The sequence below is a fragment of the Methylobacterium komagatae genome (assembly GCF_042661665.1).
GTDB lineage: Bacteria > Pseudomonadota > Alphaproteobacteria > Rhizobiales > Beijerinckiaceae > Methylobacterium > Methylobacterium komagatae.
In genome coordinates this window covers 3553137-3609738 of the sequence record NZ_JBHSWN010000001.1, presented here as the reverse complement: position 1 = coordinate 3609738, position 56602 = coordinate 3553137, and the positions used below count along the sequence as shown (strand labels likewise).

45 protein-coding genes, 1 tRNA gene and 8 pseudogenes (2 of these 54 only partly in view) are annotated in these 56602 nt (G+C 67.6%); 25 read left to right on the top strand and 29 right to left on the bottom strand.

Going from position 1 to position 56602, the window contains the following annotated elements; all coding sequences use genetic code 11:
- The 8 genes and pseudogenes from katG to ACFQE0_RS17960 all read right to left on the bottom strand — a co-directional run.
- Positions 1-825, bottom strand: the start of a protein-coding gene (katG, locus tag ACFQE0_RS17995; protein ID WP_378972092.1) for a catalase/peroxidase HPI. 1452 nt of this gene lie to the left of the window's left edge; only the first 825 of its 2277 coding nucleotides appear in the window; it begins with the start codon at positions 823-825; the stop codon falls past the left edge of the window.
- Between the two features lie 129 nt (positions 826-954).
- Complete coding sequence (locus ACFQE0_RS17990; protein WP_378972090.1) at positions 955-1419, bottom strand: YaiI/YqxD family protein; 465 nt, start codon at positions 1417-1419, stop codon at positions 955-957.
- A 12-nt stretch (positions 1420-1431) separates the two neighbouring features.
- On the bottom strand, positions 1432-2112 hold the full coding sequence (locus ACFQE0_RS17985; RefSeq protein ID WP_378975552.1) for a phosphohexomutase domain-containing protein: 681 nt from the start codon (positions 2110-2112) through the stop codon (positions 1432-1434).
- A 42-nt stretch (positions 2113-2154) separates the two neighbouring features.
- Positions 2155-2625: pseudogene (locus ACFQE0_RS17980) on the bottom strand (hypothetical protein); the annotation flags it as partial.
- Positions 2514-3002 (bottom strand): annotated as a pseudogene (locus tag ACFQE0_RS17975) (hypothetical protein); the annotation flags it as partial. The pseudogenes ACFQE0_RS17975 and ACFQE0_RS17980, both read right to left, overlap by 112 nt.
- Entirely contained in the window at positions 2959-3243 is a 285-nt protein-coding gene (locus tag ACFQE0_RS17970; RefSeq protein WP_378972088.1) for a hypothetical protein, read from the bottom strand. The pseudogene ACFQE0_RS17975 and the gene ACFQE0_RS17970, both read right to left, overlap by 44 nt.
- Before the next feature lie 85 nt (positions 3244-3328).
- Complete coding sequence (locus ACFQE0_RS17965; protein WP_378972086.1) at positions 3329-4390, bottom strand: SPL family radical SAM protein; 1062 nt, start codon at positions 4388-4390, stop codon at positions 3329-3331.
- A 44-nt stretch (positions 4391-4434) separates the two neighbouring features.
- Positions 4435-4866: a MarR family winged helix-turn-helix transcriptional regulator gene (locus ACFQE0_RS17960; protein WP_378972083.1), complete on the bottom strand. Its 432-nt coding sequence runs from the start codon at positions 4864-4866 to the stop codon at positions 4435-4437.
- A gap of 81 nt (positions 4867-4947) precedes the next feature.
- Between ACFQE0_RS17960 and ACFQE0_RS17955 the strand changes: the two genes are divergently transcribed.
- Positions 4948-6720 (top strand): chloride channel protein, encoded by a 1773-nt coding sequence (locus ACFQE0_RS17955; RefSeq protein WP_378972080.1) that lies wholly within the window; start codon positions 4948-4950, stop codon positions 6718-6720.
- 1 nt (position 6721) lies between these two features.
- Here ACFQE0_RS17955 and hmuQ read toward each other — a convergent pair whose 3' ends face one another.
- Entirely contained in the window at positions 6722-7048 is a 327-nt protein-coding gene (hmuQ, locus tag ACFQE0_RS17950; protein ID WP_378972078.1) for an antibiotic biosynthesis monooxygenase family protein, read from the bottom strand.
- A 305-nt stretch (positions 7049-7353) separates the two neighbouring features.
- Between hmuQ and ACFQE0_RS17945 the strand changes: the two genes are divergently transcribed.
- Both ACFQE0_RS17945 and ACFQE0_RS17940 read left to right on the top strand, forming a co-directional pair.
- Positions 7354-8166: a response regulator gene (locus tag ACFQE0_RS17945; RefSeq protein WP_378972075.1), complete on the top strand. Its 813-nt coding sequence runs from the start codon at positions 7354-7356 to the stop codon at positions 8164-8166.
- A complete protein-coding gene (locus tag ACFQE0_RS17940) occupies positions 8138-9352 on the top strand; it encodes a DUF2336 domain-containing protein (protein ID WP_378972072.1) in 1215 nt (404 codons plus the stop codon). Before ACFQE0_RS17945 ends, ACFQE0_RS17940 begins: the two co-directional genes overlap by 29 nt.
- 198 nt (positions 9353-9550) lie before the next feature.
- Here ACFQE0_RS17940 and ACFQE0_RS17935 read toward each other — a convergent pair whose 3' ends face one another.
- The 6 genes from ACFQE0_RS17935 to ACFQE0_RS17910 form a co-directional block, all read right to left on the bottom strand.
- Entirely contained in the window at positions 9551-9934 is a 384-nt protein-coding gene (locus ACFQE0_RS17935; protein ID WP_378972069.1) for a CsbD family protein, read from the bottom strand.
- A 63-nt stretch (positions 9935-9997) separates the two neighbouring features.
- The gene (locus ACFQE0_RS17930) at positions 9998-10201 is read right to left on the bottom strand and encodes a CsbD family protein (protein WP_378971065.1); all 204 of its coding nucleotides are present in this window, start codon (positions 10199-10201) and stop codon (positions 9998-10000) included.
- An 89-nt stretch (positions 10202-10290) separates the two neighbouring features.
- Positions 10291-11217, bottom strand: a complete 927-nt coding sequence (locus tag ACFQE0_RS17925) for a PhnA-like protein (RefSeq protein ID WP_378972067.1) — start codon at positions 11215-11217, stop codon at positions 10291-10293.
- Between the two features lie 45 nt (positions 11218-11262).
- Complete coding sequence (locus tag ACFQE0_RS17920) at positions 11263-11769, bottom strand: CsbD family protein (RefSeq protein WP_378972064.1); 507 nt, start codon at positions 11767-11769, stop codon at positions 11263-11265.
- Positions 11770-11835: 66 nt separating this feature from the next.
- Positions 11836-12027: a CsbD family protein gene (locus ACFQE0_RS17915; protein WP_378972062.1), complete on the bottom strand. Its 192-nt coding sequence runs from the start codon at positions 12025-12027 to the stop codon at positions 11836-11838.
- Between the two features lie 93 nt (positions 12028-12120).
- Positions 12121-13584, bottom strand: coding sequence for a helix-turn-helix transcriptional regulator (locus ACFQE0_RS17910; protein ID WP_378972060.1), 1464 nt, complete (start codon positions 13582-13584; stop codon positions 12121-12123).
- A 196-nt stretch (positions 13585-13780) separates the two neighbouring features.
- Here ACFQE0_RS17910 and ACFQE0_RS17905 point away from each other — a divergent pair, with 196 nt between their 5' ends.
- The 4 genes from ACFQE0_RS17905 (at position 13781) to ACFQE0_RS17890 (ending at position 20264) form a co-directional block, all read left to right on the top strand.
- Positions 13781-15814 (top strand): YgiQ family radical SAM protein, encoded by a 2034-nt coding sequence (locus ACFQE0_RS17905; RefSeq protein WP_378972057.1) that lies wholly within the window; start codon positions 13781-13783, stop codon positions 15812-15814.
- A gap of 269 nt (positions 15815-16083) precedes the next feature.
- Positions 16084-17418, top strand: a complete 1335-nt coding sequence (gene oxlT, locus ACFQE0_RS17900) for an oxalate/formate MFS antiporter (protein ID WP_378972055.1) — start codon at positions 16084-16086, stop codon at positions 17416-17418.
- Positions 17419-17593: 175 nt separating this feature from the next.
- A complete protein-coding gene (gene oxc, locus ACFQE0_RS17895; RefSeq protein ID WP_378972053.1) occupies positions 17594-19360 on the top strand; it encodes an oxalyl-CoA decarboxylase in 1767 nt (588 codons plus the stop codon).
- Positions 19361-19562: 202 nt separating this feature from the next.
- Positions 19563-20264, top strand: a complete 702-nt coding sequence (locus ACFQE0_RS17890) for an alpha/beta hydrolase (RefSeq protein WP_378975550.1) — start codon at positions 19563-19565, stop codon at positions 20262-20264.
- On the opposite strand, the gene ACFQE0_RS17885 is transcribed toward ACFQE0_RS17890, so the two are convergent.
- A complete protein-coding gene (locus tag ACFQE0_RS17885) occupies positions 20248-20610 on the bottom strand; it encodes a hypothetical protein (protein WP_378972051.1) in 363 nt (120 codons plus the stop codon). The genes ACFQE0_RS17890 and ACFQE0_RS17885 overlap by 17 nt on opposite strands.
- A 17-nt stretch (positions 20611-20627) precedes the next feature.
- Positions 20628-21071 (bottom strand): OsmC family protein, encoded by a 444-nt coding sequence (locus ACFQE0_RS17880; protein WP_378972048.1) that lies wholly within the window; start codon positions 21069-21071, stop codon positions 20628-20630.
- A gap of 191 nt (positions 21072-21262) precedes the next feature.
- Here ACFQE0_RS17880 and ACFQE0_RS17875 point away from each other — a divergent pair, with 191 nt between their 5' ends.
- From ACFQE0_RS17875 to ACFQE0_RS17845, 7 genes are all read left to right on the top strand, one after another.
- Complete coding sequence (locus ACFQE0_RS17875) at positions 21263-21706, top strand: PAS domain-containing protein (RefSeq protein WP_378975548.1); 444 nt, start codon at positions 21263-21265, stop codon at positions 21704-21706.
- 70 nt (positions 21707-21776) lie between these two features.
- Entirely contained in the window at positions 21777-23027 is a 1251-nt protein-coding gene (gene frc, locus ACFQE0_RS17870) for a formyl-CoA transferase (protein WP_378972046.1), read from the top strand.
- 178 nt (positions 23028-23205) lie between these two features.
- A complete protein-coding gene (locus ACFQE0_RS17865; RefSeq protein ID WP_378972044.1) occupies positions 23206-24006 on the top strand; it encodes an HPP family protein in 801 nt (266 codons plus the stop codon).
- Positions 23994-24392, top strand: coding sequence for a CBS domain-containing protein (locus ACFQE0_RS17860; protein WP_378972041.1), 399 nt, complete (start codon positions 23994-23996; stop codon positions 24390-24392). The genes ACFQE0_RS17865 and ACFQE0_RS17860 overlap by 13 nt, the downstream gene beginning before the upstream one ends.
- 303 nt (positions 24393-24695) lie before the next feature.
- Positions 24696-25025 (top strand): hypothetical protein, encoded by a 330-nt coding sequence (locus ACFQE0_RS17855; RefSeq protein ID WP_378972039.1) that lies wholly within the window; start codon positions 24696-24698, stop codon positions 25023-25025.
- Positions 24961-26811: a DEAD/DEAH box helicase family protein gene (locus ACFQE0_RS17850; protein ID WP_378972036.1), complete on the top strand. Its 1851-nt coding sequence runs from the start codon at positions 24961-24963 to the stop codon at positions 26809-26811. The genes ACFQE0_RS17855 and ACFQE0_RS17850 overlap by 65 nt, the downstream gene beginning before the upstream one ends.
- A gap of 118 nt (positions 26812-26929) precedes the next feature.
- Complete coding sequence (locus tag ACFQE0_RS17845; RefSeq protein WP_378972034.1) at positions 26930-27076, top strand: hypothetical protein; 147 nt, start codon at positions 26930-26932, stop codon at positions 27074-27076.
- A 51-nt stretch (positions 27077-27127) separates the two neighbouring features.
- On the opposite strand, the gene frc (ACFQE0_RS17840) is transcribed toward ACFQE0_RS17845, so the two are convergent.
- From frc (ACFQE0_RS17840) to kdgD, 6 genes and pseudogenes are all read right to left on the bottom strand, one after another.
- Positions 27128-28405 (bottom strand): formyl-CoA transferase, encoded by a 1278-nt coding sequence (gene frc, locus ACFQE0_RS17840; protein ID WP_378975546.1) that lies wholly within the window; start codon positions 28403-28405, stop codon positions 27128-27130.
- Positions 28406-28593: 188 nt separating this feature from the next.
- Positions 28594-30161, bottom strand: a pseudogene (garD, locus tag ACFQE0_RS17835) (galactarate dehydratase).
- Positions 30162-30215: 54 nt separating this feature from the next.
- Positions 30216-31781, bottom strand: coding sequence for an aldehyde dehydrogenase (NADP(+)) (locus ACFQE0_RS17830; RefSeq protein WP_378972032.1), 1566 nt, complete (start codon positions 31779-31781; stop codon positions 30216-30218).
- A gap of 38 nt (positions 31782-31819) precedes the next feature.
- Entirely contained in the window at positions 31820-33169 is a 1350-nt protein-coding gene (gene gudD / locus ACFQE0_RS17825; RefSeq protein WP_378972029.1) for a glucarate dehydratase, read from the bottom strand.
- A gap of 77 nt (positions 33170-33246) precedes the next feature.
- Positions 33247-34602 (bottom strand): MFS transporter, encoded by a 1356-nt coding sequence (locus ACFQE0_RS17820; RefSeq protein ID WP_378972026.1) that lies wholly within the window; start codon positions 34600-34602, stop codon positions 33247-33249.
- 92 nt (positions 34603-34694) lie between these two features.
- Positions 34695-35609, bottom strand: a complete 915-nt coding sequence (gene kdgD, locus ACFQE0_RS17815; protein WP_378972024.1) for a 5-dehydro-4-deoxyglucarate dehydratase — start codon at positions 35607-35609, stop codon at positions 34695-34697.
- Positions 35610-35717: 108 nt separating this feature from the next.
- On the opposite strand from kdgD, the gene ACFQE0_RS17810 reads away from it, so the two are divergent.
- A complete protein-coding gene (locus ACFQE0_RS17810) occupies positions 35718-36668 on the top strand; it encodes a LysR family transcriptional regulator (RefSeq protein ID WP_378972021.1) in 951 nt (316 codons plus the stop codon).
- A gap of 368 nt (positions 36669-37036) precedes the next feature.
- Positions 37037-40303 carry a carbohydrate-binding domain-containing protein gene (locus ACFQE0_RS17805; protein WP_378972019.1) on the top strand — a complete coding sequence of 1089 codons (3267 nt, stop codon included), beginning with the start codon at positions 37037-37039 and terminating at the stop codon, positions 40301-40303.
- 10 nt (positions 40304-40313) lie between these two features.
- On the opposite strand, the gene ACFQE0_RS17800 is transcribed toward ACFQE0_RS17805, so the two are convergent.
- Positions 40314-41312, bottom strand: coding sequence for a LysR family transcriptional regulator (locus tag ACFQE0_RS17800; RefSeq protein WP_378972017.1), 999 nt, complete (start codon positions 41310-41312; stop codon positions 40314-40316).
- Positions 41313-41435: 123 nt separating this feature from the next.
- On the opposite strand from ACFQE0_RS17800, the pseudogene ACFQE0_RS17795 reads away from it, so the two are divergent.
- The 6 genes and pseudogenes from ACFQE0_RS17795 (at position 41436) to ACFQE0_RS17770 (ending at position 48908) form a co-directional block, all read left to right on the top strand.
- A pseudogene (locus ACFQE0_RS17795) lies at positions 41436-42460 on the top strand (carbon-nitrogen hydrolase family protein).
- Between the two features lie 43 nt (positions 42461-42503).
- A pseudogene (locus ACFQE0_RS17790) lies at positions 42504-43810 on the top strand (ABC transporter substrate-binding protein).
- Positions 43811-43820: 10 nt separating this feature from the next.
- Positions 43821-44697, top strand: a pseudogene (locus tag ACFQE0_RS17785) (branched-chain amino acid ABC transporter permease).
- On the top strand, positions 44697-46586 hold the full coding sequence (locus tag ACFQE0_RS17780) for a branched-chain amino acid ABC transporter ATP-binding protein/permease (RefSeq protein ID WP_378972014.1): 1890 nt from the start codon (positions 44697-44699) through the stop codon (positions 46584-46586). The pseudogene ACFQE0_RS17785 and the gene ACFQE0_RS17780 overlap by 1 nt, the downstream one beginning before the upstream one ends.
- Positions 46583-47286 (top strand): annotated as a pseudogene (locus ACFQE0_RS17775) (ABC transporter ATP-binding protein). Before ACFQE0_RS17780 ends, ACFQE0_RS17775 begins: the two are co-directional and overlap by 4 nt.
- Before the next feature lie 224 nt (positions 47287-47510).
- Positions 47511-48908 carry a GntP family permease gene (locus ACFQE0_RS17770; RefSeq protein WP_378972012.1) on the top strand — a complete coding sequence of 466 codons (1398 nt, stop codon included), beginning with the start codon at positions 47511-47513 and terminating at the stop codon, positions 48906-48908.
- Positions 48909-49132: 224 nt separating this feature from the next.
- Here the strand turns inward: ACFQE0_RS17770 and ACFQE0_RS17765 are convergent.
- Positions 49133-49208: transfer RNA gene (locus ACFQE0_RS17765), tRNA-Phe, on the bottom strand.
- A 217-nt stretch (positions 49209-49425) separates the two neighbouring features.
- Here ACFQE0_RS17765 and ACFQE0_RS17760 point away from each other — a divergent pair.
- The 3 genes and pseudogenes from ACFQE0_RS17760 to ACFQE0_RS17750 all read left to right on the top strand — a co-directional run bounded on the left by ACFQE0_RS17760 (position 49426) and on the right by ACFQE0_RS17750 (position 52758).
- Positions 49426-50793: an MFS transporter gene (locus tag ACFQE0_RS17760; RefSeq protein ID WP_378972009.1), complete on the top strand. Its 1368-nt coding sequence runs from the start codon at positions 49426-49428 to the stop codon at positions 50791-50793.
- The gene (locus tag ACFQE0_RS17755; RefSeq protein WP_378972007.1) at positions 50790-51704 is read left to right on the top strand and encodes a DUF6925 family protein; all 915 of its coding nucleotides are present in this window, start codon (positions 50790-50792) and stop codon (positions 51702-51704) included. Before ACFQE0_RS17760 ends, ACFQE0_RS17755 begins: the two co-directional genes overlap by 4 nt.
- Positions 51701-52758 (top strand): annotated as a pseudogene (locus ACFQE0_RS17750) (HoxN/HupN/NixA family nickel/cobalt transporter). The gene ACFQE0_RS17755 and the pseudogene ACFQE0_RS17750 overlap by 4 nt, the downstream one beginning before the upstream one ends.
- A gap of 31 nt (positions 52759-52789) precedes the next feature.
- Here the strand turns inward: ACFQE0_RS17750 and ACFQE0_RS17745 are convergent.
- From ACFQE0_RS17745 to ACFQE0_RS17730, 4 genes are all read right to left on the bottom strand, one after another.
- A complete protein-coding gene (locus tag ACFQE0_RS17745) occupies positions 52790-53719 on the bottom strand; it encodes a hypothetical protein (RefSeq protein WP_378972004.1) in 930 nt (309 codons plus the stop codon).
- A gap of 192 nt (positions 53720-53911) precedes the next feature.
- Positions 53912-54418, bottom strand: a complete 507-nt coding sequence (locus ACFQE0_RS17740) for a copper chaperone PCu(A)C (RefSeq protein ID WP_378972002.1) — start codon at positions 54416-54418, stop codon at positions 53912-53914.
- Positions 54419-54530: 112 nt separating this feature from the next.
- A complete protein-coding gene (locus ACFQE0_RS17735; RefSeq protein WP_378971999.1) occupies positions 54531-56345 on the bottom strand; it encodes a tetratricopeptide repeat protein in 1815 nt (604 codons plus the stop codon).
- Between the two features lie 9 nt (positions 56346-56354).
- Positions 56355-56602, bottom strand: partial view of a DUF3540 domain-containing protein gene (locus tag ACFQE0_RS17730; RefSeq protein WP_378971997.1) — the final stretch only. Its footprint extends 391 nt past the window's final position; only the last 248 of its 639 coding nucleotides appear in the window; the start codon falls outside the window, past its right edge; its stop codon occupies positions 56355-56357.

Here is a 56602-nt window from a genome sequence, read left to right as displayed (position 1 = left end):
GACGGTCTCCTCGTCGTTCATCGCCATGCGGGTGAAGGTCACGCGGATGTCCCGCGCCGAGCCCATCGGGTCGCCGTTGGCGTAGGGGCCCTCAGGGTTCACGTAGATCAGCGCCTGGTGGGAGGCCGCGAGCGGGTTTTCCAGGTCGTAATCGGCATCGCCGTTCTTGCCGCGCCAGCGCTTGTCGCGGTTCACCATGCTGTCGAAAGACTCGACATTGTGCGGGTCCCACAATTCCGGGCCCCAGTAGGTCGCGTTGTCCGCTTCCCACGCGTCATGCCGTCCGCCGGCGAAGCCGTAGGTGGGCAGGCCCATGATCTCCAGCGAGATGTTGCCGGTCAGCACCATCAGGTCGGCCCAGGACAGGGCGCTGCCGTATTTCTGCTTGATCGGCCAGATCAGGCGGCGGGACTTGTCGGTGTTGCCGTTGTCCCACCACGAGCTGATCGGGGCGAAGCGCTGCAGGCCCTCGCCCGCGCCGCCGCGCCCGTCGGCGATGCGGTAGGTGCCCGCCGAGTGCCAGGCCATGCGGATCATCTGCGGGCCGTAATTGCCGTAATCGGACGGCCACCACGCCACCGAGCTCGTCAGGAACGAGCGGATGTCGGCCTTGAGCTGCTCATAGTTGATTTTTTCGAACGCGGATTTGTAGTCGTAATCCGCGAGCGGGTTTGCCTGCGGGCCATTCTGATGGAGCATCTCGACCCGGAGCCGGTCGGGATACCATTCCTCAAGCGTCGGCGGCGAGGTGTTCGCACCGCCGATCCGGTCTCCGCCGAACGGGCATTTGCCCGCGAGAACGTCCTTGTAGGTTTCCATACGCATCCCCCGTTTCGTCGCTCCGACACCTAGAGCGCTGCCGTACGAAGTCGCGTCCTGGGGGGATTTCTCTCGCGATGCGGCAGGCGCGCCGTCGCGTCGCATCCCAGGCTCGGGGGGCTCGGGTGTGGGGGGTCAGGCGCCCGCGCGGCGCAGGCGGACCACGGCCCGGTCGAGGGCGCCGAGGAAGGCGGACCGGTCCTTGGCCGAGAAGGGCGGTGGACCGCCCGTGATCGCGCCCGCCTCGCGCAGTTCCTGCATGAGGTTGCGGGTGGCGAGCGCCATGCCGACCGAGGACTCGGTGAAGGCCTTGCCCGTGGGCGAGAGGGCGCTCGCCCCCGCCTTCACGCAGCGGCTCGCCAGCGGCACGTCGGCGGTGATGACGATGGAGGTCGGCCCCGCACGCTCGGCGATCCAGTCATCCGCGGCATCGAACCCGTCCGACACGATTACCCGCTCGATCCACGGTTCGCGCGGCACGTTGAGGATGCTGTTGGCCACCACGTAGACATGGAGGCCGTAGCGTTCGGCCACCCGGTAGGTCTCGTTCTTCACCGGGCAGGCGTCGGCGTCGATGAAGATGGTGATCGGTTGCGACACGGGCGGCGTCCGTCAGCCTCGCATCGCGTCGGCTGCGGCGGACAGACCCCAGCGGACGAGGTCCTGCGCCTCATCGGCAGTCTTCGCCTCGGCGTAGCAGCGCAGTTCCGGCGCGTTGCCGGAGGCGCGGAAATGGATGGTGCGGTTACCCGACAGGACCATCCTGACGCCGTCGCGGGAATCGACCGACTCCACCGTGCCGACCGGGCGCAGGAACTCGCTGCGGAATGCGTCCTCAGTCAGTTTCGCGAGGAAGGCGCTGCTCTTCTCCGAGGGGGTTTCGGGCAGGCGGTCGCTCGCCATCTCGCCCGCGTCGAGGGAGGCGACGAGGTCGGCGAGGCTCAGGCCCGCCCGCTTGGCCGCCGCGAGGGTCGCCACGATGGGCAGCATCGCGTCGCGCGTCGGCAGGGCCGGCAGGGTGCCGTTCGCCAGCGCCACGTCCGAGCCGAGGAGGAAGCCGCCATTGGCCTCGTAGCCCACGATCAGCTTGGCGCCGTCCCGCGTGGCCTCTTCCATGCCCGCGATGACGAAGGGCGAGCCGACCTTGGTGCGGACCACGCGGCCGAAGCCACCGGAGCGCTCCAGTGCGGAGCCGACCGTGACGGGTACCACTACCGCATCGGCGCCGAGGAAGCGCGCCGTGATCAGGCCGAGATGGTCGCCGCGAAGGATGCGCCCCGTTCCATCCGCCACGAGGGGGCGGTCCGCGTCGCCATCGGTCGTGACGAGTGCATCGAACTCGCCCGAGGCCATGGCCTCGCGGATGTAAGTGACGTCCTCCGGGCGGTGCGCCTCGGTGTCGATCGGGATGAAGCGCGAGGCCCGGCCGATGGCCGTGACGCGGGCGCCGAGCGCTTCGAGCAGTTCGACCAGTACGTCCCGCGCGACGGAGCTCTGCTGGTAGACCGCGACATGCAGGCCCGTGAGCAGGTTCGCCGGGAAGGCCGCGCCGTACCGGCGATGGTAGCGCGCGATGGCTTCCGGCTCCGGCGTCGCGGCGGAGGGGTCGCTGTCGGATCGCCCGCGTTCCCGTCCTTGAGGGCGGCAAGGATGGCGACCTCGTCGGCCTTCGTGATCTCGCCATCGGGACGGTAGAATTTCAGGCCGTTGCGATCCTCGGGGATATGACTCCCGGTGACCATCACGGCGAAGGCCCGGCGGCGCATCGCCTCCAGGGCGAGGGCCGGGGTCGGCAGGGCGCCGCAATCGATCGCGGTGAACCCAGACGCGGCAGCGGCGCCCGCCACGGTCTCGGCGATGCCCTCGCTGCTGTCGCGCAGGTCCCGTCCGATCACGACGCGGCGCTCATCGCCCTCGGCACCGACCGACCGGAAGAAGGCGGCGGCGTAGGTGGCGCTCGGCGCGCCGACCAGATCCGTCACGAGGCCGCGAAGACCGCTGGTGCCGAATTTCAGACTGCTCACAGCGGATCCTTTGTGCTCGAACCTGACCTCGTTATGCTGTTGTAGAAAGGCGGACGGGTCGCAATGCAACCCGCCCGCCCCGATTTTCCCGGCCGTTTCAGGCCCGTTTCCGCGGTCAGTAGTTGTATCCGCGCCGTGGATAGGCCTGCCCACCGCCATAGCCGGTCTCCCGGTCCCGGACCCGCGAGCCGTAGTCGATCTCGTTGCGGCGGGCCTGACGGTTGGCGAGGTAACGGCCGCCGATGCAGCCCGCGACGGCGCCGACGACACCGCGCTCGGCGAGGTAGTGGCCGGCGAGGCCGCCGATGATCGCGCCCTTGATGCAGCCCTTCGCCTCGGCGGCGCCGACGCTCATCAGGGTCGCGAGAGCGATGACGGATGCTTGTCCAACAATGCGCATGAAAGCCCCTCCTCCAGGATCCGTGAGAGAATGTCGCCGATCGGGGAAGCGTTCCTGTCGCCGCCCTCCGCAGGGCGGGTTTCCGTCACGTCCAGTAGAGCATCCCCGCCTGCGGCAGGCGTTCGGCCAGGAGGGCCGTGAGCGTGTCCCGCATCTCGCGCATCTGCGGCGCCGGATAGACCCACTTGGTCGAGCCGAATTTCGTCAGCTTGCGTGAGCGGCTCGCCTCGTCGAGATCGAGATCGCTGCCGGGGTACCAACCCTGCAGCACGGTCTTCGATTTCGGCGTGAACCGGTGGGTGATGAATTCCGCCGTGAGATCGGGGTCCGCGACGCCATCGAGGGCGCGCGCCGTCTGGTCGAAAAGGTCGGCATAGCCCTCCCGCCACCCCTCGACCGGCTGGATCGGCGCGATCGTCAGCCCGATGCGGTAGCCGTCACGGGCGAGGCGGCCGATGGCCTCGATGCGCTCGGATAACGGGCTCGTCCCGCCCTCGAAGCGGATCAGCGCTTGCGCGTTCACCGATAGGCGAACACGGACCCGCCGCCCGTGCGGCAGGCCGATCAGGGGCCCGACCTCGCCGAACTTGCTCGTGAAGCGCAGTTGCACGGGCGCGTCCCAGGCGCCGAAGAAGCGGATCGCTTCCGAGAGGCTGCCCGTCAGATGCTCGATGCCGAGCGGGTCGGCATAGCAGGATGCCTCGAAGGTCGTGCCCTCCCCGGCCCGCTCCGGCGAGACCGAAGTGACGCCACCCTGCCCTAGGGCCTGAGGCAACCCCGCCAGGATCTCCTCGACATTGGCGTAGACTCGCGTCACCGGCGGCCCCGCCAGCGATCCCGCGAGGTAGCAATACTGGCAATGGGCATGGCAGCCCTCGGCCAGATCGAAGCGCCAATCGGCGGAGGGCGGGATCGGCTGTAGACGCCGCTTGCTCTCGGACGCGACCACGACGGCAAGGGTCGCCTTGGCCTCGCGATAGGCCGCGCGGGGATCCTCCGGCTTCGGCAGGGCGAGCCGGTCACCGGACAGTTCGATGACATCGGCGCCGAGCCCCGCCGCCCGCTCGGCGATGGCCCGCCCATGGGCATGGGCGAGCGCCGAACGGGTCACGAGCACGCGGCGGGGCCGCCAGAGACGAGAGGGCATGCCGGGAAGACCTCGCCGGGCTCGGCGGGGTTCCGGCCCGGTCGTCATGCCTCAGGGGTGGGGCCGTGAAGGCGTGCCAGCGCGCGGGCGAGCGCCGGTTCCAATGTCCGCAACTCCTCCAGATGCACCGCCGTCAGTTGCTGCAGCAGCGCCGTGGCGCGCGGCGTCAGGGCCAGGGCCGAGCGGCGCTTGTCCTGCGGCGAGGCCGTCTTCGACAACAGGCCCGCTTCGACCATGCGCGAGACCAGCTCGGCCGCCGTGTGACGCGCGATGAGAAGCTGTTCCGCCACGAACCCCACCGGGGGCGGTGCCTCGCATCCGGCAATGGCGAGCAACGCCTGATGCTGCTGCGCGGGCAGGCCGACCCGGCCCGCCGCAGCTTCGCTGAAGGCGAGGAAGCGGCGCAGTTCAAGGCGAAACGCGGCAATGGCGGCATAGGATTCCCGCCTGAGGCCGCTGCCCGCACCCTCGCTCATCCCATCGCTCCCAAAAGGGCTTCAAAATATCGTATCACGATATATATCCAGGCGCATCGTTTCGGTCTGGAGGTGTCCCGCATGCGCGTCACGAAGGCTACCCCGGCGGCGGGTCGCCGCGTCCTCGCCGATTTCCGTGCCGACCGGCGAATCCTTCTGCTGGCCGCCATGGCGGTGGTGATCGGCGCGGCGGGGACCGTCGCGGCCTGGGGGCTCCTCGCACTCATCGCCCTGGTGACCAACCTCGTCTGGTTCGGGCGCATTGATACGGCGCTGGTGTCCCTTGCGCAGGTGAAACCGTCCTGGTGGATGGTCGCAGCGCCCATCCTCGGCGGGCTCGTCATCGGCCTGATGGCCCGGTACGGCTCGGAGAAGATCCGGGGACACGGCATTCCCGAGGCGATCGAGGCGATCCTGATCGGCGGAAGCCGCATGTCGCCGCGCGTCGCCGTGTTGAAGCCGGTCTCATCCGCGATCTCCATCGGTACGGGTGGCCCCTTCGGCGCGGAAGGGCCGATCATCATGACGGGCGGGGCGATCGGCTCTCTGTTCGCGCAGTTCTTTCACCTGAGCGCGGCGGAGCGGAAGACGCTCCTCGTGGCCGGTGCGGCGGCGGGCATGACGGCGATCTTCGGTACGCCGGTCGCCGCCATCCTGCTGGCGGTGGAACTGCTCCTGTTCGAATGGCGCCCGCGCAGCTTCATTCCCGTCACGGCGGCGGTGGTGACGGCGACCATGCTTCGGCCCGCCCTCCTCGGTGCCGGACCGCTTTTCCCCTTCGCGGCCGATCCGGTGCTGCCCTGGTGGGGGCTCGTCCTCTGCGCCGGTCTCGGCGCCGCGACGGGGCTCCTGTCCTGCGCCCTGACGAGCCTGCTCTACGCCCTGGAGGACAGGTTCGAGCACCTGCCGGTCCACTGGATGTGGTGGCCCGCCCTCGGGGGGCTCATCGTGGGGCTCGGCGGCTTGATCGAGCCGCGTGCCCTCGGTGTCGGCTACGACGTGATCGGCGATCTGCTCGGCGGGCACATCGTGCTCGGAGCCGTCCTGACGATCCTCGTCGTGAAGGCTGTGATCTGGCTCGTGGCGCTCTCATCGGGCACCTCGGGCGGCGTCCTGGCGCCGCTCCTGATCATCGGCGGGGCGATGGGCTGGCTCGCCGGAACGGCGCTACCGGGTGAGCCGGGCTATTGGGCCCTTCTCGGCATGGCCGCGATGCTCGGCGGCACGATGCCCGCGCCGCTGACCGGCGCCCTCTTCGCCGTCGAGGTGACCGGCGACCTTCACGCCCTGCCCGCGCTCCTGGCGGCGTCCGTCTCCGCCTACGCGGTGACGGTCCTCGTCCTGAAGCGCTCGATCCTCACCGAGAAGATCGCGCGGCGCGGCCAGCACATCACCCGAGAATACGGCATCGATCCGCATCAATTCACGCGGGTCTCGGAGGTGATGGTGCGGGCCGTCGAGACCCTGCCGGGCCATCTCCCGATCCGCGAGGCGGTGGCCGTGCTGGAGCGGGGCCAGCATCGCGCCTACCCGGTCATCGATGAGGCGGGCCGCCCCGTCGGTTTCGTCACCCGCGCCGACATTCTGCTATGGGGGGCCGAGGGCGGCCATGGGGAGGAGCGCTTGGACGAGCAGGTCTCGGACGCGGCCCTCCCCGTCATTCACCCCGAGGACGTGACGGCTCACGCCATCGAAAAGATGCTGGCCTCCAACAGAGGGCGCCTGCCGGTCGTGGATCCGGAGAGTCGGGCCCTGCTCGGGCTCGTCACCCGCCGGGATCTCCTGCAGGTCCAGGCGTCGTTCAGCCGGGCCGAGACCGAGCGGCGGGCCTACTTCGTCCGCAAACGGGCCTGACTCAGGCCCGCTCGCCGATCTTCGAATTGCCCAGCGCCTCGAAGCCTTCGAATTGCGGGTGACCGAGATAGAGCGGACGGGTGCTCGGCGCGCGGCTATGCGCCTTGCGGAATTGCTCAGAGCGGGTCCAGGCCTCGAAATCGGCGCGCGAACGCCAGATCGTGTGCGAGGCGTAAAGGATATGGTCCTCCGCCTCCGGCCCACGCAGGAGATGGAACTCCACGAAGCCTTCCATCTCGTTCAGATGGCTGTCGCGCCCGAGCCAGACCTGCTCGAATTCCTCCGTGCCGTCCTTCACGACCTTGAAGCGGTTCATGGCGATGAACATGCGAGCGTCCCTTCTCAGAATCCGGGCCGGAAGCGGCGTGGCGTGTCGTGCTCTAGCCAGGATCCCGCATGAGATCGAGTGCGGCATCATCGTTTGAGAATGCCCGCCCGTCATCGCGGCGGGCTGCCCTGCGCGATTGAAGCCGATCTTCGCATCCGGCGTAGGGACTCGATTAGGATCTCGTGTGCCAAGCTAACCGGAACTTGCACGCAGAGCTGGCCCGATGATCGCAGAGTGTGAGACCTCGGATCGGGGCGGCCCATCGCTGCCGTGGGGCCTGGATGCCGGGTGCTGAAAGCGGCGCGATGAATATCCTGATCGCCGATGCGGACGAGGAGACCCGGCTGACGCTGTCTGAGGCGATCACCGCCGCGCGACCGCAGGCGCGAATCCGCGAGGTGACAAACGGCTCCGACCTGCGCGCCGCTCTGCGTGGACCCGCCCCGGATATCCTGTTCATCGACACGATCCTGCCGGACACGAATGCCGAGATCATCACGGCATGGCGCAAGGGCGCCGGGGCCGACAGCGTGGTCGTCCTCGTCGCCGATCTGCTCATGGCGCGGTGGCCGACGCTCGCGAGGCGGCTCAGCGCCTACGACGTGGTGCTGAAGCCCCTGGGCGAGCGCAAGGTCGGGCATGTGCTGGAGGCCGCCGCCTTCTTGCGCCGCGAACTCTCGCTCCTCCTGATCGAGCCCAGCGCCAAGACCCGACAGATCACCCGGCAGATTCTCGCCTCGGCCTCGTTCCGGTTCCGCGTGACGGAGGCCGAGGACGGCCGGAGCGCCGTGAAGACCGCCGCGACCCGTCCCGTGGACCTCATCGTCGTCGGCTCGGCGATCCCCGACATGCCGCCCTCGGAGGTCGCCTGCCGGATCGACGCCCTGGGGACCGGCGCGCGCATCGTCATGGCGGTGGGGCAGCAGGATGCCTCTCCGTCCGGGAAGCTCGCGATGTTCGGAGCGAGCACCGTCCTTCGCCTGCCCTTCACCGCGACCGACATCGACCGGCTCGTCTACGAGACCTTCGGCCTGTGGCAGCCCTACCTGCTCGAGGCGCTGCGGAAGGAATACGACCGGCAGGGCGACGATGCCCCTGCCCTCCCGGTGTCGCGATGAACCCCGGGCTCGGCCGCGCCCCCTGCCCCGCCTCGATCTGCTCGTTCGCGATATCGAGGCTGCGATCATCAGCAAGGATCGCGCGCGCCAGTCGGAACTGGTGCTGCGCTCGGCAGCGGCGCTCACGCGGCGCTGGTCGCGGCTGCCGCCTGCGGCCAAGCCGGGCTTCGACGGCCTGCTCTCCAGCCTGCTCGATCAGGTCGATGCCGAGGCGCGGGCCACCTTCGCCCGGCATCTCGCGCCCCTCCGCCGGGCCCCCCGGGTCACGGCCACACGCCTCGCCTGCGATCCCTCGCTCGCCGTGGCGACGCCCCTCCTCGAGCAATGCCCGAGCTTCGATGAAGAGTGGCTGCTTCAGATCATCCCGCACGTCGGGGAGGCGCATCGCGCGGCGATCGCCAAGCGGCCAGGCATCGGCACCGCCGTCACCGAGGCCTTGCTGAAGGACGATCACCCCGCCGTCGCCGCTGCGCTGCTGACCAATCCGGGCGCGGTCATGAAGGCGGATTCCCTCGATACGCTCCTGCCGCGCGCAGCTTTGTCCCTGTCCCTGACGCTCGCCCTGGCGGCGCGGGCCGACTTGCCCGAAGCCGGTCGGGAGACCCTCGCGGCCCTGGCACGAGGGGCGGCCGTGGCGGCTTTGTCTGCCGAAGGTGAGTTGAATTCCGGCGAAGCCGAGGCTCTCCTTGACCAGGTCGCGCGCACTTTCCGCGCCTCGGCCTGCCCAGACCGGCTGGCGCGTCTCGCCGCCTCGGTCGATGCCGCGGGGCGGGTGCTCGGGATGAAGCCCGTTTCCTCGGCGCGGATCGCGAACTGGCTGTTCATGCGGCGTGTCGAGGACGTGCTGGCCATCCTCGCGCGCGATTCGAGTTTGCCGACCGACGTGCTGATCGCCAGTCACGATGCCCCTGCGCCGCATGCCCTTGCCGTTATCCTGCGCGGACTCGGACATCCCTGGCCTGTGCTGAAACTGCTTCTGAACGGGTCACCCGGCGGCGACGCCTCGGTCGAGCGACTGCTCGACGCTCACCGGATCCATGACGCACTGACCCCCGTGGCGGCCCGCATGGTGGCGCGCTACGCGGCGATCCTGTCGGGATCGGCCGCCTTCGTTGCCTTGGCGGCCGAGGATGACGCGACGTGGAGAGGCGCGCGTCAGTCCCGGTTGGGCGACACGACCACCTGACCGGCCGCGATCAGGTGAGCCTGTCGCAGGCCTGTCGTCGTGGCGTGCCGCGATGGCTCCGGTGGCCGTTCAATAGCCCCGGCGCGGAGGGGTCGCCGCGCGGCCCGTGACACGGCGCGTGACGAAGGCGATCAGCCTCGGCAGCACGAAAAGGGTGAGAAGCTTGCGGATCATCGGTTTCTCCTCAGTCGGAAGGGATCAGCGGGAGGGACGGGCGAGCCAGCCGAGGGCGAAGGCCACGCCGACGAAGGCGAGGAGCGTCGTCGTGCGGTTGGCGTCGGCGTAGCGAAACGCGCGGCGGCCATGGGTCTGCACCCGGCGGCGCGCTTCACCCGCGATGTGGCGGCCATCCTCAAGGAAGTCATCGGCCCGCTCCCACGCCTCGTGGGCGAGATGGCGGCCATCCGAGGCGAGGTCTTCGGCGCGGTCCCGCGCGCGGCCATAGGCGTATTGTGCGCCACCGGCCACTTGGTTGACGGCGCCGCGCACCTGGCGGGCCGGATCACCGGTGAGGCCGCCGAGGGCAGTCTGGGCGCGACCCTTGAGGTGACGGGACGCGCCACGGAATTGGTCGCGATTCATGTCGATCTCCAATGTTGAGGGGATGAGGGGCGGCACCGGCCGGTCCGGCGCCGCCGATCCGGCTCAGTGCTTGCCGGTGACCTTGTCGGCGAGGTTCTTGGCGCCGTCCTTGACGTCGCCGACCGTCTTCTGCGCCTCGCCCTTCAGCTCCTGGGCCTTGCCCTCGGCTACGAGCTTGTCGTTGCCGGTCATGTTGCCCACGCCCTGCTTGACGTTGCCTACGGCCTCGTTGGCCAGACCCTTCAGCTTGTCGGTGGTGCTGCTCATGATGTGCACTCCTGCTTCTGCTTCGCGAGGGAGGCCGGTTGATCCGGCCGGTGGTGACCCCGCCGGAGGGCGGAGGCCGGTGAACGGGATCAGACGCGGCGGGCGTCGTAGGCGCCGAGCAGCGTCGCGGGCTTCGGGGCGCCGAGGCGACCGCCGAGGAAGGCGGCCAGCGCGCCGAGCACGAGGGCGATGGCGGCGTAGAAGGCGCCCTGCGTGGCGGCCGACTTGGCGGTCACGGCCGCGGCTTCGGCCTTCTGCTTGGCGGTGGTGACGGCCTGCTCGTACTGCTTCTGGTAGTCGTCGATCTGCGCCTTGGCCTGGTCCGGCGAGATGCCCTGGGCCTTGGCCAGCGCGTCGGCGGCGCGGGTCTTGGCCTGCTCCTTCTGGGCCGGGTCACCGGTCAGCACGGCCTTCACGGCCGAGACCGCCGCGTCCTTGGCCGCCTGCGGGTCCTGCCCGGCGGATTGCTCGCGGACCTTCTGCTCGATGCCATCAAGGGGGTTGGAGATCTTGGACAGGGACGGGGCGGCGGCGGTGGCGGCCGTCTGGATGGTGCCGCCGACGAGGTTGCCCGCGCCGCCGAGGGCGCTCGACACGGTGCCGAGGGTGCCGCCGACGAGGCCGGAGGCGGCCGAGGTGAGCATGTACAGGACGATGAGGGTGGTCACGGCCCAGGAGACGAGGCCGTGGAGGGCGGCGGCGCCCGGCAGGGGCTTGCCGGAGAGGCGCCCGGCGATGAGGCCGCCGGCCAGGGAGGCGACGATGCCCGAGGCGACGAACCAGACGCCTGCGCTGATGGAGGCGGTCGAGGCGGAGGGGTTGTCGGCGGCCGTGGTGCCGATGGAGGCCAGCCCCACGCCGACGCCGACGAGGTTGACGACGACCTGCGTCACCAGGGCCGTGACGGCGCCCGCGAAGATGGCGCCCCAGGACACCTCGTTGAGCAGCACAGCGCGGGTATCGGCCTGTACGGCTGCCGTGGTGAGGGGGGAACCGGTGGTCTGGATGGTGGTCACGTTTCTACTCCGGGATTTTGGTGTTCAGGGGTCTGCAGCGCTGGCTCAGTCGCGGGTCGCGTTCACGAGCAGGCCAAGACCGAAGCCGACGGCACCGGCGATGAGCAGGGAGGCGAGCGGGTACTCGGCGACCTGACCGCTCACGCCGCCATTGCCGTGGCGCAGGGCGCGGGCACCGCGATCGTAGGCGTCCTCGGCGTAGTCGTAGGTGTCGTCCGCCGCGCGGCGGACGGAGCGACGGGCGCGGTCGTAATGGTCCTCGGCGGCACCCTGGGCGCGGCGAGCGCGATCCTCGACATCGTCGGAGCCGACGAAACCGCCCACCGTGTCGCGGATCCGGCCGCCGATGTCGCGGGCGGTGTCGGCGACGGTCTCGGCCGCATCGCGGACGGTGTCCTTGGCCTGACCGTAGAGGTTCTCGGCCTTGCCGGCGGCCTCGCGGGCCCGGCCCTCGGCCTGGTCATGCTTCGAGCCGGTCAGGTCGCCGACCGCGCCCTGCACCTTGCCACCGAATTCCTTGGCGGCACCCGTGATCCGATCCGTATCAACCATGTCGTTCTCCTGTTGGTGATGTGTGATGGGGTGGCGTCCGGTTCGGCGCGCCCCGTGAAATCCGCGTCAGTCCCGGGCCGCGCGCGAGGGCTTGGTCCCGGTCTCTTGCGCCGCCTTCGAGGCTTCGGAGGCGTTGGCGTCGCGCTTCTGCCGCCGACCTTCGGCCTCGATCCCGGCATCGCCGGTGAGCTTGCCGAGCGCTTCCTTGACCGAGCCCTTGAGATGCTCGGCGGAAGTCGAACTTCTGTCTTCGGTCATGGGTGCTCCATCGCGTTCAAGAAAACCCTGGACCGGGCGTGAGATGAGGTTCGGCTCCTCGTCTTCAATGAGCAATCTATACCGGTAATAAGATCATTTTGTTCCGGTCGATTGCAGGGGGAATCCATTTTCTCGGCCCCAGACGACTGCCTCGCTACGCTTATGGACACCTATTTTGCGATAAAGGGCGGCTCCATGATTGCGCACGGTGTTGCGCGACAGGTCGAGCTTGCGGGCGATGGCCGCGTCGTCCAGCCCCGAGCAGATCAAGTTCAGGATCTGGCGCTCGCGCACGGTCAGGTTGAGCACGGCGGCGTCCGTGCGCCCGGGATCGGGCCTGCGCAGGTTGGCGAGCTTCTCGATCAGCCCCCGGCTGAACCACGAGGTATCGGCCATCACCGTCTCGATGGCGTCGAACAGCTCGCGCTCGGAATGCTTGCGGTCGGTGATGTCCTGCATCACCAGCAGCAGGAACGAGTCGTCGTCGATCTCGATGCGCTCGGCCGAGACGAGACAGTCGAGGTTCGCCCCATCCTCGCGGCGCAGGCACACCTCGGCGCCGAGTACGTAGCCATGCCGGTCGAGGGCCGCCTCGATCTCCAGCCGCTGGGCGTCGTTCGCCCACAGATGGGCCTCGTCGAGGCTGCGCCCCAGGACCCGGTCCTCGCCCAGGCCGAACACGCGCGTGAAGGCCTCGTTGATGCCCGTGATCCGCGCATCCTTACCGCGCGCCAGCACGGTCGGGACCGGGGTCATCCGGAACGCCTTGGCGAAGCGCGCCTCGCTCTGGCGGAGGGCCGCCTCGGCCTTCCGGCGCAGTTCGAGGTCGGCGAAGGTGAAGAGCATGCAGGGCTCGTCGCCCATCTCGATGGGCTGGCCCGCCACGATGACGAATCGGCTGCCCCCATCGGGGGTGCGCAGACAGGCCTCCATCTGCGGGATGGTGCCGCCCTCCTTCAGGCGCGAGACCGCGAGGTCGCGGTTGCGAGCCTCGGCCAGCACGTCGATCTCGTAGACGCTGCGCCCGATCACGGCGTCACGGGTGAAGCCGGTCATCTCCAGGAAGCCGGTATTCACCTTGACGTGGCGCAGGTCCGACAGCCGTGTGATGATCGCGGGAGCCGGATTGGCGTTGAAGGTCGCCTCGAACCGATCCTCGGCCTCGAACTGGTCGGTGACATCCTTGAGGATGAGGGCGAGGCAACTCGGCTTGCCGTCGCGGTCGGTCGCGACGAGGCTGCGCAGGCTGTGCACGAAATCCTGCTCGGGCCGGTCGGTGCGCCGGACCTCGACCACGACATCGTGAAACGTCTCGCCCGCGACGACCCGCTCGATCGGATAGTGATTCGGAGTGACGTTGTTGCGGTAGCGCAGGCAGAACCGCTCGCGATACTCATCGACCGTGGGCCCGAGTTCTGCGAGGCTGCCCGCGCCGTGCATCGCGAGCGCGGCTTCGTTGGCGTAGGCGATGGTCTGGTCGGGCTCGACCAGGATCACACCCTCGCTCAACCCGGCGATGATCTGCCGGAGTTCATGCCTGTCGACGCCCGCGGTCACGGCTCGCTTCACCCTGTCGTCTCGCCGCTGCCCAGACGGCAGCGACGCAAGAACAGGTTGCGCGCAAGGCGGTTCCAAAATTTATGTTATGAAATTGGTACGTGCGTATCATCGCGCACGACCGGGATCTCTTCAGTCTTGCCGGGCAACCCTGCCCTTCGTTGAGATCGTGCTCCCGGCGGCCTATGGATGGCCCATGGAGATCCGCGCTCACACCGAACAACCCGTGTCGGCCCTCACCTGTCGTTTGCCCGAATTCGGAAAGGCGGCACCCTTCCTGCCGATGAGCCGCGCCGAGATGTCGGCGCTCGGGTGGGACGCCTGCGACATCGTGCTCGTGACGGGCGACGCCTATGTCGATCATCCGAGCTTCGGCATGGCGATCATCGGCCGCCTGCTCGAATCGCAGGGCTTCCGGGTCGGCATCATCGCCCAGCCGGATTGGCAATCGGCCGAGCCGTTCAAGGTGCTGGGCAAGCCGAAGCTGTTCTTCGGCGTGACCGGCGGCAATCTCGATTCGATGGTGAACCGCTACACGGCGGACCGACGGCTGCGCCACGACGACGCCTATACGGCGGGCGGCGAAGGCGGGAAGCGGCCGGATCGCTGCACCATCGTCTATACGCAGCGTTGCCGCGAGGCGTTCAAGGACGTACCGATCGTGCTCGGCGGCATCGAGGCCTCGCTGCGCCGGATCGCCCATTACGATTACTGGTCCGACAAGGTGCGCCGCTCGATCCTGGCGGATGCGAAGGCGGATCTGCTGATCTACGGCAATGCCGAGCGCGCCGTGGTCGAGGTCGCCCAGCGCATGGCGGCGGGCGCTGCGCCGCACGAACTCGATTCGATCCGGGGCGTCGCCCTGTTCCGCCGCGTGCCCGCCCACTACACCGAGCTACCGGCCGACGATCTCGAATCGACGGACGAGGCGGCCTCCCGCAAACCCGGCGACACCGTCATCCGGCTGCCCGCCTACGAGGTGGTGAAGGACGATAAGGAGGCCTATGCCCGCGCCTCCCGCGTGCTGCACCGGGAAGCCAATCCCGGCAATGCGCGCCCCATGGTCCAGCGCCACGGCGACCGCGACCTATGGCTGAACCCGCCGCCGATCCCGCTGAGCAGCGAGGAGATGGATGCGGTCTACGACCTGCCCTACGCCCGGGCTCCGCACCCGTCCTATGGGGACGCGAAGATCCCCGCCTGGGACATGATCAAGTTCTCGGTGACGATCATGCGCGGCTGCTTCGGCGGCTGCACCTTCTGCTCCATCACCGAGCACGAGGGCCGGGTCATCCAGAACCGCTCGGAAGGTTCGATCCTGAAGGAGATCGAGAAGATCCGCGACAAGACCCCCGGCTTCACGGGCGTGATCTCGGATGTCGGCGGGCCGACGGCCAATATGTACCGGATGGCGTGCAAGGATCCGAAGATCGAGGCGGCGTGCCGCCTGCCGTCCTGCGTGTTCCCAGACATCTGCCCGAACCTGAACACCTCTCACGATGATCTGATCCGGCTGTACCGGAAGGTCCGCGAGGTGAAGGGCGTCAAGAAGGTGATGGTCGCCTCCGGCGTGCGCTACGACCTCGCGGTCAGGAGCCCCGAATACGTCAAGGAGCTCGTGACCCATCACGTCGGCGGCCGGCTGAAGATCGCCCCCGAGCACACCGAGCGCGGCCCCCTCGACAAGATGATGAAGCCGGGGATCGGCACCTACGACCGGTTCAAGGAGATGTTCGACGAAGCCGCCAAGCAGGCAGGCAAAAAGTACTATCTGATTCCGTACTTCATCGCGGCCCATCCGGGGACGACCGATGAGGACATGATGCACCTCGCGCTCTGGCTCAAGAAGAACGACTATCGCGCCGATCAGGTGCAGACGTTCCTGCCCTCGCCCATGGCGACGGCCACGGCCATGTATCACACGGAGATCAACCCGCTGCGGGGCGTGCGGCGCGGCGACAGCGAGCCCGTCGAGGCGATCAAGGGCATGCGCCAGCGGCGGCTGCACAAGGCGTTCCTGCGCTATCACGATCCCGAGAACTGGCCGATCCTCCGCGAGGCTTTGCGCGAGATGGGCCGTGCCGACCTGATCGGCCCCCGGCCGGACCAACTCGTACCGTTCTCGCAACCGCCGGGAACCGGCGCCGGCGGGGGCAAGGCGGCTGGTCAGAACCGGCCCCACCGCGGCGCGCCACGCTTCACCACCAAGGGCGTTCCGCTGCGGAAGTAGCGCCCTCGCGCGACTGTGATCGTCCCACGTCGGCCGGAGAACTCTCCGGCCGAATCGTCATGGCTTGGCGCCTCGCGCCCTGAGGAAGACGTAGCCGGACGCCCAGCTTCCCTTCAAAATCCCTTCGCGATCAGGGCCCTCGGCGCTCGTCCGACGGCGGCACCATAGTGCCGGTCTCACGCTTTTCTGCCTCTGGTATATTGCATACCTGCGAAGATCATGCAGGATGCAGCCGTGCGAGCTCGCAGAAGCCGCCAGGGAGGAAGCCAATGGTACACCGTCCAGCCCTGGGTACACCGGTGGTCCAACCGGATGGCCCCAAAGATGCCGAATCGGCCAAGTGGTGGCAGCTCGCCTTCGGCGTCCTTTGCATGGCGATGATCGCCAACCTGCAATACGGCTGGACATTGTTCGTCGACCCGATCGACAGCAAGTTTCACTGGGGCCGCGCGGCCATCCAGATTGCTTTCACCATCTTCGTCGCGACGGAAACTTGGCTGGTGCCGATCGAGACTTGGTTCGTCGACCGCTACGGTCCGCGGATCGTGGTCTGCTTCGGCGGCTTCATGATCGCCCTCGCCTGGGTGCTGAACGCCCATGCCGATTCCCTCGCGATGCTGTACGTCGCGGCGGTGATCGGCGGCATCGGCGCAGGCTCGGTGTACGGCACCTGCGTCGGCAACGCGTTGAAGTGGTTCCCCCATCGTCGCGGCCTCGCGGCGGGCGCCACGGCGGCAGGCTTCGGCGCGGGCGCGGCCATCACCGTCGTTCCGATCGCCAAGACCATCGCGTCGAGCGGCTACGAGACGGCCTTCCTCACCTTCGGAATCGGCCAGGGTCTCGTGGTGATCCTCCTGTCGTTCCTGCTGCGCAAGCCGTCCTCGGCCGCCCCGCCGCAGAAGCGCAGCGTGCGCGTGCCGCAGACCAAGGTCGACCGCACGCCGAAGCAGGCGGTGCGCACGCCGGTCTTCTGGGTGATGTACGCCATGTTCGTCATGGTCGCCTCGGGCGGCCTGATGGCGGCGGCGCAGATCGCCCCCATCGCCCATGACTTCAAGGTCGCGGGAGTCCCGGTCAGCCTGTTCGGCCTCCAGATGACTGCCCTCACCCTGGCAATCTCCCTGGATCGCGTCTTCGATGGCTTCGGTCGCCCGTTCTTCGGCTGGGTGTCAGACAATATCGGCCGCGAGAACACGATGTTCATCGCGTTCAGCGTCGCGGCGACCGCGATGATCGTCCTGCTCAACCTCGGCAGCAACCCTTACATCTTCATCCTCGCCACGGCCGTATATTTCGGGGTGTTCGGCGAGATCTACTCGCTGTTCCCCGCGACCTGCGGTGATACGTTCGGATCGAAGTTCGCGGCGAGCAATGCCGGGCTCCTCTACACCGCCAAGGGCACGGCCGCCTTCCTCGTCCCCTTCGCCAGCATGATCTCCGCGAGCTTCGGCTGGTCGGCCGTCTTCGCCCTGATCATCTGCCTCAACATCGTGGCCGCGGCCCTGGCGATCTTCGTGCTCAAGCCCCTGCGCCGCCGGTACCTCACCGAGGAGCCGGCGACCGCTGCCGAAGCGGCGAAGGGACAGGCGGCCCGCTTGGCCTGATCGAGACCGCGCGCCGACCCGAGGGGCCGGCGCGCAGCCCGTACAACGAAAATCCTTGTCCAAGAATCTGGCATACCATATACCAAATCCGGCAGGACAAGCCGGGCGCAACCATCCTCCGCCTGAGACCGGGCGTGATGGCATCGACCCCAAACCATAACGCTGGGAGGCCTCAATGACCGCTACCGCCATGGCGAAGAAGATCGATACGTCGGCCGCCGATGCTGCCATCTCCGAGTTCTATTCACCCCAGGAGCTGACCGACGGTTTCCACCTCGTGATCGATGCCCTGAAGCTCAACGGCATCACCACGATCTACGGCGTGCCCGGCATTCCGATCACCGATCTCGGCCGCATGGCCCAGGCCGAGGGGATGCGCGTCCTGTCCTTCCGCCACGAGCAGAACGCGGGCAACGCCGCGGCCATCGCGGGCTTCCTCACCAAGAAGCCCGGCATCTGCCTCACCGTTTCGGCGCCCGGCTTCCTCAACGGCCTGACCGCGCTCGCCAATGCGACCACGAACTGCTTCCCGATGATCCTGATCTCCGGCTCCTCGGAGCGTGAGATCGTCGATCTCCAGCAGGGCGATTACGAGGAGATGGATCAGCTCGCCATCGCCAAGCCCCTGTGCAAGGCGGCGTTCCGGGTGCTCCACGCCTGCGATATCGGCATCGGCATCGCCCGCGCCATCCGCGCTGCCGTCTCGGGCCGGCCCGGCGGCGTCTATCTCGATCTGCCCGCCAAGCTGTTCTCGCAGGTCATGGATGCGGAAGCCGGTGCGAAGTCGCTGGTGAAGGTGATCGATGCGGCCCCCGCGCAATTGCCTGCGCCCTCGTCCATCGCCCGCGCCCTCGAGGAACTGAAGAACGCCAAGCGCCCGCTGATCGTGCTGGGCAAGGGCGCGGCCTACGCCCAGGCCGACGATCTCGTCCGCGAACTCGTGGAGCGCAGCGGCATCCCCTACGTGCCGATGAGCATGGCCAAGGGGCTCCTGCCGGATACGCACCCGCTCTCGGCGGGCGCGGCGCGCTCGACGGCGCTGAAGGATTCCGATGTCGTCCTGCTGGTGGGCGCGCGCCTGAACTGGCTGCTCTCGCACGGCAAGGGCAAGACCTGGGGCGAGCCCGGTTCCAAGCGCTTCATTCAGATCGACATCGAGCCGCGCGAGATGGACTCGAACGTCGAGATCGTCGCCCCGGTGGTCGGTGATATCGGCTCCTGCGTCGCTGCCCTGCTCGATGGCATGGGCAAGGAGTGGAAGGGCGCGCCGGCCGAGTGGGTCGAGACGATCCGCACCAAGCGCGAGGCCAACATCGCCAAGATGGCCCCGAAGCTGATGAAGAACACCGCGCCGATGGACTTCCACTCGGCGCTGGGTGCCCTGCGCACGGTGATCAAGGAGCGTCCGGACGCGATCCTCGTCAACGAAGGCGCCAACACCCTCGACCTCGCCCGGGGCATCATCGACATGTACCAGCCGCGCAAGCGCCTGGACGTCGGCACCTGGGGCGTGATGGGCATCGGCATGGGCTTCGCCGTCGCCGCCGCCGTCGAGACCGGCAAACCGGTGCTGGCCGTCGAGGGCGACAGCGCCTTCGGCTTCTCCGGCATGGAGGTGGAGACCATCTGCCGGTACAACCTGCCGATCTGCATCGTGATCTTCAACAACAACGGCATCTATCGCGGCACCGACACCGATCCGACCGGCCGCGATCCCGGCACCACCGTCTTCGTCCCGGATTCCCGCTACGACAAGATGATGGAGGCCTTCGGCGGTGCCGGCGCGCAGGTCTTCACCCCGGACGAGCTGAAGCGCGCCGTCGAGACGGCGATGGATTCCGGCAAGCCGACCCTGATCAACGCCGTCATCGATCCGTCCGCCGGCAGCGAGAGCGGCAACATCGGTAGCCTCAACCCGCAGAGCGTGATCAAGCGCAAGTAACGGGCGGTCTAAGTCTCGGGCGCGCCCCGACAATACAGACCGTCATTGCGAACGCAGTGAAGCAATCCAGGGTAGCGGGACATCTGCGAATGTTGCGGCTCTCTGGATTGCTTCGCAGTCGCTCGCAATGACGGAACGGTTGATGTCTTACGGCGCGGCCCCGTCCGGACACCCGAACGGCATCGTGGAACGGGGACCCGCCATGATCGACCCAAAACTCGCGGGACGGCTTAGCGTCCCGCTCCGGCTCCCGACGGAGGATCCCCTTCCGCCGGGAACTCACGTCCTCGGCCTCTTCGCCGAGCGCGATGCGCGGCTCTACGTGCCGCAAGGGCTCGCCCCGCGCCGACCCGTTCCCCTCGTGGTGCTGTTTCACGGCGGGGGCGGCAGTGCCGAGAAGATCATGCCCATGCTGGCGGTCCATGCGGAGGCGCGCGGCTTCCTGCTTCTGATCCCGCAATCGCTGCATCCGACCTGGGATCTGGTCATCGCGGGCAACGGCCCGGATCGCGATCGCCTGGAACACGCGCTGAACGCCCTCGCCTCGCATTTTCTGCTCGATCCCGGCCGCATCGCTTTCGCGGGCCATTCGGACGGAGGGAGCTATGCCCTCTCCCTCGGTCTCACCAACGGCGACCTCGTGAGCCACGTGATCGTGTCGTCGGCGGGCTTCATGTCCGTGCAGACGCAGATGGGCACGCCGCGTGTGTTCATCTCACACGGCACGCGGGACGAGCAGATCCCCATCGATCGCAGCGGCCCCACCCATGCGTCGCTGATGCGCGAGGCGGGCTACGACGTCACCTATGTCGAGTATGACGGCCCGCACGCCTACGACCCTGCGGTCGTGCGGCGCGCGGTCGATTTCTTCATGGACGACCGCGACGCTAGCTACGCGGCTTGATCTTCAACTGATCGATCGCCCAGAGCCAGGTTCCGTCCGCCTGTCGCCGCGCCGCCTCGACGGACAGGACACCGTTGCCGAGCCGCGCGAAGGTCAGCGCGAGACCATCCTTGATGAGGGCGGGCAGCACCTCCGCCTGCGGGAAGTCCGACTTCCTGGCCAGAAGATCCGCGTAGAAGCGGCGGATCTCGCCATGGCCCGTGGCGACGACGTCACCCGCCGCCAGAACCGCATCGGGCTCATAGAGCGCCACCAGCCCCTCCACGTCGCCCGCATTGGCGCGTGTGTTGAACAGGCTCGCCAGTTCACCCGGCTCCCTGGCGCCGTCGCGCGCGTGCTCCGCCATCGTGTTCTCCCTGTCCTTCACCGAAGTCGCTCCCCGTTCCCGTCCCGCACCGACACGGCGACGGGGATGCCGACCTTCACGCTTTCCGAGACCGTGCAGAATCGCTCGAACTGGGCGAGCACCTGCTCGATCCGCGGCAGGGAAGCGGAGGCGGCCCCCAGCGTGATGTCGACCTCGATCCCGCCGATGCGCAGGCGCCTGTCCGCATTGCGGACGATCGCTGCCGAGGCCCGTGCGCTGACGCCCCGCCCGTCCTGGCCGAACTTGCCCAACGCGAAGGCGAAGCTGGCGCAGAGGCAGTTGCTCACCCCCGCGATCAGCAATTGCTCCGGTGACGGGCCCGACCCGAGCCCGATCGGCTCCGGCTCGTCCGTCTCCAGCGGGGGGAAGGCCGCGCCGAAATCGACCACGAACTTGAAAGCCTCGATCTGCGTGATCGTGATGCTGGGTGCGAGCGTCATGCCGTCCGCGTCCTCCCTGGTCATAGCAACGTCGAGCGAACAACTGGCTTGACTGCCATTCTACATGTGGCATACCAGATACCAATCACCGAGTCACCCGGCGGGGGGAGAGCCCCTCGTTCAGGAAGCAAGGGAGAGAACGCCATGACCGAGCCGAGCATCGTCGTCCGGCTGCGCGCGTGAGCGCCACCATGGCCGTCAATGTCGATCTGTCCGGCCTTGTCGATGCCGTCGGAGACGCCATCGTGGTGTCCGATCCCGATGGCGCCATCGTGGTGTGGAACCCGGCCGCCGAGCGGATCTTCGGCTTCACCAGCGCTGAAGCCCTGGGCCAGCCCCTCGATCTCATCACCCCCGACCGCCATCGGCGCCGTCACTGGGACGGCTACGCCAACACGATGCGCACGGGGGTGACCAAGTACGGCACGAAGCTCCTGCGCGTGCCGGCCCTGCACAAGGACGGGCACAGCCTGTCCATCGCCTTCACCGTCGGCCTCCTCAAGGATGAGGATGGCTTGGTGACCGGGATCGTCGCCGTCATCCGCGACGAAACCGAGCGCTGGAGCGAGGAGAAGCGTCTCCGCCAGCGAATTTCGGACCTAGAAGCCGAAAGCAAAGAGCGCATTCCGTCATGAGAGGCCAAGTCTTCCTAAGAAGACAAAGTCTTTCTCGGTGTCAGTGTTTCGATCAACGGGAGGAACTGAAATGACCCAGCCGCTCGAAGGCATCAAGATCATCGACTTCACCCACGTCCAGGCGGGCCCGGCCTGCACGCAGCTCCTCGCGTGGTTCGGCGCCGACGTGATCAAGGTCGAGCGCCCCGGCGCGGGCGACGTGACCCGCAACCAGCTTCGTCATATCGAGGACGCCGACGCCCTCTACTTCACGATGCTGAACTCGAACAAGCGTTCGCTGACCCTCGACACCAAGACCAAGCAGGGCAAGGAAGTCCTCGAGAAGCTGATCCGCGAGTCGGACGTGATGGTCGAGAATTTCGGCCCCGGCGCGCTCGACCGCATGGGCTTCTCCTGGGCGCGCATCCAGGAACTCAACCCGGGCATGATCCTCGCCTCGGTGAAGGGCTTCTCGGATGGTCACCATTACGAGGACCTGAAGGTCTACGAGAACGTCGCGCAGTGCGCGGGAGGTGCGGCCTCGACCACCGGCTTCTGGGATGGCCCGCCCACCGTGTCGGCCGCCGCCCTCGGTGATTCCAACACCGGCATGCACCTCGCCATCGGCATCCTGACGGCGCTCCACCAGAAGACCAAGACCGGCAAGGGCCAGAAGGTCGCCGTGTCGATGCAGGACTCGGTGATCAACCTGTGCCGCGTGAAGCTGCGTGACCAGCAGCGCCTCGACGCCATCGGCTACCTCGAGGAATACCCGCAATACCCGCACGGCAAGTTCTCGGACGTGGTGCCGCGCGGCGGCAACGCGGGCGGCGGCGGCCAGCCGGGCTGGGTGCTGAAGTGCAAGGGCTGGGAGACCGACCCGAACGCCTACATCTACTTCACCATTCAGGGTCACGCCTGGGCGCCGATCTGCAAGGCGATCGGCAAGGAGGAGTGGATCGACGATCCGGCCTACAACACGGCCCGCGCTCGCCAGGACAAGATCTTCGACATCTTCAACACGATCGAGGCGTGGCTGGCGGACAAGACCAAGTTCGAGGCGGTCGACATCCTGCGCAAGTTCGATATCCCCTGCTCGCCGGTGCTCACCATGAAGGAGATCGCCGAGGATAAGTCGCTGCGTGAAAGCGGCACGATCGTCGAGGTGGCGCACCCGAAGCTCGGCAAGTACCTGACGGTCGGAAGCCCGATCAAGTTCTCCGATCTCCAGGTCGACATCAAAGCCTCGCCGCTGCTTGGTGAGCACACGAACGACATCCTCTCGCAACTCGGCTACTCGCAGCAGCAGATCGCCGAGCTGCACGACGCCAAGGCCGTCTAAGAGCCTCTCACGAAACTCCCGCTGCGCCGTCGAGGCCAGAGGGAGAACTCCCGGTGAACGGGAGTTTTGTGAGGAGCTCTAAGTCGACGCGCTACGGTGACGGGGCGGAGCTGCCATGGCGGCTCCGCCCCCGCCCTCCCCTTTCGGCGGCGCGTCCCCGGTGCGAAGACACGGTACGATGATGAGCCGCTTCCGAGACCGCTTCGTCCCGCGCTTGGCCCAAGTCAGCCTCCTCGAGCGCGCCCGCTCGGCCAGCGGCGCCCTGCTCGGCCTCCTCTGCACCGGCCTCGTGGCCCGTGCCGCCGTAGGCTCGGGCGCCGAGCTGCCCATCCTGATCGCCCCGATGGGGGCCTCCGCCGTCCTGCTCTTCGCGGTGCCGTCGAGCCCGCTGGCGCAACCCTGGTCGATCCTCGGCGGCAACATCGTCGCCGCGCTGGTCGGGGTCACCGCCGCCGCCCATCTCGGCGATGCCATGCTTGCGGGCGCGGTCGCCGTGTCGGTCGCCATCGCACTGATGATGCTGCTTGGCTGCCTGCATCCCCCGAGCGGCGCCGTCGCGCTGACGGCCGTGCTCGGCGGCCCGGCGATCCGTGACCTCGGCTACGGTTTCGTCCTGTGGCCCGTCGGGGCGAACTCGCTGCTGCTCCTGATCTGCGCGCTATTGTTCAACAACCTGACCGGGCGCAGCTATCCGCATGTCGCCGCGGCGCCGAGCCAGCCGGGTGCGGCGATGGGCTCAGGCCTGACGGCGGCGGATATCGACGCGGCGCTCGCGCAGTTCGATGAGGTGATCGACATCGATCCCGGCGACCTCCAGGCCATCCTGCGCCGGGCACAGGTCCACGCCTCGTTGCGCCAATCCGGCCAGACCACCTGCGGGGCGCTGGTGAGGCGGAGCACGCGGGCCATCGCACCCGATACCCCCTGCGCGACGCCCTGGCGACCCTGCGCCACCACCGCGCCACGATGGTGCCGGTGACGGACGAGAGCGCGCGGGTGCTCGGCGTCGTCACGCAGAACGATGTGCTCGACAAGACCATCGGCTGGGAGCGCCGGGCACCGCGTCTCGGGCTCGGGCGGCGGATCGCCCTCATGCTTCAACGCGGTCGCGCCCCGCACGGGGTCGTCGCCGACGTCATGACGACGGGCGCCGTGACCCTGCAACAGAATACCGCCGCCGGACAGGCCGCGTGGCTGATGATGCAGGCCGGTCTGCATCAGGCGCCGGTCGTCGGGCCGGATGGCCGGTTGATCGGCATCGTCGATCAAATGGACCTGATCGGTGCCATGCTGGCCGATATTTCGACCGACCATGCCGCGCATGCTCCGGTGGAACGCCGACGCGCCGATCTGCGGGCCGGCTAACGCGCTGTCCGCCTCTATGATCGCCCGCTCGTCGACGGAATGCGTGTGGGAACAAGGATGCTGAGCCAACCGCCCGATGCTGTCGGATCCGGTACGGCTCAAGGACGTTGACGAACGGTATTCTGTATACCAAAGTAATTGCCGGGAACCGCTTCGATAATCGCGGACCCAGAGGAGGAGCGTGATGGCCAGCGCCTTAGGCCGGACGCACGACGCCATGGCCGCCCCGTCGGCCCGCCGCGCCGGATCCCCATCCGACCGCCGACATCCCCGTGCCGAAGCCCATCCAGAGGCCCGAACGGCATGAGCGATCGTCCGCATGATTCCGCAAACGAGCCGGCGAGCACCCCGATGAAATACCTGACCATTGTCGAATGCCCGGTCGTCTATCCGGCCGAAAACGAGCATGCCCTCGCCAGCAAGGACATGCTGCCGCGCTTCGGTGTGACGTCCGGCCTCGAAAGTCAGCACGTCCGCGTGCTCGATGAGAGGATCACCTCGGTCTGCATCTGGGCGAGCGAGTTCCTCGCCAAGCGCTATTTCGGCAAGGATTGGTCCGAGAAGGCCGATGCGATCTGGGGCGACCAGTATCAGATCCGGTTCGAGCCGATCGACGCCGCCGCGAACGCCTGAACCGGTGTCGGCCGAGCCCGGCTTCCACGCCTGGAATCCCGGCCTCACCTCGGGCCTGCCCCGCCACGTCCGGCCCCTGGCGACCGTCTTCCGAACCGAGAATGTCGAGACGCGTTTCGCCGAGAGCGAGGAGCTGAGCGACTTCTGCGGTCTGCCGGCAAGCAGGCTCAGCCTGTTCCGGGCGGACCGCCTCGTCGTCCATGAACTGCTGGTGCGGGTCATGGCCGATCTCTCGATCCCCCTCGGCACGGTCTACGCCGATCTCGGGGTCAATTTCCGCCGCATGGTGGCGACGATCCTGAGTGAGGGGATCCAGCCGCATCTGCCCGAGATCCGGGAGACGATGCGCGCGATCCGCGACGAGGCGGAGGTGATGCTCCGACGCGAGATCGCGTTGCTCCTCGGCGGGCCCGCTCAGGATCCCGCGCCCGCGCGGCTGAAGCGGGGCTGGATCGACCGGCTCACCTTCGGCTTGTGCGCGATGAAGCCGGGCGTCCCGCATCAAGCCGGGGATGGGGAAGGCCCCTCTCCTTCGGCTGGCACGGACGAACCGACCGCGAGGCTCGAGCGGGCGGTGCATGACGCTCTGCGCACCATCGCCGCAAGCCTCACCGCCCGGCACGGCTATCTGCCACGGGATGCCGCGTTGCTGTGCAAGCTCGGGATGATCCTCGTCTCGAACGGCTACGGCAGCCGCCGCATCGGTGCGATGATCGAGCCCTGGTTCGAGGCGGTCGTCGCCCGCGAGGGCTATCGCCGGGTCCGGGCTCAGGACCGTCCCGTCGTGATGAACGTCAAGGGCGCCTCGGCCTCCGGCAAGAGTACCATCCGCCCCTACCAGCGGGCGCTGGCTGAGCGGACTGGCGCCGATTGGCAGGATTTCGCGGTCATCACACCGGACGTATGGCGCAAGTTCCTGCTCGATTACGACAGCCTCGGCGCCGACCGGCGCTATGCCGGGCCGTTGACCGGTTATGAGGTGGAGATCGTCGACGAGAAGCTCGACCTCTACATGGCCCGGAAGGCGACGGAGGGCCGGATCTCGCATCTGCTGATCGACCGCTTCCGCTTCGACAGCTTCGCGGTCGATGCCGCGTCGGACCGTCCTGGCCAATTGCTGACCCGGTTCGGCCACACGATCTATCTGCAGTTCATGGTGACGCCGCCGGAGGAGACGGTGGAGCGCGCCTGGAAGCGTGGTGAGGAGTTCGGCCGCTACAAGGCGGTCGAGGATCTGCTCGCCCACAATGTCGAGGCCTTCGCGGGCATCCCGCGCCTGTTCTTCCTCTGGGCTTTGTGTCGCGACAAGGTCGTCGCGTTCGAGTTCCTCGACAACACGGTGCCCAACGGCGAAGTGCCCCGCACCATCGCCTTCGGTGGCAACGACGCGATGACCGTGCTCGACCCGGCCGCCCTCCTCGACATCGAGCGGTTCCGCAAAATCAACGTCTACGCCCAGACGCGCGAGCAGGTCTATGCGGGGAGCGACCCGTCGCCGGAAAGGAATGTCGGCTTCCTGCGGGCCTGCCTCGCGCGGCTCGGACAGGTCCGTTTCGCCGAGCGCGAGACCGGACGCGTCTACGCCCGGTTCGAGCGCGGCAATCTGGTCGCCCTCGACCGGAATGGGCTCGATCGTGCCTGCGCGGATGCGACCACCCGGGCGACCTGCGAAGCCATCGGTCTGTTCGCCGAGGGCGTCGCGGCAGGTATCTCACCGGACATGTCACCGGTCACGGCCGAATTGACCCTCGGCGCCGGAGGACTTCACAGCCTGCCGTCCCACTGAACGCATTTTGTGCCATGCACAAATCGCAGGTGGGGAATTGGCATTTTGCACTTGGTATACAATACGCCTGGACCTATATCGCTCTCACCGCAGCGCAACATAGGCCCAGGAGAACACGATGATCGTCACCACCCTCGCCGCTTTCGTCTTCTTCGCCGCCGTTCAGGGCCTGCTCGTGGTTCAGCTCGCCGACAAGCTCACGCCCGGCGGCACGGAAGCCAAGAGCGCCGCGCGCCCGGCAAATGGCCAGGCCCAGTACGCCTGAGCCGACCATCTGACTGGAACGAGAGGGGCAGCGCGCCGTGGCGCGACTGCCCTACTCGGCTGCGATCTTTGGCGTTGAGCCGACAGCGCCCGACCACATGATGGCATCGATTTCGGTGGCCGAGCACCCGAGCACATCGCGCAGGATCTCGTCCGTATGCTCCCCCAGCAATGGGGACCGCTGGACCGTCACGGGATTGGCCGAGAGGCGCACGGGGTTGCCGACAGTCAGGTAGGACCCGCGGGTGGGGTGATCGACTTCGACCACCGTTCCGCTGGCGCGCAACGCCTCGTCCTCGGCGATCTCCTTCATCGACAGGATCGGCCCGCAGGGTATGTCGTAGGCGTTGAGGATATCCATCGCCTCGAACTTGTCGTGCTTCATCGTCCACGCCTCGATGCGCGTGAAGATCTCGTTGAGATGCGGCAGCCGTGCCTGCGGCGAGGCATAGTCCGGGTCCGTCTTCCAGTCCGGCTCACCGATGATGTCGCAGATCGGCTTCCAGACCGCCGCCTGAGCGATGAAGTAGATGTAGGCGTCCGGATCCTGCTCCCAGCCACGGCATTTCAGGATGCGGCCGGGTTGTCCGCCGCCCGAATCGTTGCCGGCACGCGGCACGGAATCGCCGAAGGGGATCCCCTCGCCATACTGGCTGTATTCCGCGAGGGGCCCGCGCGCGAGACGCTGTTGATCGCGCAGCTTCACCCGGCACAGGTTGAGCACGCTGTCCTGCATCGCGCAGTCGACGCGCTGCCCGCGCCCGCTCTGCACCCGGTGATACAGGGCGGTGACGATCCCGAGGGCGAGATGGAGGCCCGTTCCGGAATCGCCGATCTGAGCGCCCGTCACCATCGGCTTGTCGCCGCGCCAGCCGGTGGTCGAGGCCGCCCCGCCCGCGCATTGGGCGACGTTCTCGTAGACCTTGCAATCCTCGTAGCGGCCGGGGCCGAAGCCCTTCACGGAGGCGAGGATGAGGCGCGGATTGGCAGCCTGGATCGCGTCCCAGGTCAGACCCATCCGGTCGAGGGCGCCGGGGGCGAAGTTTTCGACGAGCACATCGCACTCACGGATAAGGCGCCACAGCACCTCTTTCCCGGTCTCGTGCTTCACATCGATCGTGATCGACCGCTTGTTGTGGTTGAGCATCGTGAAATAGAGGCTGTCGACGCCCGGGATGTCCTGCAATTGCTGCCGGGTCGCGTCGCCGCCATCGGGCCGCTCGATCTTGATGACATCCGCCCCGAACCACGCCAGCAATTGCGTGCAAGTCGGGCCGGACTGAACATGCGTGAAGTCCAGAACCTTCACGCCCGCGAGCGGCGCGCCCATCATGGCTTCCTCCGTCGTGTCGACCTGGGTGACGACAATTCACGGGGGCTTGTTCGCCTTGCTCCGCGAAGTGCCCCACCGGGCCGACGTCGGGCCTGTCGCGGCCACGGATCAGCGACACCGATTGAGCACGCGCGTATTCATGGCATACCAGATACCAAAGGTCAAAGGACCCGTTCGGGCGGACCTCAGGTGATCGGCGCCGGGTTGAACAGCGTCAGGTCGTTGAAGAGGCCCCAGCGGTCGGACCAGGGGCGCTTTCGCCCGCTCGCCACGTCGAGGATGAGGTGGAACAGTTCCCAGCCCATCTCCTCGAGGGTCGCTTCGCCGGTGGCGACGCGGCCCGCATCGAGATCGATCAAATCGGACCAGCGTCGGCTGAGTTCGGTGCGGGTCGCCACCTTGATCACCGGGGCCTGGGCGAGGCCGTACGGTGTGCCGCGGCCCGTCGAGAACACCTGTAACGTGATGCCCGAGGCGAGTTGCAGCGTGCCGCAGACGAAATCGCTGGCAGGGGTCGCGGCGAAGATCAGGCCCTTCTCGCGCACCCGTTCGCCCGGGGCGAGGACACCGGAAATCGCGCTGGTGCCCGATTTCGCGACCGAGCCGAGGGCCTTCTCGACGATATTGTTGAGGCCGCCCTTCTTGTTGCCGGGCGAAGGATTGGCGCGTCGGTCGGCGCCGCCCTTCTCTAAGTAATCGTCGTACCACGCCATCTCGCGGATGAGCGCGTCCGCCACCTCCGGCGTCGCCGCGCGGGGTGTCAGGAGGTGGATCGCATCGCGTACCTCCGTCACCTCGGAGAACAGCACCGTGGCGCCGCAGCGGACCAGCAGGTCGGCGGCGAAGCCGAGCGACGGATTTGCGGTCACGCCGGAGAAGGCATCGCTGCCGCCGCATTGCAGGCCGACCACGAGGTCGGAGGCCGGGCAGGTCTCGCGACGGCGCTGATCCAGCACCGCGAGCCGCGCCTCGGCCATCGTCATGATGCTGTCGATCATGCTGCCGAAGCCGTCGTGGCGCTCGTCCTGCAAACGGACGACGCTGTCCTCGGCCACTCCCCGGCCCTCGGGAACGAGGCGCTCGGAGACGAGCTTCTCGCAGCCGAGGCCGACCACCATCACCTCGCCGCCGAAATTCGGGTTCTTGGCAAGGCTCTGCAACGTCCGGATCGGGATCACCGCCTCCGGCGCGTTGATCGCCACGCCGCAGCCATAGGCGTGGGTGAGGCCGATCACATCGTCGACGTTGGGGAAGCGCGGCAGCAACTCCTCGCGGATGCGCTTGATCGCGACATCGAGGGTGCCGGTCACGCATTGCACGCTGGTCGAGATCGCCAGGATGTTCTTGGTGCCGACGCTGCCATCCGGGTTGCGGAATCCCTCGAAGGTGAAGCCTTCCAGCGGCGGCAGGGGGCGGGCACCCGCGTCGCCTTGTCCAGGGCGTCGAGCGCGGGCGCCGTCGGGGTCTCGACGCAGGATTCCTCGACCCAGGAGCCCTGCGGGATGTCGCGCAGCGCGATGCCGACCACCTCGCCGTAGCGTCGGACATGGCCGCCCACCGGGATGTCGGTGAGCGCCACCTTATGGCCCTGCGGCACGAACTCCGTGAGTCTCAGCCCGTCCGGAAAGGTCGTCCCGGCCGGCAGCCCGAAGGCGTTGACCACGATCGCGACGTTGTCATCGTCCCGCAGGCGGATCGTGCGGGGCACGTCGCCGATGGAACTCGGGAGGGTGGAGGGGGACACCGCGCTCATGGGCTGTCTCGCGTGTGAAGGACCGCTGGCTTGAGGGGGCCGAAGGCGCCCCGGTCAGGCGCCGTCGACGCTCCTCGGCAGTTGCGCCGGGTTCGCGTCGGTCAGGGCCTCCGGCAGGAGTGCCTCGGGCATGTCCTGGTAGCTGACCGGCCGTAGGAAACGGTCGATGGCGAGGCTGCCGACCGAGGTGGTGCGCCCGTCCGAGGTCGCCGGGAACGGGCCGCCATGGACCATGGCGTGGCCGACCTCGACCCCGGTTCCGAAGCCGTTGACGAGGATACGGCCGACCTTCCGCTCCAGCACGGGCAGGAGGCCGCGCGTCTCCACGTGGTCGGAGGGATCCATGTGCAGGGCGGCGGTCAACTGACCTTCGAGCCCTTCGAGCACGGCCCGCAACTCGTTCGTATCCGCGCAACGCACCACGAGGGAGGCGGCGCCGAACACCTCCTCGCCCAGGCGGTGGTCGGCACGGAAGGCGGCGCCGGTCGTTGCGAACAGAACCGGCTGGCCCTGCTGGCCGGTGCCCTCCTGGCCCTGCGCCACCCGCTCGACCGCCGGGTTGCTCTCCAGGGCGGCGACGCCCTCGCAATAGGCCTTGTGGATCCCGGGCGTCAGCATGGTCGCCGCCGCGACATTCGGGAGAGCCTCGGAGGCCGCCGCCAGGAACGCGTCGAGGCCGGGGCCGTCGACCGCCAGGACGAGGCCGGGATTGGTGCAGAACTGACCCGAGCCGAGGGTGAGCGAGGCGACGAAGGCCTTGCCGATCTCCGCGCCGCGCGCCTGCAGCGCCGCCGGCATCAGGACGACCGGGTTGATGCTGCTCATCTCGGCATAGACCGGGATCGGCGTCGCACGCGTGGCCGCGATCTGCATCAGAGCGGTGCCGCCCCGGCGCGAGCCGGTGAAGCCGATCGCGGCGACGCGCGGATCGGCGGCGAGGCGCTGCCCGATGGCGATGCCCTCTTCGAACAGCAGGGCGAACACGCCCGCAGGCAGGCCACATTCGGCCACCGCGCGCTGGATCGCTCCCCCGACCAGGGCCGAGGTGCCGGGATGGGCCGGATGCGCCTTCACGATCACCGGGCATCCGGCCGCCAGCGCCGAGGCGGTGTCGCCGCCCGCCACCGAGAAGGCGAGCGGGAAGTTCGAGGCGCCGAAGACCAGCACAGGGCCGACGGCGATGCGGCGCAGGCGCAGGTCCGGGCGCGGCAGGGGCTTGCGCTCCGGCTGGGCCGGATCGACCCGCAGGCCGAGGAAGGCGCCGCGCCGGACCACCTCAGCGAACATCCGCAACTGCCCGACGGTGCGGCCGCGCTCACCCTCGATCCTCGGGCGGGGAAGGCCGGTCTCCGCCATGCAGCGGGTGACGAGGTCGTCGCCGAGATCGAGGATGTTGCGGGCGATGGCGTCGAGGAAGTCGGCGCGGGCTTGGAGCGGCGTCTCCCGATAGGTGTCGAAGGCCTCGGCCGCCAAGGCACAGGCGCGCTCGGCCTGTTCGGCCGTCGCCGAAGCGAAGGCGGGCTCCAGGGCGGAACCGGTGGCGGCCTCGACCGCGCGCCAGGGCGCTCCGGCGCCCGGCACGCGCTCGCCGCCGATCAGGTTGTCGCTGCTGAAGGTCATGCTGTCGCTCCGGTTCGAATGGTCGGCAGGGTTTTATCCTACCGAACGAGGCAGGGCTTCTTGTTGTCGAAGGTCCAGTTCGGAACCAGGAACTGCATCGCCGCCGCGTCGTCGCGGGCGCCGAGGCCGTGGTCGCGGTAGAGGGCGTTCGCCTCTTCGACCGCCGCCCAGTCGAGCTCGATCCCGAGGCCGGGCCGCTCCGGCACCCGGACGAGGCCGCCTCGGATCGCGAGCGGCTCCTTCGTCAGGCGTTCGCCGTCCTGCCAGATCCAATGCGTGTCGATGGCGGTCACGTTGCCGGGCGCCGCCGCTGCGACATGGGTGAACATGGCGAGCGACACGTCGAAATGGTTGTTCGAGTGCGAGCCCCAGGTGAGCCCGTGGTCGCGGCAGAGCTGGGCCACGCGCACCGATCCGGCCATCGTCCAGAAGTGCGGATCGGCGAGCGGGATATCGACGGCGCCGAGCTGGATCGCGTGGTTCATCTGTCGCCAATCGGTGGCGATCATGTTGGTGGCGGTGGGCAGGCCGGTGGCCCGGCGGAACTCGGCCATGATCTCGCGGCCGGAGAAGCCGCCTTCCGCGCCGCACGGGTCCTCGGCATAGGCCAGCACATGGCCCTGCCCCTTGCACAGGCGGATCGCCTCTTCGAGGGACCACGCGCCGTTCGGATCGAGGGTCACGCGGGCCTGCGGGAAGCGCTCGTGGATCGCGGTCACGGCGGCGATTTCCTCCTCGCCGCGCAGGACGCCGCCCTTCAGCTTGAAGTCGTTGAAGCCGTATTGCTCGTAGGCCGCCTCGGCGAGACGGGCGACGGTCTCGGGGCTCAGGGCCTCCTCGTCGCGGAGGCGGAACCAGCCGTCGCGGGCGGTCGGGGCGCGGTAGCCGAGATCGGTCTTGGTGCGATCGCCGACGTAGAACAGGTAGCCCAGCATCTCGACCGCGTCGCGTTGCTGGCCTTCGCCCAGCAGGGCGGCGACCGGCACGTCGAGATATTGCCCGAGCAGGTCGAGGAAGGCGGATTCGACGGCCGTGACCGCGTGGATGGTGATGCGCAGATCGAAGGTCTGCAGGCCCCGGCCCCCGACATCGCGGTCGGCGAAATGGCTGCGCATGGTGTTCAGCACGGCGTTCCAGGCGCCCAGCGGCTGACCGATGATGAGGTCGCGGGCGTCCTCGAGCGTCTTGCGGATGCCCTCGCCGCCGGGAACCTCGCCGAGGCCGGTCGCGCCGGTCGAGTCGGTGAGCACCACGAGGTTGCGAGTGAAGAACGGGCCATGCGCGCCCGAGAGGTTCAGGAGCATGCTGTCATGGCCGGCGACGGGCACGACCTTCATCTCGGTGACGGTCGGCGTGTTGCGGGCGGCGTGACGGGGCTCGAACGACATGGCATTCCTCCTACGGATGCACGGGCCGAAAGCTTCGGGTGAGGAGGGCCGGCGTCGCGCGCCGGCCCCGGAGGGCGTCAGACGCCCTTCAGTTCGACGCGGCGGATCTCGCCGACCACCACGAGGTAGCAGAAGCAGGCGACCAGGGCGTTCAGGCCCACGAAGACCAGGGCGCCGTTGAACGAACCCGTCGATTGAACGATGTAGCCGATGGCGATCGGGGTGGTGATGCCCGCGGTGTTGCCGAAGGTGTTGAACAGGCCACCCGAAAGGCCGCCGCTCTCACGCGGCGAAGTGTCGGACACGACGGCCCAGCCGAGCGCCCCGATACCCTTGCCGAAGAAGGCGAGCGCCATCAGCCCCACCACCACCGCATCGGCCTGGACGTAGTTGCAACCGATGATGCTCATGGAGAGCAGCATGCCGCCGACGATCGGGATCTTACGGGCGGCGGTGAGCGAGTAGCCGCGGCGCAGGAGCATGTCGGAAATCACGCCGCCGAGGATGCCGCCGATGAAGCCACACAAAGCCGGAAGCACCGCCGCGAAACCCGCCTGAAGGATCGACAGGCCGCGCTCCTTCACGAGGTAGACGGGGAACCACGTCAGGAAGAAGTAGGTCAGCACCGTGATGCAGTACTGGCCGACATAGATCCCGAGCAGCATCCGGTTGGACAGCAACTCGCGCAGGGTCTTGCCCGTGTTGGTCCGCTTCGCGGTTCCCTGCCCGTCCATGTCGAGAAGGGCGCCGCCCGCCTCGATGTAGTCGCGCTCGGCCGCGTTCATCATCGGGTGCTTCTTCGGGCTGTCGATGACCTGAAGCCAAAGCAGGGCGAAGGCGATGCCGAGGATGCCCATGCTGGTGAAGACATGGTGCCAGCCGAACGTGTGGACGATCCACGCCATCAGCGGCGTGAACAGAACGGTCGCGAAATACTGCGCCGAGTTGAAGAAGGCCGAAGCCATCCCACGCTCGCGGGTGGGGAACCACGCTGCGACGATGCGGGCATTGGCCGGGAAGACCGGCGCCTCGGTGAGGCCGACCGCGAGCCGCAGGGCAAAGAGCATCACGACGGCGGTGAGGCCGGTGAAGAAGCCCACCGCGCCCTGCACCAGCGTGAACCCGGACCACAGGGCGATGGCCGCCGCGTAGACCCACTTCACGCCGAAGCGGTCGAGGAGCCAGCCGCCGGGGATCTGGGCGAGCACGTAGGACCAGGCGAAGGCCGAGAAGACGTAGCCCATCTGGATCGGCGTGAGGCCGAGTTCCTTGGCCATGTCCGGCCCGGCGATGGAGATGGTGGCACGGTCGGCGTAATTGATCGTGGTGGCCGCGAACAGCATCAGCACGATGAGGATGCGGACGCGGGTGCGGCGCGCCGCGTCGGCACCGACGAGCGTCGCGCTCGTGGTGCCGCTCGTAGAGGCACTCATGGACGTTCTCCCTGGATGGGCGCCGCCCGGTTGAGTCCGGGCGATCGGTCGTGCCGCCGTTGGCTCGGCGGTTGTTCGTTCGGATCGGGCGATTAGCGGCGGTCGCCGATCAGCGCCTTCAACTCGGCGATCTCGGCCGCGTCGAAATCGGTGAGCGGCGGACGGACCGGGCCCGCATGACGGCCCACGGCGGTCATGCCCGCCTTGACGATCGACACCGCGTAGCCGCGCTTGCGGTTGCGGATCGCGATGTAGGGCAGCACGAAATCGCGCAGTTCCCGGTAGACGCCGTCACGGTCGCGGCGGCGGACCATGTCGTAGAAGGACAGGGCCCATTCGGGGAGGAAGTTGAAGATCGCCGAGGAATAGGTGGTGACGCCCATTTCCAGGTACGGGAGGGCGAAGGTCTCGGCGGTGGGCAAGCCGCCGACATAGGTCAGGCGATCACCGAGCCCGGCATAGATCCGGGTCATCAGTTCGACGTCGCCGACGCCGTCCTTGAAGCCCACGAGGTTCGGGTTGCGCTCACACAGGCCCGCGAGGGTCTGCTCGTTCAACTGCGCATTGGCGCGGTTGTAGACGATGATGCCGAGCGAGGTCGCCTTGCACACCGCCTCGATATGGGCGGCCAGACCGACCTGCTCGGAGCCGACGAGGTAGGGCGGCAGCAGCAGGATACCGTCGGCGCCCGCAGCCTCGGCCGCCTTGGCGAGTTCGACGGCCAGCGCCGTCCCCTGCCCGGCGGGGGCGATGACCGGCGTCCGGCCACGGGTTTCCTCAATGCAGGCGCGGACCACGCGGTCGATCTCGGCGGGAGTGAGCGAGAAGAATTCGCCGGTGCCGCCCGCTGCGAACAGGCCCGAGACCTTGTAATCGGCCAAGCGGCTCAGGTTGTCGCGATAGGCGCCTTCGTTGACCGAGTAATCGTCATTGAAATGCGTGACGGGGAAGGACAGGAGGCCGGAGCCGAGAACCTGCGCCATCTCCACGGGGGTCATCCGTGACATCTGTCTCACTCCCTGTTTCGCACCTTTCCGGCGTCGAGATAGGGATAGGCCCATGCCTTTTATGCGTCCAACATTGATTTTAACTCAATTATCCCACATCGTGCATTAATGTTCGATCTGGGTCACGCACGCAGCTTCATTGCCGTCGCCGAGGAGATGCATTTCGGCCGGGCTGCCGCGCGGCTGAATCTCACGCAATCCCCCCTGTCCCGGCAGATCCAGATGCTGGAACAGTCGCTGGGCGTCGCGCTGCTGGAGCGGACGACGCGGGCGGTGCGCCTGACCCCAGCGGGCCGGACCTTCCTGGCTGAGGCCTATCGAGTGCTCGCCGCGGTCGAGAGCGCCGCCCGTCTCACCCGCCGCACCGCGAGCGGGGAGAGCGGCACGATCAGGCTGAGCTTTACCGCGGCCTCCGCCTACAGGACACTTCCACGCATCGTCGCCCATATCCGCGCGAGGCTGCCGGCCATCGATCTTGTGCTGGAGGAGATGGTCTCCGACGAGCAGATCCAGGCCCTGGAGGAGAACCGCATCGATGTCGGCGTGCTGAGGCCCAGTCCGGCGCTTCAGGATGCCCGCACGCCGATCGCGACTGCCGCTATCGCGCACGAACAGCTGCTGCTCGCCATCCCGCGTCGCCATCCCCTGGCGAGCGGGGATGAGCCGACCCTGCGCGATCTCGACGGGGAGGCTTTGGTGACGTGGTCCCCGCGCGGCGGGCGTTACTTCATCGATCTGTTGGACAATCTGTTCAACGAAGCTGGTATCCGGCCGCGTGTCGTGCAGCGGGTGAACCAGCTGCACGCGATGCTGGCGCTGGTCGGCGCTGAGATCGGGGTCGCCCTGGTTCCAGACAGCGCCGTCGGCATCAGCATGACGGACATCGTCTTACGGCCCATCGCGGCGCCGGAGGCGGCGCGACCCAAACTCCTGCTGGCATGGCGGCAGGACAATCCCAACCCGTGCTTGCTCTCCTTCCGGTCGAGCCTTTTGGAAATGGCTGAGCGACCGGACCGAGCGACCGCACACGTCATGACGCCCAAACGAAGCTCGGACTGAAGCGGCCGAGGATGAGACGCAGTCCCGATACAGCAACGGGCTGGGGTCGAGTTTGCGAAGACTTTCAAACAAGCTCGACCGGCCGCCCCGCCGGCGTTAGCAAGTAGGACGGCGCGATTTTTGCATTGGGCAACAGACTGGTCGAAGGGCAGTAATGCGTTGCGCCATGCCTCTTTAAGAAGCACGAGCGCGATTTCATAGCATTGATAAAATTTAGCGCATTATTCGCCAGCAATGCTCGGCGATTGACCAGATCATGTAAGCGTGATGGCTGTTCGACAGAGTTCTCGGCAGCAAAGGCTGGGGCATAAATTTTATATTAATCTCCCGGCCTGAACGAAGTGAGGCAGAAGGAAAGGGCTCGCCCCATGCCGTCGCTCAATCTGTCTGGTTACAAGCTCACCTTCGATGACGAATTCAACAGCCTGAGCGTCTCGCAGACCGGTGCGGGGACCACCTATGCCGACACGCGCGCCGAGTGGCGCATCAACGGCGGGACGGCCGATATCGGCTTTGGAAGCACCTCGTTCGTCGATCCGGCGTCCGGCTATAACCCTTTCAGCGTTCAGAACGGCGCCCTCACGATCACCGCCATCCCGAAGCAGGCCTCGTCTGCCACTCCGGGGGCGTGGCAATCCGGTCTGATCACCACGCAGGGCAACTTCTCCCAGACCTACGGCTATTTCGAGATCCGGGCGGATTTCTCGAACGACCCGAACGCGTGGGATGCCTTCTGGCTCCTGCCCAACAAACAGTCTTCGGCAGCGAATACCGATGCGAGCCATCAGGAGCTCGATATCGTCGAGCATTATGGAAACAACGACGCGGGCGTCTACAGCACGATCCACACGACGGATCCTCAGCCGGCGGGCGTCCGCTGGCAGGATAATCGCCAAGTCTACAGCGAGCTGTCGCAGCCGTCTGGCTGCCACACCTACGGGATGAATTGGCAGGCGGATCGGATCACGTATTACGTCGATGGCCAGGAAGTCGGCTCGCAGGCTACGCCGTCGGACCTGAACACTCCGATGTACATTTTGGCCAATCTCGCCGTGCAGAGTAATGCCCCCACCACGGGCAACCCAATGACGTCGAAGATCGACTACATTCGGGTCTACTCGAACGATCAGAAGGCCGTCGCCGTTGCTCAGGGCGCGGTCTCGTCCCCCGATGGGTCTGATCCCGGCCTGTACGGAGCCACGGCGGCGGGGACCGGCCCCGCGACCGCCCCTGCCCCGGTCGTGACGACGGTGGGCTCGGGTGCGGACAAGCTGGTGCTTTCGATCAGCGAGGACGCGTATCTGGGCGATGCGCAGTTCACCGTCTCGGTGGACGGCAAACAGATCGGCGGCACCCTGACCGCGCATGCCGCCCACGGTGCGGCGGGCTACACCAAGGCCGGATCGAGCGCACAGAACGACCTGATCACCGTTCTGGGCGATTTCGGCCCGGGCGCTCACACGGTCAGCGTCAACTTCCTCAACGATGCCTATGGCAGCCCGGTCGGCTCGGGCACGGATCGCAACCTCTACATCGACAGCGCCAGCTTCAACGGCACGGTGGTGGCCAACAGTGCCCTCAGCCTGCTCTCCTCCGGCAGCAAGAGCTTCTCTATTCCAGCTACGGGCACGAGCAGCACCGGCACCACAACCAGTCCTTCCACGAGCACGGGCGGCACCACCGCGTCGGCGCTGACGGTGGGTTCGGGTGCGGACAAGCTGGTACTCTCGATCAGCGAGGACGCGTATCAGGGCGATGCGCAGTTCACCGTCTCGGTGGATGGCAAACAGATCGGCGGCACCCTGACCGCGCATGCCGCCCACGGAGCGGCGGGCTACACCAAGGCCGGATCAGCCACGCAGAACGATCTGGTCACCGTGCTGGGCGATTTCGGCCCGGGCGCTCACACGGTCAGCGTCAACTTCCTCAACGATGCCTATGGCAGCCCCGTCGGCTCGGGCACGGATCGCAACCTCTACGTCGACAGCGCCAGCTTCAACGGAACGGTGGTGGCCAACAGTGCCTTGAGCCTGCTCTCCTCCGGCAGCAAGAGCTTCTCTATTCCAGCCACGGGCACGAGCAGCACCGGCACCACCACCAGCCCAGCCACAGGCGGCACCACCTCATCGGCGCTGACGGTGGGTTCGGGTGCGGACAAGCTAGTGCTCTCGATCAGCGAGGACGCGTATCAGGGCGATGCGCAGTTCACCGTCTCGGTGGATGGCAAACAGATCGGCGGCACCCTGACCGCGCATGCCGCCCACGGAGCGGCGGGCTACACCAAGGCCGGATCAGCCACGCAGAACGACCTGATCACCGTGCTGGGCGATTTCGGGCCGGGCGCTCACACGGTCAGCGTCAACTTTCTCAACGATGCCTATGGCAGCCCCGTTGGCTCCGGCACCGATCGCAACCTCTACGTCGACAGCGCAAGCTTCAACGGCGCGGCTTTGGCCAACAGCGCCTTGAGCCTGCTCTCCTCCGGGAGCCAGAGCTTCACCATCCCAGGCACGGCCGCGAGCAGCACAGGTACCACTACAAGCCCTTCCACGGGCACAGGTAGTACCACCGCGTCGGCGCTGACGGTGGGGTCAGGGGCGGACAAGCTGGTGCTTTCGATCAGCGAGGACGCGTATCAGGGCGACGCGCAGTTCACCGTCTCGGTGGACGGCAAACAGATCGGCGGTACCCTCACCGCGCATGCCGCCCACGGCGCGGCGGGCTACACCAAGGCCGGATCAGCCACGCAGAACGATCTGGTCACCGTGCTGGGCGATTTCGGCCCGGGCGCTCACACGGTCAGCGTCAACTTCCTCAACGATGCCTATGGCAGCCCGGTCGGCTCGGGCACGGATCGCAACTTGTACGTCGACAGCGCCAGCTTCAACGGAACGGTGGTGGCCAACAGTGCCTTGAGCCTGCTCTCCTCCGGCAGTCAGAGCTTCACCATCCCAGGCACGGCGGCGAGCAGCACCGGCACCGGGGGAAATGCGTCCTCGCCGATGAGCGTGGGCTCGGGCGCGGATACCTTGACGCTGGCGATCAGCGAGGACGCGTTTCAGGGCGACGCGCAATTCACCGTATCAGTGGATGGCCATCAGATCGGCGGGATCCTGACCGCGCACGCGGCCCATGGTGCGGCGGGCTATACCAAGGCCGGATCGAGCGCCCAGGACGATTGGTTCAAGGTGCTGGGCGATTTCGGACCGGGTGCTCACACGGTGAGCGTCAACTTCCTCAACGATGCCTATACCAGCCCCGTAGGCTCCGGCACCGACCGCAACCTTTACGTCGACAGCGCCAGCTTCAACGGTGTGGCGGTGGCCAATAGCAGCCTGAGCCTGCTGTCCTCCGGGAGCCAGAGCTTCACCATCCCCGCCGCGGGTACGAGCAACGCTGGTCCGAACACGTTCGTCTTTCCGTCGCATTTCGGAAATCAGTCAGTTCAGAATTTCAACGTCAATTCCGATACGCTGCAGTTCGACCACACCACGTTCGCGAGTTTTGCGGATGTACAGGCGCATGCTCAGCAGGTCGGAGCCAGCACGGTGATCACGGATGCTGTCGGAGATACGCTGACGCTGACCGGTGTCGCGCTGGCGAACCTCCACGCCAGCGACTTCCACTTCGTGTGAGAAACGGCTGTCAGGGCGAGATCGCTTTCGCTCGCCCTGATTTGGTCTGGCTGGTCTTCTGGCACCATTGGGGGATCGAGAAGGAGGCCAGCTGGCTGGGCCGCAGATCGACCTGCAAGGACGGATCCGAGCGGAAGAGGGTTTTCAGGAAGCCCGAGACCGCTCTGATGCGCGGCGAGAATTGAAGGTCGGTGTGGACGTTGAGCCAGAGGTCCCGCGTCGTCGTGACGTCATCGTGCAGGACAGGGACCAGGGCATCGCGCCCGGTCACCGCGAAGCTCGGGAGAAGGACGATGCCGAGCCCACCGGCCGCCGCCTGCTTCTGCGCGATCATGCTCGTTGAGTGGAAAACGGTCCTGCGATCCGCGATGATGTCATCGAGCCAGCGCACGCAATCGACCTGCACGAGATCGTCGACGTAGGTGACGAAGGCGTGGCGCTCCAGATCCTGCACGGAACGCGGCGTTCCCGCCCGATCGAGATAGCCCGGCGAGGCGTAGAGGCCGAGACGGAAGCGGCCGATCCGCTCGGAGACGAGCCCCTGCCCCGGCGGCTTGAAGAAGCTCAGGAAGAGGTCGGCCTCCCGGCGGTTCACGTACACCGTCTGGGGTGAGGTCAGCAGCTCGACGGTGAGGTCGGGATGCGTCTCGTGCAACTGCACGAACCGCTCCGCGAGGTAGAGCGAGGCGATACCCTCCATCGTTGCAAGGCGGACGCGGCCCCCGGCCTGTCCCGAGCCGGGGGTGACCTCCTCCTCCATGGCGATGATGGCGCTCTCCACCCGCTCCGCATGGCGGAGCAGGCGCTGGCCGGCCTCACTCAGCCGAAGGCCCGACGGCACACGCTCGAACAGGGAGACGCCCAGCGCGGATTCCAGATGGGCGAGGCGGCGGCTGACCGTCGATTGATCGACCCGCAGCCTCTTGGCGGCCCCCGCGAGGCTGCCCCCACGGGCGGCATGGACGAAGACCTTCAGGTCATCCCAGTCGAGCTGATCGAGGGCGCGCATGGTCTCTTGCGCCGCAAGACTCGCGCCACCTCGTCGGCTTGGGATGCGTGCAAGGGCGCTTGCGCATTTGTCCGCTTCAAGCGGCGGCGCGGGTGCCTAAGCTCGGCCTCGAAAGGGCCATCCATGCATCCCCGTTTCAAGGCAGCCGCGATCCATGCCGCACCGGTCTTCCTCGACGCGAGGGCGACCACGGACAAGGCGGTCTCGCTCATCCACGAGGCGGCCAGGGCCGGCGCGGCCCTCGTGGCCTTTCCGGAGACCTTCATCCCGGCCTTCCCGGTCTGGGCCGCCCTCGCGGCGCCGATCGACAACCACGACCTTTTCGCGCGCATGGCCGACCAGTCGGTTGTGATCGACGGGCCGGAGGTCGCCCGCATCCGCGAGGCCGCGAAGGCAGCGGGCGTCGTCGTCTCCCTCGGCCTCAGCGAGCGCTCGCCCGTCAGCGTCGCCTGCCTGTGGAACAGCAACCTGCTGATCGGCGAGACCGGCGAGATCCTGAACCACCACCGCAAGCTCGTCCCGACCTTCTACGAGAAGCTGATCTGGGCGGCGGGCGACGGGGCGGGGCTGAAGGTCGTGGAGACGGCGATCGGGCGGATCGGCCAGCTCATCTGTGGCGAGAATACCAACCCGCTCGCTCGCTACAGCCTGATGGCCCAGGGCGAGCAGTTTCACATCTCATCCTGGCCGCCGGTCTGGCCGACGCGCCGTCCGGCGGGCGGTGGCAACTACGACAACCTCGCGGCCAACCGGCTCCGGGCGGGCGCCCATTGCTTCGAGGCCAAGGTCTTCGGCCTCGTCACCGCCAGCGTGCTCGACCGCAGGGCCTTCGACATCATCGCCGCCTGCGATCCCCGCGCCGCGGAGGTGCTGGAAGGGACGCCGCGCGCGGCCTCGTTCTTCCTCGATCCGACCGGCGCGCAGATCGGCGAGGCGCTGCAGGAGGAGGAATCCTCTATGCCGACATCGATCTCGCTTCCTGCATCGAGCCGAAGCAGTTCCATGACGTGGTTGGCTACTACAACCGCTTCGACGTGTTCGATCTGACGGTGAACCGCCGCCGCCTCGCGCCCGCGACCTTCCGCGATCCCGATTTCTCGCCCTCGACCATGCCCCTCCCCGCCCCGCTTTCCGGCGACGGCGCGTGACTTGCTGAGCCTCCTTCCGACCCCCTTTCAGCGGAGATCCGCCATGCTGTTCGACCGTCGCAAGCTGCTCCTCGGGGGCGCCGCCGGGCTGATGCTGCCGGGCCTCGCCCGGGCGCAATCGCCCGCCGCGATCGGCACCTTCCCGGATGGCGTCGGCGCGGATTCCGTTTTCGTAGGCCTGAACATGCCGTTGACCGGAGTCTTCTCGGGTGATGGCAACGACTTGAAGCTCGGCTACGAACTCGCCATCGCGCAGATCAATGCGGGCGGCGAGATCCCGGCCACCTGGGGCCTCAAGGGCAAGGGCGTGCTCGGGCGCCAAATCCGCTACAAGGTCGCCGACACGGAGGGGAAGCCCAACGTCGCGGTGCAGGCAGCGACGCAATTCATCCAGCGCGACAAGGCGATTCAGTTCTCGGGCTCGGTGAGCAGTTCGGAAGCGATCGCCCTCGAAGAACTCGCGAGCCGCGACAAGGTCCTCTACATGGTCGGCATCGCCGGCTCGAACGACGTCACCGGCAAGAATTGCCAGCGTTACGGCTTCCGCTCGCAGCAGAACGCCTACATGGCCGCCAAGGCGCTGGCTCCGGTGGTCGCCAAAGCGCTCGGTCCCAAGCGCAAGATGGCCTTCCTGGTGCCGGACTACACCTACGGCCAGACGGTCTATGACTCCTTCGCCAAATTCGCCAAAGAAGCCGGCTGGACGCAGGTTTTGAAGGAAACGGTGCCCTTGGGCACCGCCGATTGCGCTCGGCGCTACTCAACATTGCCAATAGCGGCGCCGACGTCTTCGTGAACATCTGCTTCGGGGCCGATGCGGTGGCCTCGACCAAGCAGGCCGAGCAATTCGGCGTCCTGTCGAGCATGAAGCTCGTGGTGCCGAACCTGTCCTCCTTCCAGGACAAGGAACTGGGCGCCGAGCTGATGCAGGGCGTCTACGGCTCTTGCGATTTCTGGTGGACGCTGGAGGACCGCTACCCGCTGGCCAAGACGTTCGTTGCGAGCTTCCTGGAGAAGAACAAGTATCACCCGCGCTGGGGTGCGCATATCGCCTACATGCAGACCTATCTCTGGGCGCTCACGGTCGAGCGCGTCGGCGGGTTCAATCCCGTGGACATGATCAAGGCGATGGAAGCCTCGAAGAGCCAGCCTTACGACTCGACCATCGGCAAGGTCTATTACCGCGCCGAGGACCACCAGATGGTCCGTCCGATCCCGATCCTGAAGGGCAAGGCGCCCGGCGCGATGAAGGGCCCGGAGGATTTCTACGAAATCGTGGACGTGGTCGAGGGCGAGAGCGTGATGAACCCGCCCGACCTGTTCGGCTGCAAGCTCGGCTCCTACACCTGAGGAGGCCACCATGCCGAGCACAGCGGTTCTCCTCTCCCAGGCCTTCAATGGTCTCGCCCTCGGGAGCCTGCTGGCGCTCGTATCCAGCGGCCTCACCATCATTCTGGGCACGCTCGGCGTGCTCAATTTCGCTCACGGCGCGCTGTTCGCCGTGGGCGCCTACACCGCCTTCGTGATGATGTCGGCGACGCATTCCTTCCTGCTCGCCCTGCTCGGTGGCTGTGCAGTCATGCTGATCATCGGCTTCGCCATGGAGCGGCTGGTGATCCGGCACTTCTACGCGCGGCCCGACGAGGACCAGATTCTCGTCACCTACGGCATCGGCATCGTGCTCGTGGAGGCGCTGCGCGCGTGGTTCGGCGGGAACAGCCAGCGCGTGCCGGTGCCCTCCTGGGGCGTCGGGGCGACGAAGCTCGGCTTCCTCGTCTATCCGACCTACCGGCTGCAACTGATCGGCATCGTCGCGGCGCTTCTCTTGGCCCTCTACCTCGTCCTGTATCGCACCGCGATCGGCCTCGTGGTGCGGGCGGGCATCGAGAATGCCGGTATGGTCGGCATCCTCGGCATCGACGTGCGCCGCACCTTCCTCCTCGTCTTCGCCATCGGCATCGTCGCGGTAGGGCTCGCGGGAATGCTCTACGCCCCCGTCGTCTCGGTGACGCCCGACATGGGCGCGACCTTCATGGTGCAATCCTTCGTGGTCATCGTGCTGGGCGGGCTGGGCTCGTTCCCCGGCGCGGTGGTGGGCGGGCTCATCGCGGGCGAGATCATCAGCCTGACGAGCGCCTTCGAGCTCCGCCTATTCGGAGGTGATGCTCTACGGCCTGATGGCGCTCGTGCTGGTGGCCCGGCCGCAGGGCCTGTTCGGCACGGAGGGCCGCGTCTGATGCCTCCTGCCCTTCGCCGCATCTTCCCCGAACTGGCGCTCGCAGCGTTCCTCGTGGCCGCCCCCGTCCTGCTTCCACCGCTCGGCTTCTCGCACGATCTGCTGTCGCGGGCGCTCAACTGGGCGCTGTTCGGCCTCGGGCTCGACATCCTGTTCGGGCTCGCAGGCCTCCTGTCCTTCGGGCAGGCCGCCTTCTACGGCACGGGCGGTTTCGTCGCCGCCACCCTCCTCGTCTCCGGCACGGTGGGAAGCGTCTGGCTCGCTCTCCTGGCCGGGACGCTGGCAGCAGGGCTGTTCGGCCTCCTCGTCGGCTGGCTCGCGGTCCGGCGCATCGGCATCTACTTCGCCATGATCACCCTGGCCTTCGGCCAGATGGCCTATTTCATCCAGAACTCGCCGCTCTCGGACTGGACCGGCGGCGAGAACGGCATCGCCGGGGTGCCCCTGCCCACGATCGGCTTCGGGGCGAGCGCGGTGCGCATCACCGCCGGGCTGCCGATGTACGCGCTGCTCGCCGTCATCTTCCTCGTAGGCTTTGTCCTGGCCCGCCGCATCGCGAAATCCCCCGTGGGACTGATCCTGCGGGCGGTGAAGGAAAACACCGCCCGCGTGGCGATGCTCGGCCACGACGTCCCGGCCTACAAGCTCGCCGCCTTCACGATCGCCGCCCTCTATGCCGGCCTCGCCGGGGCGATGCTCGGGCCGTTCCAGAGCTACATGCCGCCGGATGCCTTCGCCCTGGAGACCTCGGGGCAACTCGTGGTGCAGACCATCGTCGGCGGCGTCGGCACGCTGGTCGGACCCCTTGTCGGCGCGGCCCTCTGGCTGTGGCTGCGTGACAACCTGCAACTCATCCCCGGCCTCGGCCCGCTGTGGAAGCTCGTCCTGGGCCTCGCCTTCATCGGCCTCGTAATCGGCCTGCGCCGGGGCATCTGCGGGGAGATCGTGCACCTCTGGCACCGCCGCCGGGAGGCCCGCCGCCTGCGTGCGGACCTCACCCGGACCGAGGCGATCGAGGCCACGGGCGAAGCGCCGGTCCGCGCCATCCCGGCCGAGATCGCCCTGCCGATGCCGCGCCCCGACGTCGATGGACGGAGGGCCCATGGCGAAACCGCCCTGGAGGCGCGTGGGCTTGCCCGGCACTACGGTGGCCTGAAGGCGGTGGACGGGGTGAGCTTCACCGTGCGCCGGGGTTCGATCCACGCGGTCATCGGGCCGAACGGGGCGGGCAAGAGCACCCTGTTCAAGATGCTCTCCGACGAGGTGAGCCCCAGCGCGGGCGAGGTGCTGCTGTTCGGTGAGCGGTTGACCGGTGGCGGGGTGAGCCGGGCGGCCCAGCGGGGCGTCGCGAAGAGCAACCAGCTCAACCAGCTCTTTCTCAACCTCACGGTGCAGGAGAACCTGCGAGTCGCCGCGCTGGCGCGGGCGCGGGGCCGCTTCCGCCTCGATCTCCTCGCCCCCGCCGAGGGCCGCTCCGAGGTGGAGGCCCAGATCGCGACGCTGATGGATCTCCTCGATCTCGGCGGCCGTGCCGACACACCGGCGAGCGTCCTGGCCTATGGCGAGAAGCGGCGCCTCGAAATCGGCATGGCTCTCGCCACCAGCCCGAACGTCCTGCTCCTCGATGAGCCGCTGGCGGGCATGAGCCTGTCGGAGCGGGCGGCGACCTGCGCCCTGATCCGGCGCATCGCGAAGGCTTGCACGGTCGTCGTGGTGGAGCACGACCTCGACGCGATCTTCGAGCTGGCCGAGCGGATCACGGTCCTCTGCGAAGGCCGCCTGCTGGCCGATGGCCCCGCCGACAGCATCCGCCGGGACGCCGCCGTGCAGCGGGCCTATCTCGGGGCCGGGCCCGCTGAGGCCGATGCCATGGTCGGGAGCGCCGCATGAGCCTGCTCGAAGTCGAGGGCATCGATACCCTCTACGGGGATTCGCACGTCCTGTTCGGTGTCTCCCTGCGGGTCGAGGAAAACGAGGTGGTGGCTCTGCTCGGCCGCAACGGTGCGGGCAAGACCACGACCTTGCGCACCCTTATGGGCGTGCTGAGCCCCCGGCGCGGCGCGATCCGGCTGGACGGGAAGCCGATCCAGGGGCTTCCCCCTCGAAGATCGCCCGGGTGGGCATGCAACTCGTGCCCGAGGAGCGGGCGGTGTTCGGCGGGCTGACCGTCGAGGAGAACCTGCGCGTCGCCCGGCTGACCGCGCCGAAGGCGTGGCCCATCGACCGGATCTGGGAAGTCTTCCCTCGGCTGAAGGAGCGGCGTACCTCGCGAGCGCGGACCCTGTCGGGGGGCGAGCAGCAGATGCTCTCGATCGCCCGCGCCTTGATCCGCGATCCCCGCATCCTGCTCCTCGACGAGCCGTTCGAGGGCTTGGCTCCGCTGATCGTGCAGGACCTCGTGGCGTTGACCAAGCGTCTGGCCAAGGAAGGCCGCACGATCGTCGTCGTCGAGCAGAACGTCGCGGCCGTCCTGAGCTTCGCCGACCGGGTCTACGGGTTCAACAACGGTCACGTCGTCTACGAGGGGCAAGCGTCGTCCCTCCGCGCGGATCCGGCCCCGATGCGGGGCTTCATGGGGCTCGCCCACTGACAACGTGCGGGACGCTTACGGAATCAGCGCATCCCATCACGTGAGCGCTGATAATATTGCGCACTATATTTTAGCTGTCGATCGAAATTGTCCCCTAACAGCGCCCCGTACATCGCACGATGAAGCGCTCTCCATAGCTTGACGGGGTAAACTTGGCTGCCAAGTGGGTCGGGCAGGCACAGTCACCTTTGAAAGTGCCATGAACGGTTTGCGTGGTCGGCCGCATGAATTTCGTGATCTGTCTCGCTGCGTTGTTCTTTTTGATGACAGTCGCGTATCGCGGCTACAGCGTCATCCTGTTCGCGCCGCTGGCGGCACTGGGCGCGGTTCTGATCACCGATCCCTCCGCTGTCCCGCCGATCTTCAGCGGGCTGTTCATGGAGAAGCTGGTCGGATTCCTGAAGCTTTATTTTCCCGTCTTCCTTCTCGGCGCCGTCTTCGGGAAGCTGATCGAGATTTCCGGCTTCGCCCGTGCAATCGTCAGCGCGGTGACGGGGCTCCTCGGAACCAGCCGCTCGATCATCGCCATCGTGCTGGTCGGCGCAATTCTGACCTATGGCGGCGTATCCCTGTTCGTCGCGGTGTTCGCGGTCTACCCCTTCGCCGCGGAGCTGTTCCGCCAGAGCGATATTCCGAAGCGGCTGATCCCCGGGACCATTGCGCTGGGTGCCTTCACGTTCACGATGGACACACTGCCGGGCACCCCACAGATCCAGAACATCATCCCCTCGACCTTCTTCAAGACCAACGCCTACGCTGCGCCTATCCTCGGCATCATCGGCGCGCTCTTCATCTTCAGCGTGGGTATCGCCTATCTCGAATGGCGGCGCCGCGCCGCTGCCCGGCGCGGCGAGGGCTACGGAACCGGACACGCCAATGAGCCCGAGACGGTCGAGGTGGCGAGGCCGATCCATCCCGCCGTGGCCCTGTTGCCGCTGCTGATCGTCGGTTTCGGCAACAAGATTCTTCTCGGGGTCATCGCTTCGGCCTACGGCGCGCAGGCCAGCGTCGTCCTGAGCCCGGAGATGGCAGCCCATCCGGTCACGGTCGACGTGAAGGCCGTGACGGCTATCTGGGCGGTCGAAGGCGCGTTGATCCTGGGGATCCTGGCGACACTCATCCTCGGCTTCAGAAACATCCAGGGCCGCTTCGCCGAAGGGTCGAAGGCGGCGGTTGCAGGCTCTCTCCTCGCGGGCATGAACACGGCCACGGAATACGGTTTCGGAGCCGTGATCGCGGCCTTGCCCGGCTTCAAGACGATCTCGGACGGGCTCGCCGCGATCCCCAACCCCCTCGTCAACGAGGCGATCACCGTGAACGTCCTGGCGGGCGTTACGGGCTCTGCGTCGGGCGGGCTTTCGATCGCGCTGGCCGCGCTCTCCGAGCGATTCATCCAGGGAGCGCAGGCGGCGGGCATCCCTATGGAGGTTCTCCACCGGGTCGCCTCAATGGCGAGCGGCGGCATGGATACGCTGCCCCACAACGGTGCGGTGATCACGCTGCTCGCGGTGACCGGTCTCACGCACCGGCAGAGCTACGGCGACATCTTCGCCATCACCATCATCAAGACCGCAGCGGTCTTCGTGGTGATTGCGATTTACTACCTCACGGGAATCGTCTGAGGGCGCCACCGCAATCGGCCTCGCGTCCCTGCGATGAGAGGCCGCCGAAGCCGCCTGCCTGTGCGCGCTGGCCAACGGAAGGCACGCAAGCCTGCGACCGCGGAACGTTGTAGCGAGCAGAGGCGGCGATCGCGCAATCGCAAGTAACGCCTGACTAAGGACAGGCGCCAATATTGCTCTAAAGATAAGGTCTTTGGCTTGGGATCAGCCGATTAGCGAACTGATGGTGCCCAGGGGCGGAATCGAACCACCGACACTGCGATTTTCAGTCGCATGCTCTACCAACTGAGCTACCTGGGCGTCGACGCGGGCCGTTTCGGCTGCGGACGGCGGGGGTATAGGGGGTGCCGAGGCTCCTGTCCAGCCTCTTCGTGCGCTTCTTTCCGATGGCAACGAACACGACGCCCGCGTGGGGGCACCCTCCCTTTTTGCAGAGCTTGCGCTAAGTCGCCGTGACCCCGTCGGATGGGATCGGGCCGTGCGGCTCCGGCGCCGAACGGGCCGGAGCGTCTGCCGCATGGATCTGGCCAAGCCCGCCGCCCCCAAGCCGTCCGTCCCCAAGCCGGCCGCCGCTCAGCGGACTGATCTCGACCGCAAGGCCGTGGGGGCCGTCGTCCTCGGCAACGCCCTCGAATTCTACGATTTCACCGTCTACGCCTTCTTCGCGAAGGCGATCGGCGAGGCGTTCTTTCCCGCCACGGATGCCAGCCACAGTTTGCTCGCCTCGCTGGCCCTGTTCGGTGTCGGCTACGTCATGCGGCCCATAGGCGGCGCCGTGATCGGCGCGCTGGCCGATCGCGCGGGCCGCAAGCCCGCGATGCTCGTGACCATCGCCCTCATGGCCATCGGCATGCTGATGCTGGCCGCCTGCCCCAGCTACGCGCAGATCGGCGGTTGGGCGCAGGTGATCGTCATCGCCGGACGATTGATCCAGGGGCTCGCGTTGGGCGGGGAGGTTGGCCCCTCGACCGCCTATCTCCTCGAAGCCGCGCCGCCCCGGCACCGCGGCTTCGTCACGAGTTGGCAGATTGCGAGCCAGGGCTGCGCCGCGCTCTTCGCCGGCCTCGTCGCCACGATCCTGGCCTTCGCCATCGGCGAGGCTGCCATGGCGGAATGGGGCTGGCGCGTGATGTTTCTGCTCGGGCTCGCCGTGGTCCCGGTCGGCCTCGTCATCCGGAGCCATTTGCCCGAGACGGCAGGCGAAGGGGAGGATCCGACAGCCGCCGGCTCCGCCTGGGAAGTCGTCCGGCGTCTGCTGCGCGACCACGGGCGGCTTCTGGCACTCACCTTCCTCGTCATCGCGGCCTCCACGGTCTCGAATGCGGTGGGGACGAACATGCCGGTCTATGCCGGGGCGACGCTCGGCCTGAGCACGACCGTCGCCACGGCGGTGCCGATCGCCCTCGGCCTCGCCTCGGTGGGCTTCCCGCTCCTCGGGGGCTGGCTTGCGGACCGGTATGGACGCCGTCCGGTCATGATCTGGCCCCGGGCCGCGATCCTCGTCCTGGCCGTACCGGCCTTCCTCTGGCTGCTGCACGCCCCAGGCCCGGCCGCGATCTTCGCCGTCACGTTCCTGCTTTCGGCGCTGTCCTCGATCAACGCCGCCGCGATCATCGTCGGCATTCCCGAATCGTTGCCGCGCTCGGTGCGCAGCACCGGGCTCGCCTTGGTCTACGCCCTCTCGGTCTCGATCTTCGGCGGCAGCACCAACTTCATCATCAACTGGCTCGTCACCACCACGGGGGACCGGCTCGCCCCGGCCTACTACCTCGCCGCCTTCAGCCTCATCGGCACGATCGCCGCGATGTTCCTGCCAGAGACCCGCAACCGCGACCTCGACGACGAGACCGCTGCCTCTGCGCCCGTCCGCGCCGCCGCCGAGTGAGGCAGACGGCGCACGAGGCGAGGGACGCCGCGGCGCATGCGCTGCTGCGAGGGGCGCTGGAGGATTCCGGGACCGGCTGGACCTTCGGCAGCTTCGGGGCCCTCGCACAATTCCGGCGCGATTCCGGTGAAGCTGTGACGCCGGTGCGGGATGGCCGTCTCGGACACGTCACGCGCCGGGGGGCGATCGTCCTTACCCCCTGCCCCGAGTTGCGTCCGCTGGCCTACGAGACGGCCTTCGTCTCCGGCTGGAGCCATGCGGTCGCCCTGTGCCTGCCGGAGGAAGCATGCGCCATGGCGGGGCGGGACGCCTTTACCGAACTCGGGCCTGATCGGGAGGCCGCACGAGAGGAGGACCGCCAAGCGATCCTGTTCGATCTCGGCCTCGGCCTGCGCGCCGTAGACGCCTGTCTGCGTGTGTCCGATCCGGCCCTCCTCGCGTTGCTGCGGGCGAGGAATGAGCCGAAGCTGGCGCAGGCGATCGCGGATCAGCCGGTCGTCTTCCTCACGCGCATCGGGCGGATCGAGGTCTATCCGCAGCCTGAGGACGCACCGAGGGACAAGCGGGTCTTCATCGAGAAGCAGGTTCTGCGTGCCAGGCGCACCCATCCCGCGACGGCGCCGATCCCGGAGGGGTATGTTCCTTGCGGCGCGCTCCACCCGCCGCATCCGTGCAAGGATGCGCAGGGCCGGACGATCCCCTTCGAGCGGATGCGGCACGACGCGTTCCAGGCGCTCCTGGACAGATGGGGCGATCCCGCCCTCGTGGCCGTGAAGCGCGCCGCCGAAGCGGGATCTGCTCCTCCCCCTGGACCGGGCTTGCGCAATCGCTACCTTCGGGCGGCGCTACGGGCCGCCGGGGTCCAGGCGCCCTATCTACGCGGCGACGCCTCCCTCCGGTCAGACGGGTGACAGTGGTCCCTTCTCCCTCCGAGACATCCCGCCTCAGCCGGCGGATCGCCATCCTGGCCGTTCTGCTGCTCGCCGCGAATGCGGGAGCGTGGCTCTGGGCTTGACCGCATTCGCGGACAATCCCACCCTGCTTTCGACCGCCCTGCTCGCTTACGTGTTCGGCCTTCGCCACGCCGTCGATCCCGACCATATCGCCGCCATCGACAACGTGACGCGCAAGCTGATGCAGGCCGGGCAGCGTCCGGTCTCGGTGGGCCTGTGGTTCGCGCTCGGCCATTCCACCGTGGTGGTCGCGGCCGCTGCCGCCGTGGCCCTCGCGACGACCAGCCTGCTCACCGCCTCCGACGAGTTCCGGCGACTCGGCAATCTCATCGGGACCAGTGTGTCTGCCGGCTTCCTCATCGTGATCGGACTGGTGAATCTCGTGGTGCTGCTCGGCGTGTGGCGCAGCTTCCGGCAGGTGCGCCGCACCGGGCGCTACGTGGAGGCCGACCTCGACGGGATGCTCGCCGGTCAGGGCTTTCTCGCCCGCTTGCTGCGCCCGCTGTTCCGCCTCATCACGCGGTCCTGGCACATGTACCCGCTGGGCTTCCTCTTCGCCCTCGGCTTCGACACCGCCACGGAGGTGAGCCTGTTCGGCCTCTCGGCGGCTGAGGCGAGCCGCGGAGCCGACCCCTGGTCGATCCTCGTCTTCCCTGCCCTGTTCACGGCTGGAATGGCGCTCGTCGACACCGCCGACGGCGTGCTGATGCTCGGCGCCTATCGATGGGCCACCGTGCAGCCCATGCGGCGCCTGTTTTACAACCTCACCATCACGGCGCTTTCGGTGGTCGTGGCCCTAGGAATCGGGAGCCTGGAGGCCTTGAACCTCATCGGCGACAAGCTCGGCCTCGATGGCAGCTTCTGGCGCTGGGTCGGAGCCGTCAACGACCATTTCGGCGTGCTGGGCTTCGCCATCGTCGGCCTGTTCGCCGCCGCGTGGCTGCTTTCCGCCCTCATCTATCGTCTCGGTGGGTTCGACCGCGTCGCCGTCGCCCCCGCCGAGCCGCGCTGAGATCCGAAAGCCGTGTCCGCCGAATGGCGCGCTAGACGGGTTCTGCTTCCTCGTTGGTGCGAGCCGTCTTGGAGGCCTTGCCGGGACGGCGGCGCTTCATGAGGGCTTCCGCCGGATCGGTGTTGAGGGTCGCCTCCGGGACGACGATCGGACCGTCGGGCGCCGGAGCGGATGGGGCCGGCGACCTCGGATTGAGCAGAGCAGGCAGATCGCCCTGGAAATAGAACGGGCCGACATGAGTCGTGCGCACCCACGGGGCCGCGTAGACCCGACCGCCGATATCCCGCCACCGCTTACAGAAGGTCAAATCTTCCGAGAGGAGGCGCCCGTCCGGCTCGCGGTCGAAGCCGAAGAATTCGACCAGCGTCTCGACGTTCGGGACGAGGTGCCGGTAGGCGTCGGGGAACCGGCTCCGCGCCATCGGATAGGCTGCGTCCATGCTGATCAGGGCGGAGCGCGCGATCATCATCAACCCAGCTCCGCCGCCATGGATCTCGTTCAGTCTATCCCCGCTGAAGCTCGAGTTGTCGCCGAGACCGTAGAAGTTCGTGCTGTAATCGGCCATGTGCAGCGCGATTTCCCGAGGCGTTAGATCGGGCCTCTGGCGCGCGCTCTCGATGATCGCCGTCCAGTTGATGTGCTTGGCGGGATAGGGCCCCAGCACGACGTCCCGCTGCTCGGCGAACATCCGTACGATATCGACCCCCTCGAAGCCGATGTCGGCGTCGATGTAGAGCATATGCGACAGGTCGGTGTGATTCAGGAAGGCGGCCGCGGCGACGTTGCGGTGCTCGTGCAGCAGCGCCGTGCCACTCACATAGAAGTACTCGAACGCGATGCCAGCTTCCGCACAGGCCCGCTGAAGGGACAGAAGCCCCGTCACGTAGGGCATGTAGCAAGCCGCCCCGTAGACGGGGGTGGCGACGAAGAGGCCCGGACGGGCGGGGGCCGGTTCGACCATCGCGGCGATTGCTCCGTGACTGCATTCGATCCGGGCGAGCCATTGACCGGCCCACACGGATCGAATGTGCTCTAACCCAGAGTTTCTGCGCCGCCAAGATAATATTGTACGATACAATCTAGACCATTACAGCCGTATAGATTGCAAGTTTACTTTGATACTGACTGAAAGTTGTGATTTCGAGCTTGCCGCTCAGTGATGGTGGGATCCGCTATGTCCGGCTTCCGGCGCGGCACCGCCGGGTGCCTTGGCGGCCAGGGCCTCTACCGTGAACGACACCGGCACGGAACCAGCCTTGGCGAAGGAAAGGCTGCCCTTCACGCTCTCGCCCTTCTTGAGGGGATCCTTCAGACCGAGGAACATGAGGTGGAGACCGCCCGGCTTGAGCGTCACCGTCTCGCCCGGCTTGATGACGAGGCCGTTCTCGACGGGAGCCATCTTCATCACGCCGCCCTCCATCGACATGGAGTGGATCTCGACACTGCCCGCCTGTGCGAAGGTGCCACCGGTCAAGGTATCGGGTTCGTTGCCAGTGTTGGTGACGGTGAGATAGCCGCCCGCGACCTTGGCGCCGTTCGGCGTCGCCCGCGACCAGGGTGGGCCGATCTTGAGCGAGCCTGCGGTGAAATCCTCGGCAGCCGCACCGCCGGCAAGGAGAGGCGAGAGGCAGAGCAGCACGACTCGGGCAGTGACACGCATGGATGATCTCTCCTTCGGCGGTCCGATCCCATGGACGAACCGCGCCGGGCCGATGGGTTAGCGCCCCGTCCGCTTGCCGGTCAACGCGCGACGCCGCGTCTTCATCGCAGGATCAGGAGCTTGCCATCGCCGGTTGCAATTCTGCGGGGGCGCTGACTTCTGCTACGATGGACGTGCAGGCGGCGCGCAGTGTCGCGACAACGGCGGACCAGTCCCCCGGCCGCGTTTGCCGCGCGACGCGCAACGTCGGGTACCAGAGCGCCCGCTCGCCTCGGCTCGCCCAGTGCCAGGGCTGATGCGCGCCGACCGCCGCCATCCCCGGCACCCCGAGGGCGCCCGCCAGATGCGTTGCGGCGGTGTCTGGCCCGATGACGTAATCGAGGCAGGCGATCGCCGCGATCATGTCGGCGAAGCCCACGAGGCGAACCCCCGCATCAATGGCCTCGGACCAGCGCGCGAGGGCGTGCCGTCCCTCCCCCATCATCAGGCTCACGGGGGTCGCGCCGGGGGGAATGGCAGCACGAACGTCGTCCATCCTGAAGCCACGCACGTCGAGGCTCCATGTGAAACCGATCCAGGGGCGCGGGTGCTCCTGCAACGCGTGAAGCCAGCGTGCCGCGAGCGCGGCGTCCGCCGTCAGGTAGGGCTGCGGGTCCGCGAGCCAGTCGCCGTCGATGTCGAAGCACCGCAGCACGCTGAAAAGCGGCAGGGTCGCCTCGCCGGGCTGTGGGGGCCCTTCTTCGAAGCCGACCGGCAGGTGGGCGGCGAGCGGCAGGAAGTGCTCCTGCGCGTGCAATCTCACCCGGCCGTCTTCGCCTGCCAGCGCGGGCAGGAAGCGGCTGAGCAGGATGAACTCGCCGGCTACCATGTCCGGTGGCACGCTGATGCGGACGCCGTCCGGCAACGCGCTCTCCGAACGCGGCGGAAAGCGGCCTTGCGCCAGGGCGATATCCTCCGACAGTTTCAGGGCCGTCGAGTGATCCGGCTCGCGCCGCAGGATCTCGCGGCACAAAGCATCGGCCTCGGCGAGCCGCCCGCTTTGTCGGGCGGTACCGGCCAGGGCGTTCAAGGCGGCGGTGGAGCCAGGATTGGCCTTCGCGAACGCCGTGAGGTCGGCGAGCGCCCCCTCCGGTTCACCTTGCGCGAGACGGATGCGGGCCAGGAGTTCGCGCGCGCCCACGAGATTCGGGGCGAAGGCCAGGAGCTTGGTGCACGTCGCCTCAGCCTCCGCGAGGCGCCCGGCCTCGGCTTGGCAGCGGGCGAGATGCTCGAGGCCGTCGCGGTCCAGAGGTTCTGCCAGCCATGCGCGTTCGGCTAGCGCCAAAGCCTCGCCCGCCGCCCCCTGGCGCAGGCAGCAGATCGACAGGCCCCGCATGAGGACGGGATCCTCCGCCCCGCGTTCCAACGCTTCTCGAATGAGTCGCTCCGCGTCGGCATGGCCGCCCCGCGTCAGTGCGATGAGTCCGAGGAGCCCGATCGCCTCCGCGTTCTCGGGGTTTCGGGCCAGGGCAGCGACGGCAGCCTCTTCCGCCTCGACCGTATCGCCCGCCAGGAGCCGCGCCCGCGCGAGAGACAGGAGGGGAGCCTCCGCCTCAGGCGCCAGCGCAGCGGCACGCTGCAGGCAGTGCCGTGCCTCGGCGTGACGCCCTGCCATCTGATGCGCCGCGCCGAGGTTGGCGCAGAGGCCCGCATGGGTCGAAAACGCGGTGGCGGCGCCGCCGAGGACGTCGTTTGCCCGCGTGAGATCTCCGCGGAGCAGCAGGAGGCTACCATAGGCGTTCAAGGCGTCGGGGTCGTCCGGGCACGCGGCGAGCGCCGCCTCGATCAGTGCGGCGGCCTCCTCGGCACGCCCGGCCGCCAGGAACCGGCCCGCCGCCGCGAGCCGTTCGCTCTGCCGCGCCGCTTCCTCGGTTGAAACGTTCGTCACGGGTTTCGCTCAGCCCATGGAGATGCGCTTGCCGTCCATCCGCAGATCCTCCGCGACCGCGACGACCTTGCTCTGCGCCGTCTCGCTGGCGATCCCGGTGACCTTCACGAGGTGTGTCTCCGCCCGCAGCGAGTCCGTGCCATCCACGATGGCCGTACGATCGCCCGCTCTCTCGATCATCGTTTCGACGCTGGTTTCGTGACGGCGGGCCGAAAGGGTGAAGCGCTCGACGACGCCGGTGATGGCCTTGCCGAGCC

What these genes read in the sequence shown, in the direction of transcription:
- gudD (WP_378972029.1), bottom strand. Translation starts at nt 33,169, where the DNA reads ATGTCGTTCGAGCCCCGTCACGCCGCCCGCAACACGCCGACCGTCACC.
- ACFQE0_RS17865 (WP_378972044.1), top strand. Translation starts at nt 23,206, where the DNA reads ATGATGAGCCGCTTCCGAGACCGCTTCGTCCCGCGCTTGGCCCAAGTC.
- ACFQE0_RS17770 (WP_378972012.1), top strand. Translation starts at nt 47,511, where the DNA reads ATGAATTTCGTGATCTGTCTCGCTGCGTTGTTCTTTTTGATGACAGTC.
- oxc (WP_378972053.1), top strand. Translation starts at nt 17,594, where the DNA reads ATGACCGCTACCGCCATGGCGAAGAAGATCGATACGTCGGCCGCCGAT.
- ACFQE0_RS17810 (WP_378972021.1), top strand. Translation starts at nt 35,718, where the DNA reads ATGTTCGATCTGGGTCACGCACGCAGCTTCATTGCCGTCGCCGAGGAG.
- ACFQE0_RS17955 (WP_378972080.1), top strand. Translation starts at nt 4,948, where the DNA reads ATGCGCGTCACGAAGGCTACCCCGGCGGCGGGTCGCCGCGTCCTCGCC.
- ACFQE0_RS17830 (WP_378972032.1), bottom strand. Translation starts at nt 31,781, where the DNA reads ATGACCTTCAGCAGCGACAACCTGATCGGCGGCGAGCGCGTGCCGGGC.
- ACFQE0_RS17930 (WP_378971065.1), bottom strand. Translation starts at nt 10,201, where the DNA reads ATGAGCAGCACCACCGACAAGCTGAAGGGTCTGGCCAACGAGGCCGTA.
- ACFQE0_RS17965 (WP_378972086.1), bottom strand. Translation starts at nt 4,390, where the DNA reads ATGCCCTCTCGTCTCTGGCGGCCCCGCCGCGTGCTCGTGACCCGTTCG.
- ACFQE0_RS17855 (WP_378972039.1), top strand. Translation starts at nt 24,696, where the DNA reads ATGAGCGATCGTCCGCATGATTCCGCAAACGAGCCGGCGAGCACCCCG.
- ACFQE0_RS17760 (WP_378972009.1), top strand. Translation starts at nt 49,426, where the DNA reads ATGGATCTGGCCAAGCCCGCCGCCCCCAAGCCGTCCGTCCCCAAGCCG.
- frc (WP_378975546.1), bottom strand. Translation starts at nt 28,405, where the DNA reads ATGGGCGCGCCGCTCGCGGGCGTGAAGGTTCTGGACTTCACGCATGTT.
- ACFQE0_RS17800 (WP_378972017.1), bottom strand. Translation starts at nt 41,312, where the DNA reads ATGCGCGCCCTCGATCAGCTCGACTGGGATGACCTGAAGGTCTTCGTC.
- ACFQE0_RS17905 (WP_378972057.1), top strand. Translation starts at nt 13,781, where the DNA reads ATGGAGATCCGCGCTCACACCGAACAACCCGTGTCGGCCCTCACCTGT.
- ACFQE0_RS17845 (WP_378972034.1), top strand. Translation starts at nt 26,930, where the DNA reads ATGATCGTCACCACCCTCGCCGCTTTCGTCTTCTTCGCCGCCGTTCAG.
- ACFQE0_RS17940 (WP_378972072.1), top strand. Translation starts at nt 8,138, where the DNA reads ATGCCCCTGCCCTCCCGGTGTCGCGATGAACCCCGGGCTCGGCCGCGC.
- ACFQE0_RS17935 (WP_378972069.1), bottom strand. Translation starts at nt 9,934, where the DNA reads ATGAATCGCGACCAATTCCGTGGCGCGTCCCGTCACCTCAAGGGTCGC.
- ACFQE0_RS17850 (WP_378972036.1), top strand. Translation starts at nt 24,961, where the DNA reads ATGCGATCTGGGGCGACCAGTATCAGATCCGGTTCGAGCCGATCGACG.
- kdgD (WP_378972024.1), bottom strand. Translation starts at nt 35,609, where the DNA reads ATGTCACGGATGACCCCCGTGGAGATGGCGCAGGTTCTCGGCTCCGGC.
- ACFQE0_RS17875 (WP_378975548.1), top strand. Translation starts at nt 21,263, where the DNA reads ATGGCCGTCAATGTCGATCTGTCCGGCCTTGTCGATGCCGTCGGAGAC.
- ACFQE0_RS17745 (WP_378972004.1), bottom strand. Translation starts at nt 53,719, where the DNA reads ATGGTCGAACCGGCCCCCGCCCGTCCGGGCCTCTTCGTCGCCACCCCC.
- ACFQE0_RS17880 (WP_378972048.1), bottom strand. Translation starts at nt 21,071, where the DNA reads ATGACGCTCGCACCCAGCATCACGATCACGCAGATCGAGGCTTTCAAG.
- ACFQE0_RS17805 (WP_378972019.1), top strand. Translation starts at nt 37,037, where the DNA reads ATGCCGTCGCTCAATCTGTCTGGTTACAAGCTCACCTTCGATGACGAA.
- ACFQE0_RS17780 (WP_378972014.1), top strand. Translation starts at nt 44,697, where the DNA reads ATGCCTCCTGCCCTTCGCCGCATCTTCCCCGAACTGGCGCTCGCAGCG.
- frc (WP_378972046.1), top strand. Translation starts at nt 21,777, where the DNA reads ATGACCCAGCCGCTCGAAGGCATCAAGATCATCGACTTCACCCACGTC.
- ACFQE0_RS17890 (WP_378975550.1), top strand. Translation starts at nt 19,563, where the DNA reads ATGATCGACCCAAAACTCGCGGGACGGCTTAGCGTCCCGCTCCGGCTC.
- ACFQE0_RS17860 (WP_378972041.1), top strand. Translation starts at nt 23,994, where the DNA reads ATGGTGCCGGTGACGGACGAGAGCGCGCGGGTGCTCGGCGTCGTCACG.
- ACFQE0_RS17820 (WP_378972026.1), bottom strand. Translation starts at nt 34,602, where the DNA reads ATGAGTGCCTCTACGAGCGGCACCACGAGCGCGACGCTCGTCGGTGCC.
- ACFQE0_RS17915 (WP_378972062.1), bottom strand. Translation starts at nt 12,027, where the DNA reads ATGACCGAAGACAGAAGTTCGACTTCCGCCGAGCATCTCAAGGGCTCG.
- ACFQE0_RS17945 (WP_378972075.1), top strand. Translation starts at nt 7,354, where the DNA reads ATGAATATCCTGATCGCCGATGCGGACGAGGAGACCCGGCTGACGCTG.
- ACFQE0_RS17970 (WP_378972088.1), bottom strand. Translation starts at nt 3,243, where the DNA reads ATGCGCATTGTTGGACAAGCATCCGTCATCGCTCTCGCGACCCTGATG.
- oxlT (WP_378972055.1), top strand. Translation starts at nt 16,084, where the DNA reads ATGGTACACCGTCCAGCCCTGGGTACACCGGTGGTCCAACCGGATGGC.
- ACFQE0_RS17960 (WP_378972083.1), bottom strand. Translation starts at nt 4,866, where the DNA reads ATGAGCGAGGGTGCGGGCAGCGGCCTCAGGCGGGAATCCTATGCCGCC.
- hmuQ (WP_378972078.1), bottom strand. Translation starts at nt 7,048, where the DNA reads ATGTTCATCGCCATGAACCGCTTCAAGGTCGTGAAGGACGGCACGGAG.
- ACFQE0_RS17740 (WP_378972002.1), bottom strand. Translation starts at nt 54,418, where the DNA reads ATGCGTGTCACTGCCCGAGTCGTGCTGCTCTGCCTCTCGCCTCTCCTT.
- ACFQE0_RS17885 (WP_378972051.1), bottom strand. Translation starts at nt 20,610, where the DNA reads ATGGCGGAGCACGCGCGCGACGGCGCCAGGGAGCCGGGTGAACTGGCG.
- ACFQE0_RS17920 (WP_378972064.1), bottom strand. Translation starts at nt 11,769, where the DNA reads ATGGTTGATACGGATCGGATCACGGGTGCCGCCAAGGAATTCGGTGGC.